The following is a 57,671-nucleotide window of genomic DNA, read 5'->3' as shown; positions in this document are numbered from 1 at the left end:
TTGACAACGACCTTGGCTGGTAAGGTAACTGCTCCCTTGAGCAATACTTCTGCCACACTGTCTTGATTGGTGTGTTCCTTCTGGAAATCATGGGAAATTTTCAAATCCAGGTAATACTCAAAAACTCGGTGACCGAAATTCTTGGCGGAAATTTCATAGAGCTTTTTCTCCAGCAAGTAGGCATTCATGCTTGGCGTCGCCAAAATCGCATCAATGACCACATCTGCTATGTCCTTTTCCCGCTTAAAGAGGGTTCCAAACATCTTGTCCGTCACCAAATTATCCAAATAAGGATTCGAATGGGCTAGGATTGGAGTGCCTGATGCCAGGCTTTCCAAGAAGGTCAGACCCTGGGTTTCACTGGTAGATGCCGAGATAAAGAAATCAGCCGCTTTATAGTATAGAGCAGTATCGCTCGGCGCAATCATGCCCGTCATCTGAATATGACTGGCCAGCTGCATGCGGTCAATCATCTCCTGCAACTCTCCCGCATAAGGTCCACCACCAACGATAACCAGCTTGACCTTGGGATTTTCAGCCAAAATAGCCGGCATGGCCTTGACAAGGGCCTGAATATTTTTTTCATTGGAGATACGAGACAGGCTGAGCAGCATAGTTTCATCCTTAGCAATCCCCAGTTGCTGCCTCAGTTCATCAATATCCTCTTGGCAAATCTCAGGTCGGTCAAACTTGGCCAAATCAATTCCTGTCGGTATGACCCTTTTGGAAATAGGAACCTGATACTTATTCAGCAAATCTTCTACAATCTCGCTGGGACAGATAATCCCATCAAGGTCACGGAAGAAGGGTTTGAGGATATACTTGACCATGCTAGGGCGAATAATTTTCCCCTTGGCAATATAGTGGACGTAGTCCTCATACTGGGTATGGTAGGTATGAATAACTGGAATCCCCAATTCCTTAGCAATCAATTTCCCCAAAATCCCCAGAGAAAACTCCGTATGGGTATGAATAATATCCAGCTTGTAACGGCTGGCAATTTTCAAGGCATCCACAAAGCCAGCATAGGCCACTCGACGGTCCTTAAAGGCAAAGAAGGGCACACTAGGAATGCGGATAATATCCCAATCCTCATAGCGGTTGACACCCTCATCAGTGGTCGTAAAAATAAATACTGCATGACCTAGTTTTTCCAGCTCCGTTTTCAGGGTCCGAATAGACGTCGCAACCCCCGAAACCTGCGGAAAATAGGTATCTGTAAACAATCCAATACGCATTTACAACTCCATGACTTGGCGATAGGCTTCTACTAGCTGGTGGGCTACATTGTCCATCGAGCGACTAACTGCCACCTGATAACCTGCCTCGCGCTTGTCTACTTTTTTATCTAAGATATTTTGAATGGATTGGACAAAATCATCGACAGTCTTGCCCAATTCAGCACTTGTTTCATCAATCCAGCCTTCATAAACTGGAATATCTCTCAGCACAACATGCTGGTGGCTGGCTAGAGCTTCCAAGACGACAATCCCTTCCGTCTCTTCATAGGATGGGAAGAAAAAGGCATCCGCTCCGCTCATTGCCCCCTGAAAAACAGCCCCCTTGAAGTAACCAGGAAACTCGACATTAGGCGGATGAGCTCCTTCTACAATTTTCCGGATATAGGATGGAATCATCCATTTATTGATAGAGCCTAGCCAAATGAAGCGCACATGGGGCAGCTTTTCAGCCACCTTGACAAAATCCTCTATGCCCTTGCGGCGGAAATAAAGCCCGGCACAGACCACGACTGGTTGTCCCTCTTTAATACCGAAATAATCCCGAAAAACAGCCTCTTTGCGAGCATCTTTCTTGTACTTGTCCAAATCAATCCCATTGGACACGGCAACGATTGGAGTTGTCACCCCATAGGATTGGATGAGCTGCTTAGAATACTCTGACGGGGTAATAATAAAATCTGCTTTTTGGTACATGCTGGCCAGATATTTTCCCACAAATGGCGCCAGGCGATTGGATCCGATAAAGGAATTTTGAAAATCTTCCTTGGTCGAATGCCCGTGCAAGATGACCTTCTTTCCATGGCGTTTGGCAGCGTGCAGAAGCAACCAGGAACGTGGCCCATAGGTATTGATATGAATGACATCATAATGCCCTAAAAGGTCCGTCGTATAGGGAATTCCAGCCATGTCCAGGGCTTCCATTTGATGGTGGAGGGCCCGACCAATCCCTGATTTTTCCAGAACTGTCTTGCCTTCCAAATAGAGTAAAACTTTCATGATTCTATTATAGTTGATTTAAAAGAAAAAATATAGCGGAAACATGAAAAATCCAAGAAGACAAGGCTTAGCTTTATTCAACCTTCTACACTGATAATAAATCGAGGAGCAGAAAACCAAAAAGAAGCTGACACAAGGTCAACTTCCCATCATAATAAATATATATTTTAGCCAAGTTCAGCTTTTTTTCTTTTCACTAAACCAAATCCAAGCATTCCCACTACAAGTCCAAGAGATGTCAAAGCATCTTCTTGTCCAGTAATCGGCAATGTTTTAGCAGTTTGTCCTGAGGATTGATTGCTAGCAGATTGTTCAGTGTTACCAGTTCCTTGTGATACGCCTCTGCTGAACCGCCAGCTGCAGCACCACCACCAACTAGATGCGAAATTGTTGGAGTAACTGTTGTTTCTTGCAAGATTTCAGTAGGTAAAATGTGACCCTGACTTAGAATGGCTGTAATGTCAAGCTCTGGTAATTCATGTGTAACGCTGTCGCCTTTTGCTGTGATAATTGAATCCACAACTGATGTTTCTACCTGAGGTTCCTCAACCGGAGCTACAACTATTAGCTCGTCAACCAAAATTGTACCCTGTGGCTCATCAATTGGCGCTACAACAACTGGCTCGTCGGCTGGTGTTATAACGGCTGGTTCGTCAACTGGCGTGTCTACCTGAGGTTCCTCAACCGGAGCTTCTACCTGTGGTTCGTCGACTGGGGTGACAACTGCTGGTTCATCAACTGGGGGCTCTTCGACTGGCACCGGTTGACTGCCGATAATGATAACTTTAGCAATTGGTTCGATAATTGTAGTTGTACTTGTCGCTGTTACTTCGCCAGTGACTGCGTCAATTTTATAAGTTGTGGTTGTCGTCTCACTGCCGTCAACACCACCAGTCTCACTATAGTAGCCCACAGGTTTAGTAGAATCTGACTCATAGCGAGTACCATACTCAATCATCACTGTCTCAACTACCGGCTGTGTACCTTTGGTAATGACTTTCTCTTCTGGTGCAACAATGACTGGAGTTCCATCGGTTGGAATGCTTGCTCACTTGAAAAATTATTGATCTGTACCGTCTCTTCCGAATAAGCATCTACAACGTGACCGAGCTCGTGAGCCATGACATAGGTTTCCCAGGTAAATTGACCTTTCTCCACATCGATAACACCACCTTTGAAACCGGCATTATTCATATTGTTAATGGCATCATATCCAAGGGTATTTCCACCAAAGCCATAGGGGTCTTCATAAATTTTGATAAGACCGTATTGTGATTTGGCGGCGTCTGGCATGGCCTGGTAGAAATTATAGAAATTGTCAAAAGTACTATTTTTAACTGTGAAGTTGCCATAAATCTTGATCAAATCTTCCTTAGTGACCAAATCGCTACGGTTCATGTAGACATTATAGCGGTTTGTCAAACTAGCAAAGAGGTCTTTGACGCGATTTAAAGTTGCATCAGAGGCAGTTGTACTACCGATTTTTGCGTAAATTGCCTCACTTCTGAGCATGATAGCCTTGGCTTCCGCATACATACAGGCCGGGATAACTGTGCCAAAAGTGTAGCGGTCACTCGGGCTAATCGCTCCCAAGACGGACGCTCGGTTAGACATGGTCACCAATTCCTGCATGGCCAGTTTTTGCTGGTCCAATCAACCTTGGTCGTTTCTATTGAATACAGCCATTTGTGGATTTTCCGCACGAGAATAGGTACTAGTACGAGCGTAACGCGTCGTACCAACCATCGGTGAACCACGGTCAGAAATGGTCAAATTTCTTACAGTCATATTTATCAGAATATCCCCGTAACCATTTGCCCATAACGTTGATTGATCGATAACAATCTAGTCACTTGGCTTTTCTTTTGTCAAGTCAACGCTGAACTGTGCTGTATAGTGACCTGTCGTCGCATCAAACATCTTTTGTTCAGGAGTATCATCTTGTAACTCTATAATATTGCTCCGTCGCCTGCAGTTACTGGCTCAACATAGGGAATATCCTCTTCAAACAGTTTTTCATTAGGATCTAATGGGAACTTAGCTGTTGCATACTCAGTACCTGGCAAGGTAGACATGGTATTATATTGATTGTGATAAAGAATTGGCTCAGGATCTGATTCTCCTGGCACTTCCTCAACCGCAAGTGGCTGTTCTATAGGAATTTCCGCTGGTGCTGGCACTTCAATTACCGGTTCTGTCTCAGTTTCAACAGAAACTTCTGCTGATATAGCCGGTTCTTGATTTTCTGTTACCGCAGGTGCTACCACCTCAGCCTGCACATCCTGGTTGCTCACCGCAACTGTTGCTGGATTTTCAGTTGGCAAACTATCGGCGTTAACAATCTGACCACCTAAAAATAGACCCACACAGACTGATGCGGCTCCTACTGAAAATTTACGAATACTAAATCGTTGCTTACGAAACAAATCTGTTTCCCCCTACATTCATCTTAAAAACTTACTGAAAGCAAGTCAGACTCTTATATCTGGAGAAGGCCAAAGCAAAGACTAATTTGAATCAAAAATCGAAAGAATTTTTCAGCATGAGCTTGTAGACACTACTTCCTGTAAAAATATAGAAAAAAGAGCATCTGATTGATACCCCTTGTTCTGATTTTCTATTACTTTTCTACTTATTCTTCAACTCGATGACCATGTCACGAATCTGGGCTGCCAGTTCAAAGTCAAGCACTTCTGCAGCTTCCTGCATCTGACCTTCCAGTTTCTTGATCATGGCCTTGCGTTCGTCTTTGTTGAGGGCGTTGAAGTCCACTGCTTCTTCCTTGTCCTGAGTGACAGCCTTAGTCACGCTTATCAGGTCACGGATTTCTTTCTTAATAGTTTGTGGAATGATACCATGTTCTTCATTATAAGCCATCTGGATTTGACGGCGGCGGGCTGTTTCTTCCATGGCCTTCCGCATAGACTCGGTGACCTTGTCCGCATACATGATCACATGACCTTCAGAGTTACGGGCCGCCCGACCGATTGTCTGGATGAGCCCTCGTTCATTACGGAGGAAACCTTCCTTATCAGCATCCAAGATTGCCACCAGACTAACCTCTGGCACGTCAATCCCTTCACGCAAGAGGTTAATCCCTATCAAGACATCAAAGACGCCCAAACGCAAATCACGGATAATCTCCGTACGCTCCAAGGTCTTGATGTCCGAGTGCATATACTTGACCTTGACACCCATTTCTTTAAGATAGTCGGTCAAGTCCTCTGCCATTTTCTTGGTCAGCGTAGTGATAAAAGTCCGCTCACCTTTCTCGACACGCGCATGGATTTCGCCCAAGAGGTCATCCATCTGCCCCATGGTTGGACGGACCTCAACTTCAGGGTCCAAGAGTCCGGTCGGCCGAATAATCTGTTCGACAACGGTCTCTGTCTGCTCCATCTCATAGTCACCCGGCGTCGCTGAGACATAGACAATCTGATGGACATGGCTCTCAAATTCTTCCCTGCGCAGCGGACGATTATCCAGCGCACTCGGGAGGCGGAAACCGTAGTTGACCAACATCTCCTTACGTGAGCGGTCACCATTGTACATCCCCTTAATCTGCCCCATGGTCATGTGGCTCTCGTCAATCATGATGAGATAATCTTCAGGGAAAAAGTCCAGCAGAGTGTAGGGAGGCTCGCCCTCGCTTCGCCCGTCCATGTGGCGAGAATAGTTCTCAACTCCGTTGGTATAGCCCATTTCCCGAAGCATCTCGATGTCGTAGTCGGTTCGTTGTTTCAATCGCTGAGCTTCTAAGAGTTTTCCTTCTGATTCAAAGACCTTGAGCTGCTCTTCCAGCTCCGCCTGAATCTTGGCAATAGCCGTTTCCATGTGATCATCGTTGGTCACGAAGTGGGTGGCAGGGAAAATGGCCAAGTGATCCACATCGCCCAAAACCTTACCTGTCAGGCTTTCAATCTCACGGATGCGGTCGATTTCATCGCCGAAAAATTCGACACGAAAAGCGTGTTCGTCACGAGAAGCTGGGAAAATCTCCACCACATCTCCACGTACACGGAAGCGTCCCCGTTGGAAGTCGATGTCGTTGCGCTCGAACTGAATATCGACCAGAGAATTAAGCAACTGATCACGGGAAATCTCCTGACCTGGTCGCAGACTGACCACGCTGTCAGAATATTCCTTGGGCGAACCCAAACCGTAAATACAGGAAACCGAAGCCACCACGATGACATCGTTTCGCTCCAGCAGGGCTGAGGTCGCTGAGTGGCGGAGCTTGTCAATCTCATCATTGACCGAACTATCCTTTTCAATATAGGTGTCGCTGGACGGAACATAGGCTTCTGGCTGGTAGTAATCGTAGTATGACACGAAGTATTCTACCGCATTTTCTGGGAAGAATTCCTTGAACTCACTATAAAGCTGACCAGCCAAGGTCTTATTGTGGGCGATGACCAAGGTCGGCTTATTGACACGGGCAATGACCTGACTCATAGTGTAGGTCTTACCAGTACCCGTCGCCCCCATGAGAATCTGGGCTTTTTCGCCCCCCTCGATGTTATCCACCAAGGTTTCAATGGCTTGGGGCTGGTCACCAGACGGTGAATATTTTGACACTAGTTTAAATTGGTTTTCAGTATTTCGATTAATCATGGTTCTATTTTATCACAAGTCCAACATTTCATTGAAAAAATAGTTTTTCGGGGGGTGAAAGATTAAATTTTCTCACAATTTAATAACTTACAATGTTATATTTTCTGACATATCCTTTTCATTGTTTTTGCATTAATTTTCATAATATGGTACAATGGGAAAGTTATTTTATAGATAGAAGGAGTATGGAAATGAAGAAAAAATTATTCATGCTATTGGCAAGCATTTTGCCGGTCTTCTTTATTTTTACAGGTGTTCAGGCAGATGATACGATCGATATCGTCTTTGACAATGCCTATGCACCATTTGAATTTAAAGATTCTGACCAAACTTATAAAGGATTAGATGTTGATATTATCAACGAAGTTGCAAAACGTTCAAATTGGAAAATGAATCAATCCTTCCCAGGATTTGATGCTGCTGTCAATGCGGTCCAGTCTGGTTCGGCCGATGCCCTCATGGCTGGTACGACCATTACCGAAGCCCGCAAAAAGGTCTTTACCTTCTCAGACCCCTACTTTGATACGAAGATTATCATTGCAACAACCAAGTCTAACAAGATTTCTTCCTATGAAGACCTCAAAGGCAAGACAGTTGGTGTTAAAAACGGTACTGCTTCTCAAACCTTCCTCGAAGAAAACAAGGACAAGTACGGTTTTACTATCAAAACCTTCGACACAGGGGACACAATGTACAACAGTCTTTCCACTGGCGCTATTGACGCTGCTATGGACGATGAGGCGGTTATCCAATACGCTATCCAACAAGGGCAAGACCTGAGCTTGGACATCCCTGGCGAACCAATTGGATCATTTGGTTTCTCTGTTAAAAAAGGAAGCCAATATGAGTACCTCGTTGATGATTTCAATAAGGCTCTTGCAGCTATGAAAGAAGACGGTACCTACGAAAAAATCATGAATAAATGGTTTGGTGCAGCTACCGCCTCTGCTGATACGCAGAACTACTCATCTCGCTTGAAATTATCTGGTGATGCTACTAAAAAAGCAAACCCTATCAAGTCAAGCTACACGATCGTTTCAGATTCATCATTTGCCCCATTTGAATACCAGGACGAGTCTGGTAAGTACGTCGGCATTGACATGGAATTGATCAAGGCCATTGCGGAGCAACAAGGAATCACCATCACTATCCAAAATCCTGGTTTCGATGCAGCCCTTAACGCTGTCCAAGCTGGTCAAGCAGATGCCGTTATCGCTGGTATGTCGATTACTGACGCTCGTAAGGAAATCTTTGATTTCTCAGATGCCTACTACTCGTCAAATATCCTGCTGGCTGTTAAAAACGGCAGTGACATTGCATCCTATGAAGACCTCAAAGGCAAGACAGCCGGTGCCAAAAACGGTACAGCGTCTTACACCTTCTTGGAAAGCAACAAAGACAAGTACGGCTATACTTTGAAGGCCTTCGACGAGGCTTCTGGCATGTACGACAGTCTCAACTCTGGCTCAATTGACGCCCTCATGGATGATGAAGCGGTCCTCCTCTACGCTATCCAACAAGGTCGTGACTTCGCTACTCCAATCCCAGGTGAAAAATCTGGTGAATACGGATTTGCTGTGAAAAAAGGTAGCAATCCTGAACTGATTGAAATGTTCAACAATGGCTTGGCTGCATTGGTAGAATCAGGCAAGTACGATGAGATTTTCAACAAATACTTCAATGCCAAAGAAGAGACAACACCAAGTACAGCCACTGAAACAGTTGATGAAACCACCATTTTCGGTCTCTTGAAAAACAACTACGGTCAGCTCCTGTCTGGTCTTGGTATTACAGTTGGTTTGGCTCTCTTGTCATTTGCCATTGCTATCGTCATCGGTATTATCTTTGGTATGTTTGCGGTGAGCCCAATCAAGGCCCTTCGTGTTATCTCATCCGTCTTCGTTGATGTGGTTCGTGGTATTCCGTTGATGATTGTTGCAGCCTTCATCTTCTGGGGTATTCCAAACTTGATTGAGTCTATCACTGGTCAACAATCACCAATCAACGACTTCGTAGCCGGTACCATTGCCCTATCCCTTAACTCCGGTGCCTATATCGCAGAAATTGTCCGCGGTGGTATTCAAGCCGTTCCTGCGGGACAAATGGAGGCATCACGCAGTTTGGGTATTTCCTACGGGACAACCATGCGCAAGATTATCCTGCCACAGGCTGGTAAAATCATGCTGCCAAACTTCATCAACCAATTTGTTATTACATTGAAAGATACGACCATCATCTCTGCGATTGGTCTTGTCGAACTCTTCCAAGCTGGTAAGATTATCATTGCCCGTAACTACCAATCCTTCCGTATGTATGCAATCCTTGCTATCATATACTTGGTGGTTATCACCCTCTTGACTCGCTTGGCACGTAAACTTGAAAAAGGAGGCAAATAATGGCTTTATTAAAAATCAATGTTGAAGACCTGCACAAGTCTTACGGGAAAAACGAGGTCTTGAAAGGCGTCTCTGCAAAATTCTACGAGGGGGACGTTGTCTGCATTATCGGTCCTTCTGGATCTGGTAAATCAACCTTCCTTCGTACACTCAACCTCCTGGAATCCATCACAAGTGGTCATGTTATGGTAGATGGTTACAATCTGACTGACCCTAAAACAGATGTTGATGCCTTCCGTGAAAATGTCGGAATGGTATTCCAGCACTTCAACCTCTTCCCACACATGTCCGTCTTAGAAAATATCACCTTTGCTCCTATCGAACATAAAAAATTGAATAAGGCTGAAGCTGAGAAAGTCGGCATGGAATTACTGGAAAAAGTCGGTCTAGCAGACAAGCGTGACGCTATGCCAGATAGCCTGTCCGGTGGTCAGAAACAGCGTGTAGCTATTGCCCGCGCGCTGGCTATGAACCCAGACATCATGCTCTTTGATGAACCAACGTCTGCCCTTGATCCAGAAATGGTCGGCGACGTACTCAACGTTATGAAAGACCTAGCTGAGCAAGGCATGACCATGTTGATTGTTACGCACGAGATGGGCTTTGCCCGCAAGGTTGCTAATCGCGTCATCTTTACAGACGGCGGTGAATTCCTTGAAGACGGCACACCCGAACAAATCTTCGACAACCCACAACACCCACGTCTCAAAGACTTCCTGGATAAGGTCCTGAACGTATAAAGATTAGAAAAAACCTTGCTTTGTCAAGGTTTTTTGAGTTTCTTCAAATTATTATTAGCGTCTTTTCTGAATGCAATATAAAGCCCATCTTGCCCTGATACACGGAAAGTAGAGTGAAAAGGTCGATTTCCCAGCACCGGGACTATTAATCATCATTATACTGTCACCTTGTAAGACCAGCCCTTCTCTGTTTTTTCGAGCCTGCTAAATCCCATCTTCTCAAACAGACGCTGGGAACCAATATTCCAATCATAAATTTCTCCTACTCGAATTTCTGTGAAGCCTAGCTCTTTCGCACGTTCTATCATCCGTTTTAAGACCTTGCCACCAATACCCCTTGCCCAGTAACGGCTATCGCCGATGGAAATCGCAAAGTCATCTGCCAGCAGGGTCACGTCTCCAATTGGTCTCCAACCACACTTTTCCCGAATTTCTATCCAGTAGCACTCGCCATTTTCCGATAAAAAACGGTACATCCTAGCTAATTTTTCCAAGCTATAAGCTTCTTTCACACCATCAACCAACCAGACTAGCTCCATATTTTGATGCCAGTCAAAAGCAAGCTCATATTGACCATCATAGGCACGAAGGCGTACGGTAGTATCAATTTCTAGTTGCTCTGATTGTCTTATATTCCTTATTGGCATTGCGATTTCTCCTTTTCCCTTTCATTATAGCATAAGGATGTTTTATATGTGACAAATGCTCAAAATAGGTATATAATTACTACATAGTGATATCCAAGGGAGGAATTCTTATGTCAAATGTACTTTTATTCGGAGCAAGTGGCTTTTTAGGTCAAGAAGTGATGGAAAAATTGATTGCGAGCGGTCATCAGCTAACTGCTATTACACGGTCATTTGATCCCGAAAATAGCAAAAAATTCCGTCCAGACATCGACTGGGTAGAGGCCAACCTCTATCAAGCAGATCAGTGGAAGGAATTGCTTAATGACCATACTGTTGTCATTAACTTGGTCGGTATGGTCAAAGAAGAGCCCGAAAAAGGCTTAACCTATGATAAGGTCATTCTCGGTGCTGCCAAGGTGATTGCGGATGTTATGGCTGATAAAAGTGACCACCACTACATTTACGTATCTACCCACCTCGAAGGGCTTGCGACGCCAGAAGGCTACCGCAAGGCTAAAAAAGAGGCGGAGGATTATCTCTTGGCGCAATCCTTCAAAACGAGCATCGTCCGTCCTAGCATGATGTACGGTCCAGGCAAGGCAGGGACAAATGAAAGAGCCCAGGCTATTCTGGAAAAAATGGACCCTGCAAGTCCAGCTTGGGCCGGTCGACCAATTGCCGTGGAAAAGGTTGCCCAGACCATTGCTAACATTGTCAACGGAAAAACTGACCAAACCATATTCGAAAATGATGATATGGCTTGACAAATTATTCCCAATCAGATATAGTAATACTATCAAAAGAATACGAGGTAAAGGACCATGGACACAGACAAGTAATCTCTATTAAGTTTATACTTAGAGGTAGCTTGCCTGTGTCTATTTTTCCTGTTCTCCTATTCCCAAAATAGGTCTTTTTTGAGCAGGCACGCTACTGAGTAAGTAGTGTGTTTTTTCTTATACAAGGAGGCCTTATGCTCATCACAACACAAAATCTATCAATCCATCACCAAAAAGACCTGCGTCCACTCGTAGCCGACCTCACCCTCACCATCAATAGTGGCGATAAGGTGGCTATCATTGGCGAAGAAGGCAATGGCAAGTCCAGCCTTCTCAAGACCTTGCTCAATCCAGACATGGTAGCAGACTATCTCCTGATAAGTGGCACGATTCAACGCCACTTCACCGCACCGATCTACATCCCACAGTCTCTTCCTTTGGAAATGGCAGAGCTGACACTCAATGACTACTTCTTTTCTCAAGTAGATCTGGATATTGATTTCGGACTGCTCTATCGCTACGCCGAACAACTGGCTTTTGACAGTGACCGATTGAGCAGTGACCAATTGATTTCTAGCCTGTCCGGTGGAGAAAAACTCAAAATCCAACTCATCAAATCGCTCGCTAAGCATTCTGATATTATTTTCCTAGACGAACCGTCAAACGACCTAGACCTAGATACGCTCTCATGGTTGGAAAACTATATTGCCACTAGCTCCAAAACGATTGTCTACGTCTCACACGATGAGGATTTTCTTGCCAAAACTGCCACAAAAATTATGCATTTACAATCTGTAAAGAAAAAAATGCTGGCCAAAACAAGCGTTCAGACCATAGATTATCAAGCCTACCGTGACCAGCGCGAGGCAGCCTACTATAAACAGGTCCAGCAAGCGCAAAACGACCGCAAGGAATTTGAAAAAACCATGGAAAAACACCGTCGTCAAAAATCTCAGGTCCGGAATACCTTACTTAATACCCATGATGCAACAGCTGGACGGCTAGTAGCCAAAAAGATGAAATCTGTTTTAGCTAGGGAAAGGCGCTATGAAAAACAGGCAGAAAGCATGACCAAAATGCCCTACCATGAAGATGCCATTCACCTGTTCTTCTCTGACATTCAGCCGGTACCAGCTCACAAACAGATTATCGACGTACAGGGTGAAGAACTGTGGTGCCATGAACGCCTGTTGGTCAAAAATCTCTTCATGAAGGTCAAGGCTGGTGAAAAAGTCGGCATTATCGGAGCCAATGGTGTCGGAAAATCCAGCCTCATCAAGTTCCTCTATCAGCATCTGCAAACCAGGTCTGACCTACAGCTGGGCTACATGCCTCAGCACTACGCAGATTTATTGCCATTAAGCAAAACTCCTCTCGCATTTTTAGCAGGAGAAAAGGATAAAGAGGAACAAGAGGCTGCTCTCACCTACCTGGCCAGTCTACAATTCACCCGCGAAGAGGTTCACCATGCTATTTCCGATTTATCAGGGGGGCAACAAGCAAAATTACTGCTCTTAAAAATGGTATTGGACAAGGCCAATGTTTTACTACTAGACGAGCCCAGTCGCAATTTTTCACCCATTTCACAGCCCTACATTCGTGAATTATTCTCGGATTATCAGGGGACACTTATCTGCGTCTCGCACGATCGACGATTTTTGAGGGAGGTTTGTCATCAGGTTTACAAACTAAGCAAGCAAGGACTATACAGGCTAGACAGCATCTAAATAAAAGTCTCACAGCGAGACTTTTTCATAATGCAGACAAACTAAATTCTGGATAAATAAACTAAGTAGCTCTACTAAGAAAAAACAAAAATTTAGTTTATTTTGCGAGCGGAGCGAGCCCTAAGCCAGGACTTTCCGCTGTGATGAAAATGCCTGAAACGTTGTCGTTTCAGGCATTCGGAGTATTTGAGACCTTAGGCTCAAATACTAGGTATAGAATTCCGTAGGTAGCTCAAACAGTCTGGGGGACTGTTTGAGGAGTAAACCTAGAAACAAGAAAGTTTACTACCGTCCGATATCACCTCAGGTAAGTCTGAAAAGAGATTTGTCTACAAACTCAAAAAGTCTCATAGCGAGACTTTTTTGTATTTTTATTCAATTAGGCTGGTTCTAATCATAAACTCATTTCTAAAACAAGCCCAAGGCTGAACCATCTGCTGCCACGTCCATGTTGAGAGCAGCAGGTGCTTTTGGCAAACCAGGCATGGTCATGACATCACCGGTCAAAGCCACGATAAAGCCAGCACCTAATTTTGGTACAAATTCACGGACAGTAATATCGAAATCAGTCGGTGCCCCCAGCGCAAATGGATCATCTGAAAAACTGTACTGGGTCTTGGCCATACAAACAGGCAATTTATCCCAGCCATTCTTGGCAAATTCGGCCAATTGATTGCGGGCTTTCTTTTCAAAAACGACACCCGTTCCACCGTAAATCTGCGTCACAATCTTGCTGACCTTGGTTGCCAAATCATCGTCAGACTGATAAATGGCTTGGTAGTTAGCCTGCTGTTTTTCAATGGTTGCGACTACCGTTTCAGCCAAAGCAACTCCACCGGCCGCACCGTCTGCCCAGACACTGGCAAGTTCGACAGGAACACCGATTTGACCACACAGTTCTTTGAGTGCAGCGATTTCGTCAGCTGTATCAGTTACAAATTCATTGATGGCAACGACAGCTGGAATACCGTATTTCTGGATATTTTCGACATGGCGCTTGAGATTGGCAAAGCCAGCTTTAACAGCCTCGACATTCTCAGTCGCAAGGTCTGATTTTGCGACACCACCGTGCATCTTCAGAGCTCTCAGCGTGGCAACAATCACCACGGCATCAGGCGATTTTGGCAAATTCGGTGTCTTAATATCCAAGAATTTCTCTGCACCCAAATCTGCTCCAAAACCAGCCTCTGTGACCGTATAATCTGCCAAACGTAGAGCCGTCGTAGTCGCAAGGACTGAGTTACAACCATGGGCAATATTGGCAAAGGGACCACCATGAACCAAAGCGGGCGTACCATAAATGGTTTGAACCAAATTTGGCTTAATCGCATCTTTGAGAATGAGAGTCAGCGCTCCTTCCACCTGCAAATCCCGAACAAAAACAGGTGTACGGTCATAACGATAACCAATGACAATGCTTGCCAAGCGTTCTTTGAGGTCGTCTAGGTCCGTCGCCAAGCAGAGAATGGCCATAATTTCAGAGGCAACCGTAATATCAAAGCCATCTTCACGCGGTACACCGTTCAGCGGTCCACCCAGACCAACTGTGACCTTACGAAGGGCGCGATCATTTAGGTCTACCACCCGTTTCCAAATAATCCGGCGCGGATCCAAGCCCAACTCGTTTCCTTGATGCAAATGATTATCAATCAGAGCAGACAGGGCATTGTTAGCTGTTGTAATGGCGTGCATATCCCCTGTGAAATGCAAATTGATATCTTCCATCGGTAGAACCTGCGCATAGCCACCACCAGCAGCTCCCCCCTTGACACCCATTACAGGTCCAAGCGATGGCTCCCGCAAGGCAATCATGGTTTTCTTGCCAATTTTTGCCAGAGCATCTGCCAATCCAATAGTCACAGTGGACTTGCCTTCTCCAGCTGGAGTTGGGTTGATGGCTGTTACCAAAATTAACTTGCCAAGCTCATTGTCCTTGACTGCATTGATTTTATCAAAAGACAATTTAGCCTTGTATTTTCCGTATAATTCGAGGTCATCAAATCCAATTCCGACCTGCTCAACAATCTCTGTAATCGGCTTGAGTGAAACACTCTGTGCAATTTCAATGTCTGTTTTCATGCTAGCTCCCCTTAGCGAAATCTTTTTTCCAGTATATCACATCCCCTTGGAAAATCGGAAACATTTTTATGAAAAATAGTAAGAGTATTCGGATTTTGTGGCGGACTATCATTCAATAACAGTTATAGTTTGATTCCATTTTAGTAATAGTCTATTGGTCGCGAAAACTTTACGAAAAATGGAAAATTTAGTACAATATGGACATGAAAATCATCATTACATCAGGTGGAACCAGTGAAGTTATTGACCAGGTCAGGGCTATCACCAACCACGCAACAGGTACCTTAGGAAAAATCATTGCCGAACAGGCTCTGGCAAGAGGGCACGAGGTAACTTTGGTGACAACCAAGCAAGCTGTCAAGCCAACATCTCATCCTCATCTGACAATTGTAGAAATCACCAATGTAGAGAGCCTGAAAGAAACTCTTGAACCTCTTGTCAAGACCCACCAAGTCCTCATCCACAGCATGGCCGTTTCCGACTACACACCGGTCTATATGACTGGCTTGGACGAGGTTAGGGAAACAGAGGACATCACCAGCCTGCTGGAGAAGAAAAATACGGAAACCAAGATTTCATCCAAGGCTGACTACCAGGTGCTCTTCTTGAAAAAAACACCCAAAGTTATCTCCCATGTCAAACAATGGAATCCAGGCATCCAGTTGATTGGCTTTAAGTTACTGGTCGACGTGCCCAAGGAAGAACTATTTGCCGTGGCACGAGATAGCATCCAGCGCAACAAAGCAGACTACATCCTGGCCAACGACCTAGCGGACATTACTGCCGACAAACATCTGGGCTACCTGGTGTCTCAGACCGAGGCTATTCCTGCGGAGACTAAGCAGGACATCGCCCAACTCATTTTAAATACCGTTGAAAAGGGGTAAGACTATGGCAAGAATTACGCTTGCGGTGACAGGATCTATTTCCGCCTACAAGGCTGCTGACATCACCAGCCAGCTGACAAAACTCGGTCACTTTGTGACAGTCCTCATGAGCCGCTCTGCTATGGACTTTATCACGCCCTTGACCCTTCAAGCCCTGTCCAAAAATCTGGTCCATACCGACCTCATGCTGGAGGAAAATCCTGCCTCTATCAAGCATATCGATATTGCCAAGGAAACGGACCTTTTCCTGGTGGCCCCTACCTCGGCCAATACTATCGCCAAGCTGGCAAACGGTATGGCAGACAATATGGTGACGGCGACGGCTCTGGCCATCCCTATCGGGGTGCCAAAATTGGTCGCTCCTGCCATGAATACTAATATGTACCTCCACCCAGCCACACAACACAATCTGAAGACCTTGACAAGCTATGGCTATGAAGAAATCAAGCCTCGGGAGGCCCTGCTTGCCTGCGGTGATTTTGGAACTGGGGCCCTGGCTGAGGTTGACATCATCATAGAGAAAGTGAGTAGAATTTTAAGTGAGAAATAAACAGTCCAATCAGGTGGCCATGACAGCCATTTTTATCGCCATTATGATCATTATCGAGGTCATCAGCCAGGCTATTTTTGCCAGTTTCGTACTTCCTGTCAAGCCAACCATTACCCACATCCCTGTCATCATTGCTAGCATCCTCTACGGACCAAAGCTGGGAGCCAAGCTAGGCGGCTTCATGGGCGTCATGTCCATTATCCGAAATTCCATTATCTTATCGCCTATGAGCTATGTCTTTAGCCCCTTGGTGGAAAACGGGAACTTCTACTCTATTCTGATTGCCCTTGTCCCACGAATTTTGATTGGGGTTACGCCTTATTATATCTACAAATGGCTGAGCAATAAGCCTGGACTGGCTATGGCGGGGCTGACTGGTACATTGACCAATACCATTTTTGTCCTGTCCGGTATTTTCATTTTCTTTGGCTCTGTCTACAAGGGCGACATTAAACTGGTCCTAGCAGGCATCGTTTCTATCAACTCCATCACGGAATTGATTGTCTCAGCCCTATTGACCGTAGCCATTGTTCCGATTTTGCAGAAAGTTGTAAAATAAATCTCAGAAAATCATGTGAAAGCATGATTTTTTTTTTTGAAAATGGTATAATGAAAGCGTTTAATAGAAAAAATTTTTTAAGGAGATATCCTATGTCTTATCAAGAAACCTATCAAACTTGGCTAGATGTTGCTGACCTGCCTGACTACCTTCGTCAGGATTTATTGGCCATGGATGAAAAAAGCAAGGAAGATGCCTTCTATACAAATCTTGAATTTGGTACAGCAGGTATGCGTGGCTATATCGGTGCTGGTACCAACCGCATCAATATCTACGTGGTGCGTCAAGCAACCGAAGGTTTGGCAAAATTGGTCGAGTCTAAAGGTGAAGAAGCTAAAAAACGTGGGGTAGCGATTGCTTACGACACTCGCCACTTCTCTCCAGAATTTGCCTTTGAATCCGCACAGGTCTTGGCAGCACATGGCATCAAGTCTTACGTCTTTGAAAGCCTACGCCCAACACCAGAATTGTCCTTTGCTGTCCGCCACTACAATGCCGTTGCAGGTATCATGGTGACTGCCAGCCACAACCCTAAAGAATTCAATGGTTACAAGGTTTACGGCGAAGATGGTGGACAAATGCCACCAGCAGATGCGTCTGCTTTGACGGACTACATCCGTGCTATTGACAATCCATTTGCAGTGGCATTGGCTGACTTGGAAGAAAGCAAGGCTAATGGTCTGATTACGGTTCTCGGTGAAGAGACAGACCGCCTCTACCTGGATGAGCTCAAGTCTATCAATATCAACAAAGACTTGATTGCTGAGCATGGTAAGGACATGAAAATTGTCTACACACCACTTCACGGTACGGGTGAAATGTTGGCTCGCCGTGCCTTGGCTGAAGCTGGCTTTGAGTCTGTGGCAGTTGTCGAAAGCCAAGCAACAGCTGACCCAGACTTCTCAACAGTTGCCTCTCCAAACCCTGAAAGTCAAGCTGCTTTTGCACTTGCCGAAGAACTTGGCCGCGAAGTTGGTGCAGATGTATTGCTAGCAACAGACCCAGATGCTGACCGTGTCGGTGTCGAAGTTCGTCAGGCAGACGGTTCATACTGGAACCTGTCTGGTAACCAAATCGGGGCTATCATTGCTAAGTATGTCCTTGAAGCGCATAAACAAGCAGGTACCCTCCCAGCAAATGCTGCCCTTGCTAAATCGATTGTGTCAACTGAACTGGTAACTAAGATAGCTGAAAGCTACGGCGCAACCATGTTCAACGTCTTGACAGGTTTCAAATTCATCGCTGAGAAAATCCAAGAATTTGAAGAAAAACACAACCATACTTACATGTTTGGTTTTGAAGAAAGCTTTGGTTACTTGATTAAGCCATTCGTGCGCGATAAGGATGCCATTCAAGCCGTTCTGATGGTCGCAGAGATTGCTGCCTACTACCGCTCTCGCGGCATGACCTTGGCAGATGGTATCGACGAAATCTTCAAGGAATACGGTTACTTCGCTGAGAAAACCATATCTGTTACTCTTTCTGGTAAAGACGGTGCCGAGCAAATCAAGGCTATCATGGCTAAGTTCCGTGAGCATGCTCCTGAGCAGTTCAACAAGACTGACATTGCTCTCTTCGAGGACTTCGCTCTGCAAAAGGCTGTCGCTCTTGACGGAACGACAACTGAACTGACAACACCTCCGTCAGATGTGCTCAAGTACACCTTGACAGACGATAGCTGGTTTGCCGTTCGCCCATCAGGTACCGAACCAAAAATCAAATTCTACATCGCAACAGTTGGCGCAACCTTAGGTGAAGCTGAAGAAAAAATCGCCAATATCGAAAAAGAAATTACAGAATTTGTAGGATAGAAATAAGGTCACAGCTGAGCTGTGGCTTTTTCTATGGTTATATTTTAGCAACTAATAAAATCAGTTACGCCACTTCATCCGCTCGATGATTGACCGGATCAATTACTTGTGGTTGGAAGCACCGAAAAACTCAAAAAACGGCTCTATAAGACTGTAGTGGGGAAATCCCCTATAGAGATTATGGAGCCTTTTTGAGTATCAAAAAGTCCCATACGACCTATAATGAAAAGCGACGAAACTCAGATTAGAAAGGGATCGTATGGAATAGATAAACAGTCAGGGAAATGACCGTTTATCCCCGAACCAAGAAATAATAAAGCGAGGATAGTATCACAAACTTACTTGGAACGAAAGACCCCAACATCACTATTTTGGATCATGTGGACTGCACTTCTCACAAAGAAATTCTTGCCAAACTGGATTATTCAGCTATTTTTACAATCATCAACGTTTTCAAGAGCGCAACAACGGCCTTGCCCCTCTTGAAATGAGGAACAAGGCCGTCGCCTAATCTTTTTTTATTTCATTATCCACTTGACGGGGAGCTGTTCAGTCTTAAACGGATTTACGCAGGAGTTAGTTAGCGCTAACTCCTTTTATATTTTTATTATAAACCATTGAACTTGATTTTTCAAGTAAAATACCTGGGACCTTATATGAATGCTAAGAATTGTTTCCTGGGATATGTAGAGGTTTCGTGACCTATATTATACAATCCTAGCTACTTATCACCCATTTTTTCCTGCTCATAAAACGCCTGCAAGGCCTCTTGCCAGCTTGGGATAACAAAGCCTGTTGCCTTGGCCTTGTCCAAATTCATAGTTGAGTTGAATGGACGTTTGGCTTTGGCTGGGAATTGGCTAGAATCTACTGGCAAGACTTTTGTATCAGTATCTTTGAGGATTTCCGTCGCAAAATCAAACCAAGTTGTATCCTCTGTCGCATCATTGGACAAATGGTAATAGCCAAATGCTTGCTTGGTATCCACCAAGTGTACCATAAATTCTGCCAAGGTCCGTGTCCAAGTTGGACGACCATGCTGGTCATTAACAACTGTCAAGGTATCGCGGGTCTGTGCAAGGTTTTTCATGGTAAAGATAAAGTTCTTACCGTAATTTCCAAATACCCAAGCCGTGCGAACAGTGTAGAACTTATCTGCGTATTTCTCAACGGCCTCTTCGCCCAAACGCTTGGTACGGCCGTATTCTGACTGAGGATCTGGCTGGTCATCCACCTGCCACTCCTGACCGATTGGTAAATCACCGTTAAAGACGTAGTCAGTTGAGATATAGACCAATGTTGCGCCATATTTAGCCGCAGCTTTGGCTACATTTTCAGAGCCTGTTACGTTAATCTTGTAGTTGAGTTCCTTGCCCTCATCTTCTGCCATATCAACAGCTGTGTAGGCTGCACAGTGGTAAACGACGGTCGGCTGGACTTTTTCAAAGAAAGCATCTACTTTCTCTGCTTCGGTAATGTCCATCTCTGCCACGTCAGCGGCAACATACTCGACACCACGCTCATCCAAGAGATAACGCAATTCTGTACCCAACTGACCATTTGCACCTGTAATTAAAATCATGTTCGCTCCTCATTTCAAGAAAGGCTAGAGCAGAGCTCAAGCCTAAGATTTTATTTAATAACTTCCTGCGTCTTAGCATATTTGGCTTCGACAGCCTCTTTCTCAGCCTTCCACCAATCTTGATGATTGGTGTACCAATCAATGGTATCCTGCAACCCTTGCTCAAAGTTAGTAAATTCTGGTTCCCAACCAAGCTCATCACGGAGTTTGCTTGCGTCAATGGCATAGCGTAAATCGTGTCCTGCACGGTCAGTCACGTGGTCGTAAGCATCTTTTGGTTGACCCATTTTTTCAAGAATCAATTCAAGCACTTCTTTGTTGTTCTTCTCACCGTCAGCACCGATCAGGTAGGTTTCTCCCATACGGCCTTTTGTCAAGATTGCCCAAACACCAGTCGAGTGGTCATTGGTATGAATCCAGTCACGGACATTTTTACCTTCACCGTAGAGTTTTGGCTTGATACCTGCCAAGATATTGGTGATTTGGCGTGGGATAAATTTCTCGATGTGTTGGTAAGGACCGTAGTTGTTTGAACAGTTTGAAATGGTTGCTTTGACGCCAAAAGAACGCACCCATGCTTTGACAATCAAGTCTGAAGCAGCCTTGGTTGATGAGTAAGGTGATGATGGGTTGTAGTTGGTTTCCGCAGTGAATTTCTCACCTGGACCTTCTCCATGACCTGGCAAGTCTTCACGCAAAGGAAGATCGCCGTAAACTTCATCTGTTGATACATGATGGAAACGGATGTCGTATTTACGAGCCGCTTCAAGCAATGTGTAAGTACCGATAAAGTTGGTATGGATAAATGGGCTCGGATCGTTGAGAGAGTTGTCGTTGTGGCTTTCTGCCGCATAGTGAACGATGGCATCTGCCTTAGCAGCCAATTTGTCAACCAATTCAGCATCTGCAATGTCGCCAACAACAAGCTCCACACGGTCACCAAGAATAGCTTCCAAGTTGGCCTTGTTTCCAGCATAAGTCAATTTATCCAAGACAGTCACATGGACGTCTGGATGGTTATTGTAAACGTAGTGCACAAAGTTTGAGCCAATGAAACCAGCTCCACCAGTTACGATAATATGTTTAAATTGAGACATTTTTTTCTCCGAAAAGTTTTTTTCTTTTTTTGATAGTTTCCTTAGGTAGTGGGGACGCCAGCAACCACCAAGATGTTTCATTACTACACCATGAGCCTAAGGTCTCATGGTTTCCCAGAGGCTGGGCAAAAAGCCCAGCACCGCTTCTCAAAGTTAGTGTCAACATCTCAGCGCAGTGGTTGATTGGCAGATTTGTTCGTGTTTTACACTCCAAATCTGACCTAATCAACTGTGCGGGGGTGGGAAGACGAACTCTTTTTTAACTAGTCGAGTTCTTTCCCACTCCCTTCTCACTACGGCGATGACACACAGAACTGCTCGCTTTTTTTACCTCAAGATTTCCTTCAAGTAAGCAATCTTGGCAAAGTCTTTTTGATTGTTATTTTCTGCTCGGTAGGAATCTTTTGAAGAGGCTTGGTAGATTTTCAGGTATTGTTCAAGTGTCGGTAGGTAATAGCGAGCACCTGCTGTTTCTAGTTCTTCCAAATCTTCTAGCTCTACACCAGCAAATTCAGGCAGTGAATGTAGGCCTCCGAATTCAACAGATAAGCCGTCTTTATGAAATTCATGTTCATGACGGTCAACAAGGACGTAACCTAGTTGGTTCATCATAGAAATCAAGGCGTCCGCCTGATAAATCCTTTCGTCGTCTGGGGCTTCCCAGCCACGCGGATCACTTGGAACATGAATATCTAAATCTCCTGCCTGCCAGTCCCTCCCTGTGCGCCTTTCCAAACCAACTGAGCCCATTAACAAGGGAGTGATTCCTAACTTGTTTAACTGCTCTGCTATTTCCAAAAAGGCTTGAAACATTAGAGGTCCTCTTTTCTCAAAGGCTTGACGTCCTTGAGGAGTGGGTGATTTTTATCTGCTTCTGAAACTTCTGCTTCTTCTAGGTTTTCCCACTGGATGTCAAGGCTCGGGTCAGCGTAGTTGACGAAGGCATACTTAGGCTTGAGCTCCAATGCCCAGTAGTCGTTAACCAAGTAGCTGTAAGCCACGAAATCTGACAAGACTTGGAAACCGTTGGCCACTCCGCGCGGAACGAAGATACCTTTTGAAGCATCGATAACGGTTTGGTAGGTGTTGCCGAAGGTTTCGCCTTCACGAAGATCGACCCAAGTTCCCAAAACCTTACCGCCGTCCGCTACGGAGATATATTTATCCCAAGGCTCTGCGTGAAGACCACGAAGAACGTTTTTGCGAGAGAAGGAAACATTATTTTGTAATTTCCCTTCTGCAAAGAAGCTTTCAGGGAAGCCGAGAGGCAACATTTTTTCCTTTTGGAAGTTCTCCTTAAACCAGCCACGGTTGTCACCATGAACAGGAATGTCGAATTCTAACATTCCAGGAATAGCTTCAACTGGGCGAGCTGCTAGTGTTTTACCGAAAAAGTTTTCTGTCATTAGGCTTCTCCAATCAAACGGAGCAAGTATTGTCCGTATTCATTTTTCTTAAGGGGTTGCGCCAATTCATGTACTTGTTCTTTTGTAATGTAGCCCATGCGGTAGGCAATTTCTTCCAAGTTCGCAACTTGAACATTTTGCAAGCGTTGAACCGTTTCGATGTACTGCGCAGCTTCCAAGAGGCTTTCATGCGTACCTGTATCCAACCAAGCAAATCCACGTCCCATGAGTTCCACAGACAAGTCGCCACGTTCAAGGTAGGCCTTGTTGACATCTGTAATTTCCAACTCGCCACGAGGTGATGGTTTAATATTTTTCGCGATTTCCACAACATCATTGTCATAGAAGTAGAGTCCAGTAACCGCAAAGTTTGATTTGGGAACCTCTGGTTTTTCTTCGATAGAAATGGCGTTCATGTCTGCGTCAAATTCTACCACTCCAAAGCGTTCTGGGTCCTTGACTTGATATCCAAAGACTGTCGCACCTTTTTCCTTGCTGGCTGCCCGTTGGAGCATCTTGGTCAGGCCATTTCCGTGATAAATGTTGTCACCGAGAATCAGGGCAACATTGTCATTGCCGATAAATTCTTCACCGATGATAAAGGCTTGCGCAAGTCCATCTGGACTTGGCTGCTCTGCATATTCCAAAGAAATACCCAGCTCAGAACCGTCACCCAACATATCCTTGAAGCGTGGAAGATCCTGCGGCGTGGAAATGACTAAAATCTCCTTAATCCCAGCCAACATCAAGGTTGACAACGGGTAGTAAATCATAGGTTTGTCGTAAATGGGCATGAGCTGTTTGGAAGCTGCACGCGTCAGCGGATAGAGGCGAGTGCCTGAACCACCGGCTAAAATAATACCTTTCATAGTCTTACCTTCCTGCGTATAATATCAGTCCATTATACCATATTTTCAGCGTTTTTGTCATAAGGAAAAAGCCTCCGAAGAGACTTTCAAGTTTATCCAAGAGCCACGTCCAGAATCATCATGATGATGAAACCAGCCATGAGGCCCAGCGTTGCAATATCCGTATTTCCATTAGTCTGGGACTCCGGAATGAGCTCCTCGACCACGACGAAAATCATAGCACCGGCCGCAAAAGATAGGGCATAGGGTAAAATCGGTGTCATGTAGGTCACCGCCACCGCTCCAATCACAGCAGCAATAGGCTCAACAATGGCCGACATAGACCCCCAGAAAAAGGCCTTACTTCGAGTCGCACCGTCTGTCCGAATAGGGATAGCCAGGGCTGCTCCCTCAGGAATATTTTGCAGACCGATACCGACTGCTAACCCAATAGCACCTGCAAGGGCAGCAGGACTAAAGTTCGACGCTAGAGCACCAAAGGTTACCCCGACCGCCAGCCCTTCAGGGATATTGTGGATGGTTATGGCCAAAAATAGCAGAGCTGTTTTAGACAGATTTTTCCTGTCCTCCTCACCCCCACCTTCGGCCTGAGATTTGTCGTGCCCCAGGTGCAAATGTGGCACCAGAGCATCGACCAAGCGTAAAAAGATGCCTCCAAAAGCAAAACCAAGAGCTGCAGGCACCCAAGCCCAGGCGCCATAGGTCTCCTCCGCATAGCTAATCGAAGGAGCTAAGAGAGACCAAAACGAGGCCGCAATCATCACTCCAGCTGCGAAGCCCAACATGGTATCCAAGAGCCTCCGACTAATCGTTTTAAAGAAAAAAACAACCGCTGACCCTAAAATAGTACAGGACCAGGTAAAGAGCCCTCCCAACAAGGCCTGTACAACAACTGATTGTTCCATAAACCAGGTCATAGAAGAACCAACTTTCTAAATCAATATCTTAAGTTCCTATAGCATACCCCAAATTCAGAAGAATTGCAAGCTCAGATAGTTTGGATAAGTTTTGGAACCGAAAATTGAGCAAAGGTTGTTGCCACTGCCTTCAACCTGGCCCTCGCTCACTAGTATCTTTCTATTTTGGTTAAAAAAAGCACCACTAGGGTGCCAAGCATAATTTTTACAAATGTCGAAAGGGATTGGTCGACACGGTTGAAGGCAAGATTTCCACATCCCAGCCGTTTTCAGCCTTCCAGTTCTCTAGCAAATTAGCGATTTTCTTAATAAAGAGCACCTCAATGTGATGACCTGGGTCAATGGCCAAGAGGCCCTGGGTCAGCATGTCCTGACCAGTGTGATAGTAAATATCACCAGTGATATAGACATCCGCATCCTTCGCAATCGCATCCTGATAGAAGGAACCGCCACTACCGCCACAAATAGCCACTCGACTAACATATTGCTGGACTTGATGACCATAGGTAACCAGGCGAACCGCATCCAGACCAAAGACGGACTTAACCTTCACTGCCAGCTCCTCCAAGGTCTGCTCTGCTATGGTACCCACACGACCAATACCTTGACCCTCAACAGTCTCATGAAGAACGGTCGTCTCCTCTATCCCCAAGAGTTCACAGAACCAGTCGTTCAGACCACCCTCGACCACATCAATGTCTGTGTGGCTGACATAGACCGCAATATCGTGCTTGATCAAATTCAGATAAATCTGATTTTCCAGCTTATCCGCCACCAAATCCTTAATCGGACGGAAAATAGGGGCATGCTTGACAATAATCAAATCCACCTGCTTGTCAATGGCCTCTGCCACTGTCGTTTCACGAATATCCAGGGCCACCATGACCCGCTTGATATCCTTTTTCAGCGTCCCGATTTGCAGACCGCTGACATCCCCTTCCATGGCTAGATGGGGCGGACAAAAGGCTTGATAACGTGCGATGAGTTGACTAGCTAACATGCAAAACCTCCTTGATGTGATTGATTTTTTGGGAAATGGCAGAGCGGTCATCCTGTCTTTCCAGGGGCACTTGTTCCAGGGCATAAGTGAGCTTATCCAGCTCCTTCAACCACTTATTAACAAAGACAGCTGACTGCTGCTCCAACAAATAAGGTCCAAATCGCTCTTCTGTTGCAGACAAGCTCATCTTTCCTGGCTCCGCTACTAGGATTTCATAGAGTTTGTCATTTTCTTCCAAGATTTCCTCCGCAACAAGCTGAAAATCATGGGCGACCAGCCAACGACGGACATCATCTTCACGGTTGTTGGGCTGCAAAACCAATCGCTCAACGCCTGCTAACTTATCCTGACCGGCCTCCAAGATGTCGGCGATGAGCCTACCGCCCATGCCTGCGATAGTCACAGCAGTAATCTGGTCAACAGCTTCTACGGCCGCCAGCCCATTGGCCAAACGAACCAAAATCCTGTCCGTCTGTCCCGCCTGCTCAACGTTTTGAAGGGCAGACTGATAGGGGCCCTGGACCACTTCTCCTGCCACGGCGAAGTCAATCCTGCCCTGCTCCACCAAAAAAAGAGGGAGATAAGCATGATCACTCCCTACATCGACTAAGCGTGCTCCGGTTGGCACGAAAGATGCGACTGTTTCCAGCCGTTTTGATAATTTTGTTTCCATTTTACTCTTTCCAGAGATCCATGGCCGCCAGAAAATCGCTGGATGCAGTGACATTCTTGGGCGATGGCAAATCTCTTTCTGCATTTTTTGCCTCTACTTGAGCGACGGTAGTAATGCCCTCCCGACGCCAGTTACGCAGAATAGCTTGAATATATTTCCAGTTGGTCTTATTGTTGAATACGGCCTCTTTGAGGGCTGCTCGAATGAGCTCAACGGAGGTCTTGTCCTCTTCAATCGTCTTCTGCAAATCCTCAATCTCAAAAGGCGATAGGAGACGGCCAAGTTCTCGCTCAAAATCTCCCACAATGGTCTTCAAATCATTAGCAGGAGCAAGAATCTCTACAGCAGATTCCTTAGGCGCAGCAAACAATCCATCCAGCTTTTCCAGGGCTGGGGCTGCATCAAAAATCATCTCAATCTCACCATCTAAGATAATGGTTTTCATCTCCAGCAAGCCTGAATCCTGCAGCTGTTCAATGGCCCGATTTACCTCGGCCACCGTAGCACCAATGGCCTGAGCGATGTCGCTTGGGGCAAGGGTTTCTAATTTACTGGTATTTTGAAAATAGAAAAACTGCCAAACCAAAAAAGTCTGTGATGAGGGAAATATATCCTTAAAATGAAATAGTAAGGCAGAAGGCAGGACCACGTGGCCCTGCTGAAATTGCTGTGAATAATTCATACTTCCTCTTTATAAACTCGCTGAAAGAGCTGATAATTCTGCGTGATTCCAGTCATAAGGTGTTTCTTGATAGACCGCATAGTTGACCCAGTTTGTAAAGAATTGTGCTGCTGGCAAATTCCAAGACAGAGCTGGTCTGCTGGTCGGATCATCGTTTTTGAAATAATTCTCTGGCACATGGGGATTTTTCCCAGCCAGGCAATCTCGCTCATATTCCTTAGCCAGGGTGTCACGGTCGTACTCCAAATGACCAAAACTATAGACTTCGCGCAAGTCCTTGCTGGCTAGAATAGACAGGCCGACATCTGCTCCTTGGGATAGAATTTCCAGCTGTCCCAAATGAGCAATATCTTCCGCCTTGACCTCAGTATAGCGGGAATGAGGTGAGCGAAACTCATCATCAAATCCACGCATGAGGGGATTGTTTGCCCCTACTACTTCTTGGCAATAGACGCCGGACAATTTGCGATCCATCTGGTATTTTTCGACACCGTAGCGGGCGTACAGTCCAGCCTGTGCCCCCCAACAAATATGCAAGGTTGAGTAGACATTAGTCCTGGACCAGTCGAAAACCTGGACCAGTTCCTGCCAATAGTCCACTTCCTCAAATGGTAAATTTTCTACTGGAGCACCAGTGACGATGAGCCCGTCAAAATAGCTATCCTTGACCTCTTCAAAGGTCTTGTAAAATTGGTCCAAGTGGTCAGCATGAGTATTCTTGGATTCATGACTGACCATGTGCAGAAATTCCACTTCAAGCTGCAGGGGCGTATTGGCCAAAAGACGGAGCAACTGGGTCTCCGTCACAATTTTTTGGGGCATAAGATTAAGAATTAAAATCTTTATCGGACGGATGTCCTGATGGCTAGCTCGGTCGCTATCCATGACAAAGATATTCTCTTGTCTCAAAATATCTACTGCTGGTAAGGATTTTTCAATCTTGATTGGCATGGGCAACCTCCTAATTATCTTATTATCTATTATAAAGCAGGTGTCCAGACAAATCAAATAGCTTAAAATTAGTATCAGTTATAGATTATAACTATACCCTTGATAGATAATCTTAATAATGCATCAAAACCTTATAGTCGTAGTCGCCGATAGCTTCTCGGCCTTTGAGGTCATCTAACTCAATCAAGAAGGCACATCCAGCAACAATTCCACCCAATTTTTCAATCATTTCGATTGTTGCTTTGACCGTACCACCAGTAGCCAACAGGTCGTCTACAATCAGGACACGTTGACCAGGTTTGATAGCATCTGCATGCATAGTCAAGGTATCCACACCGTATTCTTTTTCATAGTCAGCCGAAATCACTTCGCGTGGCAATTTCCCTGGCTTACGAACTGGTGCAAATCCGATACCCAATTCAAAAGCAACAGGACAACCTACGATAAATCCACGCGCCTCAGGACCAACAATCATATCAATATCCTTGCTAACAGCATACTGCACAATCTCACGAACAGCATAGCTGTAGGCATTTCCATCAGCCATCAAGGGGCTAATATCACGGAATTCGATACCCTCTTTTGGATAGTCAGGAATAGTTGCGATGTAATCTTTTAAGTTCATGTTTTTCTCACTTTTTAAAAATAATTTTACTCTTTATTATACCATGATTTTATCTTTTGGCATAATCTAAATCCTATGTCTCTGGAAAATTCCTTTCGCAGTTTAGCTACCCGGGCTGCTCTGCTATTTCCCCCAGAGGAAAATATTCCCTGCCGGTTGAAATAGGAATGGTCCCAGCCCACCTTGGACTTGCGCAGTTGGAACCAGTAAATTCGAACCGGAGACAGATAAGCCCCTGCCTTGGAACGGAGGATTTTCTTACGGTAGACAGGGTCGTGGGGACCAACCGGTTTCATGTCCAGCTGGTAGTGCCTACGATTATTGGCCCTGGCATAGTTAAAGGAGGCACCGTTGACCTGACCATTTAAGGTCGGAGTCTCATCCAAAATCAAGGCAAAGTTCCCCTTTTCATCCAAAATAAACTCGCTGTGAAAATGGATGAGGACCTTGATGTTGAGGGGCAGGCTCTGTGTTAATTTTTCTCTGCGAAAGAGTTGCTTGTTGTGGAGGCGGGCAGATTGCCGCAGCTGGTAACTCCGGCGTGGCAAAGTAGACAGATAGCTAGTCAAGGCCTGCCAGTCTGATTTCCCCTGCCCGTAGTGCCTGCGGACCCAATCCGCCTGCTGGTAGGAAATCAAGTAACGGAGCTGGTGAACCTGCTTAGGTAGGCTCTCATCAGGGTAAGCTAAGTCAACTAGCCGAGCAAACTCCCGCCAAAAGGCATGATGCGGAGGCAGATTTTGGTCCATCTGTCCCATTAACCAGGTCAGGTGCTTCTGCTCCAATTCCTCTGGAAATTCAAGACTGGCAATAATCTGGTCCACCAACTGAGCAGAGCTTGCCTGGTCCAAGTTTCTTCTCATTTCCTTCAAAGTCTCCGCACAGGCTTGGCTGGCAAAGGTCAACTGGTCTAGTCTCTTAGCTTGAAGAGGAATGCTACAGGTCCGACACTTACGCCAGGGTAAGAAGGGCAGACAGATAAGGACTGCCAATAATAAGACCTGCCAGATCATGATGAACTACACAGCCAATCATATATTTCTTGGACCGTTCCCAGGGCAAAAAGCTCCTGCTGGACGACCGTTTTCTTCAGGTCTTGGTAAATCTGACTGTCCGAAATCTCCCGCTTCTGGGCATCCTTATTAACCCTCATCACCCCATCTGAAATGGTGACAAACTCCAATTCCTGGAAAATCTGAATCATCTTGACCAGCAAGCTGTCCTTAATTTTCAGATAAGCAGCCAAATCCTTGAGTTTATAACGCACATCAAACTCATCAAACTGGTAAATGGTCTTATAGAGCTTGGCAAATTGCTCCCGACTCCCGTATCCATCCAAATAATAGGGCTTGGCTATCTCATTTTTGAAGTAGATAGCCTCGAATTGATGTTCTTGGAAATAGCTGCGCAGACTTTCTAAATCCTCTGGCAAACTAGCTAGAGCAATGACAGGCGAACTCGTCTGCTCTACCATGTCCACCAGAGGAATGCCAGCAGGAATCGGATGCTGTTTACTGCGAATGTTATAGAGCTGAACACCGTCCACACGCGCGTCCACCAGCATGAGCTGCAGGCTGGTATTGCCATTCCATTTGTTGACAGAAAGGGTCACAGCCAGCTCCAGATCCTTGGCCTGAGAAAATTCCAGAGCCAGATTGCCCTTGCCAAAGGCAACGACGTCAAATCCGGCTGCTCCCTTACTGATCCGGAGCTTGAGGTGGGCATTGTTTTGCCCCATAGTCCGGGCAGACTCAACCTGAAAATCCTTGACATAAAAGACCGGTTTTTTGTTGTCCATGCCGTAGGGAGCCAGCTTGTCAAAGGATTTTAAAGTATCCAGGGTCAATTCCTCTAGGTCAATCTCCTCATCAATAACCAGTGCAGATTTCTGAGACAAGTCCAGTTTATTCTCTTCGATAAAGGCCGCTAAAGTGTCCGCCAGCTGGTCTAATTTATCCACTTCCAGCGTCATGCCAGCAGCTCCAGCGTGACCGCCAAAGGCGATAAAGAGGTCCTGGTGGTCCTTGAGGGCTTGGAAAATATCAACAGCCTCCGGTGACCGGGCAGAGCCCTTGGCCCGCCCTTCCTCAATGGACAGGACAATGACCAGCTGGCCCAGCTCTTCCAAGAGACGGCCTGCAACGATCCCCAGCACACCAGGATTCCAGCCTTCCTTGGCTAGAACCTGTACAGGCCGACTGGTATCTAGCATGGTCTTGGCCTCATCATAAATAGCCTGGACAATATCCTTGCGTTCCACATTTTTAGCATCAATCATGAGGGCAATTTCATGGGCCTCTTCATCGTCAAAGCCAGTCAAGAGTTCAAGGGCTGGATTGGGGTCATCCAGGCGGCCCAGGGCATTGAGGCGGGGGGCAATTTGAAAACCGACCGTTTCTTCATCAAGGCCATCGAGCTCAATCCCAGCAATCTTCATCAATTCTTGTAGGCCAGCCCGCTCAGTTTGTTTGAGCAGAGAAAGGCCGTATTTGACCATAACCCTATTTTCATCGGTCAGGCTGACCATATCGGCTATGGTTCCAATTGCGACTAGGTCCAATAGGTCTGCATGAACCGTCTCCAAAAGAGCGCATGCCAATTTGAAGGCGACGCCACAGCCAGCTAGGTGCTTAAAGGGATAGTTGCCTTCGGGATGCTCTGGATGAACAATGGCATAAGCAGCCGGTAAAGTCGCCTGAAGGGAATGGTGGTCCGTCACAATCACATCAACACCCATCTCTTGGGCATAGGCAATAGCTTCATGACCCGCTACGCCATTGTCAACCGTAACAATGAGAGAAATCCCCTGCTGCTCAATGAAATACTTGTAGACAGACTGGTTGGGGCCGTAACCATCGGTAAAGCGGTTGGGCAGGTAGACCTGGACCTCCGCCCCTAGCTCCTCCAAGGTCTCCTTCAAAATCGAAGCCGATGTCATGCCGTCCGCATCGTAATCACCATAGATCAGAATCTGCTCGTAGTCCTCAATGGCCCGACGAATCCGCTCAACGGCCTTGTCCATGTCATGCAGTAGATAAGGATCATGCAGGTCTTCAAGGCTGGGCTGCAAAAATTTCTGCAAATCCTCCCTTGTCTGGATGCCCCGCTCGTAAAGGAGCTTGGCTGCGATAGGGTCCAACCCTTCTTTCTTTGCCAATTTGACAAATGTTTCATCAGAAAAACTGGGCATCAATTGCCAGTCATATTGTGGTTTAATCACACTTTTTTCTCCTTAGCATCTATCTTTCCATTATACCATGTTCAAAGGAAAAAACGACAGGGAAAATCTGTCGTTTTCTATAATAAGGGGGCAATAATGCGCATAATGGCTCCGGCCAGTCGTTTGTTCCACGAATAGGTTTTGATAAAGGGCAGGAGCTTGATTTGCTGGGATTTCTTGAAGGACTGGTCAAAGTCTTCCTTGATTGCTGCTAGAACACCTGAATGGTTGTAGATATAAAGACCACACTCGAAGTTTAGATAGAAAGAACGGAAATCCATGTTGACCGTCCCCACCGTTGCCTTTTTGTCATCCACAAGGACCACCTTGGAATGGACAAAACCTGGCTGGTATTCGTAAATTTCGATGCCTGATTCTAGGTAGGTCGGAAAATCTGTCCGAGCAGCCAACATGGCTGATTTTTTATCATAGATATGAGGCAGGAGTAACTTGACCTTGACGCCGCGTTTGGCCGCGTAGGTTAGATTGTCAATCATCTCGTCATCCAAGACCAGGTAGGGCGTCATGATGTAAATGTAATCTGTCGCAGACTGAATCATGTCCAGATAGACACGCTTGGCCACCTCATCTCCATCAAAGGGATTTTCTCCGTAGGGCAGGAAGAAACCTTCGCCATCAACGGTCTCTGTCTCCAAGTCCTTGTGGGATTTGAGGTACTTGAGGTCCTCAGTCTCCTCTTTTTCGTCATAGTTCCACATCTGCAGGAACATGAGGGTAAAGTTGGCAACCGCCTCCCCCCTAATCATGATAGCAGCATCCTTCCAGTAGCCAAACCGAACGATTTTATTGATATATTCGTCCGCAATATTGACCCCACCTGTAAAGGCGACTGCTCCGTCAATGATGGCAATTTTGCGGTGGTCGCGGTTGTTTTGAATAGTGGAAAGGGCCGGGATAATCTGTGAGAATACCTTGGCCTTGATTCCAAAGGTCCGCAGCTGCTTATAGTAGGAATAGGGCAGATTGGTCAGAGAATTGGTCCCGTCGTACATAAAGCGCACTTCCACTCCCTGCTCTGCTTTTTCCTTCAAAACAGCCAGAATAGAGTCCCACATATAGCCCTGGTCCACAATGAAGTATTCCATAAAAATGTAGTTTTCTGCCTTTTTCAATTCCTCCAAAAGAGCTTCAAACTTGGCCTCTCCACTGGAAAAATACACCGCATCCGTATTAGTATGCAGGGCATAACCGACATGGCCACTCATATAGTTGGCTAGCTTGAGCTGCTCCTTATCCTCCTTGGCCAGTGCCTTCATGACCTTGTCAGAAGTGCTGGAGAATTCGCGCAAGCGCTCAGCCTGTTTATAGAAATTCTTCCGATAACGCTTCGTTTCAATATTGGATTGGAGAATGAAATAAAAGAGGGCTCCAAAAATGGGAATGCCACTGACAAATATAATCCAGGTCAGCTTAAAACTAGTATTCATTGGACGATTGATAATGGAAATGGCCACCAGAACAGAAAAAATCTGCATAATGGACCAAAATGCCGGCATATAATTGGTCGCCTCAACCACAAACCAAAAAATCAGAAAGACCGTCAGAGCAAGCAGGCTAATGACAATAAAAGTCCTCGAATAAATAATCTTCCACAGTTTTTCCATAGTCGTCTCCTAAATCTTTATACCAGTATATCACAAATCCCCTAGATTGAAAATACGAAGGGAAAAGAAGGACTGACTGACTTACCCAGCCTGACCAGATGTTGGCCAAGTTAAAAGAAACTTTGACTACAAGCTACCGAAGTATTCTTGGACATACCATCGAAATTCCAGAAACCAACCAAGAATCCTTTAAAGCCGGATTCTATGCTGTCCTCAGGGGCATCAACCACATGGCCAGCAAGCCTGATAATTTGATAAACATGCGCCTCACCTTCTATTCACGCGGTGTGAATAAGGTAGAAGATCCAAAGGCTGTGGCAGAACTGGTCGGACCAGACGGAGAAGTCGTAGGTCGTATTAAGAATGATCAACCAAAATTCTTCCCTGACTATTATGACATCCCAATGTCTCTGGAATAGAATAATGACATGGAAGAAGCCTTTAAAATGATTGACTACTTCAAGCGCAACGGCGTCCTTGTCACCGAGCTGACAGAGAATGCCGGTCCATTTAACAAGGGCGACTTGGTGGTAGATATGGCACAAGCCAAGCGTGGATTTGCCAACCACGTCCTCTACACTGGTTAAGATGAGTCCAAATGGGGGGCTATGTATGCTGAATTGGTCGTGAATTTCCCTGATATGAGAGGCTTTAAGGCGATGGCTGTCTTTGAAGAAAATCTCTTTGACGGCAAACTTGGAAGCATTACCTGGACCAAGGCCGCACGGACAAGCGACATCGACTACAAGACACCGTACTACATTGTGGCCAATACTTCCGAGTCAGCAGTCAAGGCCATCAACCAGGCGATTAAGCAAGGTCAAAAAGTCTACTTGACAGAAGCCAGCTACATTATCAAAACCAATCAATTTGTTCAACTATTGGACCAATATGCCCTCTATGGTGAACACCTCTACAAGCAACCTGTAGGCACAGAATTGAAAGCTATTAAGGTCTACGCTCCTTCACACAGCTATAGATGGGCTGGAGATTTTGCCATCCGCGCCAACACCGCCTTGGTAGTGGAACGCAGGGGATTTGAAACCGTTGAAACTCCTGATGAAGCTGATGCAATCATCCTGGAATCCGAACAATTTGATGCCAGCATGTTTGGGCAGAAACCAGTCATTGTTGTCGGTGGTGCGGCTGTGCAGAAACTGGAAGAATTAGGTATTATAGAAGGCTTTAATGCAGAAATGTTTGATGGTGGTTATGACTTTGAAGGACTAATGAAGACAGTCGTTGACGATAGTGACCCTCTGACAAGCGGATATGCCATGAACGACCTCTTCTATTCCAATTCTGGTAACTGGATTGAGGGTATTCCAGAAGGCTTCCGAGCCCTGGTTAAAATTGCTGACCAAGATTATTATATCGCTGGCTGGTGGCCTGGTCATGAGGGACTGGCTAGCAAGACTGTCGCTATAGCTGGCATGTATCAAGACCAATCTATCTTTATCTATGCAGGAATCCAACCAACAAGGTTCACCCTGTTCATTTCTTCCGCTGGGTGTCAAATGGCCTCTTCGGTAGCCAATTGGCAACTCTTGAAGACCTACCTCCAGTAGAAATTCTAGTTCCTCAGCCAAAACCAACTAGTCCATACCAAGCCGATGATGCGCCCGCTCATCCTCTCTACCTATGCCTGTGACTATTCGTTTTGATAAAGCTGAAAGCAAGGAACCTTCTAGTCAACATGAAAACGAAGAAACTAGCTTGCCGAAAACAGGATCAGAGTTCAACTATTTCGCTACAGCACTGGGTAGCGTCTTATTAGTGGCTAGTTTCTATCGGAAAAAGCAACACTAAGTTGGTCACCGATTTTCACCTGGAGACAATAAAAAAATAGACCCCCAATTTTAGAAGCTGTGAATACAAGTTCTAAGATTGAAGTGCCTATATATGCAGTCTTGTCTACTGCTAAGGGACAAGGCTGCTTTTATTTACGTCAATTCATTAAAATCCCAGACATCATCAACCCAGCCTTCATAGAAATCAGGCTCGTGGCAGACCATGAGAATTGAGCCCTTGTAGGCTTGAAGGGCACGTTTGAGTTCGTCCTTGGCATCCACATCCAAGTGGTTGGTCGGCTCGTCAAGAACCAAGACATTATTTTCACGGTTCATAAGCAAACAGAAGCGAACTTTGGCCTGCTCACCACCTGAAAGAACTTGAATCTGGCTTTCGATATGCTTGGAAGTCAGACCACAGCGAGCCAAGGCTGCCCGTACTTCTGCCTGATTAAGGGCTGGAAAGGCATCCCAAACGGCTTCAAGCGGAGTCTGACGATTGCCACCAGCTACTTCTTGCTCGAAATAACCCACTTCCAGGTACTCGCCGCGATCGACTGAGCCGCCCAGAGGCTGGATAACACCCAACAAGCTCTTGAGCAGGGTCGATTTCCCGATACCATTGGCACCGACAATAGCAATTTTCTGATTGCGCTCGAAGGTCAGATTAAGCGGCTTGCGGGTCAAAACACGGTCATAGCCAATTTCCAAATCAGTCGTCTGGAAGATAAAACGACTTGGCGTCCGAGCCATTTTGAAATCAAAGCTCGGTTTTGGTTTTTCAGCTTGGAGCTCGATAATTTCCATCTTGTCCAATTTCTTCTGGCGGGACATGGCCATATTCCGTGTGGCCACACGGGCCTTATTGCGGTTTACAAAATCCTGCAAATCTGCAATTTCCTTCTGCTGGCGCTCGTAAGCTGCTTCTAATTGGGCCCGTTTCATAGCATGAACTTCCTGGAACTGGTAATAGTCACCTGAATAGCGGGTCAACTGCTGATTTTCCACATGGTAGACGATGTTAATCACGTCATTTAAAAATGGAATATCATGGGAAATGAGGACAAAGGCATTCTCATAATTTTGTAAGTAACGCTTGAGCCACTCGATATGCTCGGCATCCAGATAGTTGGTCGGCTCATCCAAAAGCAAGATGTCTGGCTTTTCCAAAAGCAATTTAGCCAAAAGAATCTTGGTCCGCTGGCCACCAGAAAGTTCAGTCACATCCTTGTCCATACCATAGTCCATGACACCAAGAGCACGCGCTACTTCGTCAATTTTTGCGTCCAGCGTATAGAAATCACGACTTTCCAGACGGTCTTGGAGCTCCCCGACTTCCTCCATGAGGGCATCCATATCGGCTCCCTCATCCGCCATGGACATGTAGATATCATTGATACGCGCCTCTGTCTTGAAGAGTTCATCAAAGGCTGTCCGCAAGACATCACGGACCGAACTACCTTTTTCTAGCTTGGCATGCTGATCCAAATAGCCTGCGGTCACATAACGAGACCATTCAACCTTACCTTCATCTGGCTGCAATTGACCTGTCACGATGGACATGAAGGTCGATTTCCCTTCACCATTGGCACCGACAAGACCGATATGTTCCCCTTTCAAGAGACGGAAGGAGACATTCTCAAAAATGGCGCGATCACCAAACCCATGACTTAAATTCTTTACTTCTAAAATACTCATAATTTCCTCACAAAAGAGGCTGGAAATCCTTCCAGTCTCTGTCTCATTTCTTAATCCAAACCGATCTCAGCACGGACCACATCAGCAATGGTGTCCACGTAGTAATCGACTTCAGCATCCGTTGGTGCTTCTGCCATGACACGCAAGAGGGGCTCGGTGCCACTTGGGCGAACCAAGATACGACCGTTGCCAGCCATTTCTGCTTCCATTTTTTCAATGATAGCTGCAATAGCAGGCACTTCCATTGCCTTGTCCTTCATGCTGTTTTCCACACGGATATTGACCAATTTTTGTGGGTAAATGGTCACTTCTGCTGCCAATTCTGACAACTTCTTACCAGTTTCTTTCATGATTTTGGTCAATTGCACAGCGGTCAACTGGCCGTCGCCTGTGGTGTTATAATCCATCAGAATCACATGTCCTGATTGCTCACCACCGACATTGTAGCCACCATTACGCATTTCTTCCACCACATAACGGTCACCAACTGCGGTCACAGCTTTTTCAATACCTTCACGATCCAAGGCCTTATGGAAACCGAGGTTGGACATGACAGTTGTGACAATGGTGTTTTTAGCAAGAAGTCCCTTGTCTGCTAGGTACTTGCCGACGATATACATGATTCGGTCGCCGTCAACCAAGTCACCATTTTCATCGACAGCAATCAAGCGGTCGCTGTCACCGTCAAAAGCAAGACCGATTTGGCTACCCGATTCCTTGACCAATTCCTGTAATTTTTCTGGATGTGTTGAGCCAACGCCCTCGTTGATATTCAATCCGTCTGGATGTTCTGCCATAACTGTCAATTCAGCACCCAGATCTGCAAAAACTTGGCGGGCACTGGTTGCAGCTGCACCATTGGCTGTATCCAAAGCAACTTTCATCCCTTCCAATTCCAAGCCTGTTGACACCAGGAATTGCTGGTATTTACGCAAGCCTTCTGGATAATCTACCACATCACCCAAACCTTGGGCAGACGGGCGCGGAAGTGTGTCCTCTTCAGCATCCAAGAGTGCTTCAATTTCTGCTTCCAAGGCATCGTCCAATTTGAAACCGTCACCCGCAAAGAACTTAATTCCGTTATCTTGAGCAGGGTTGTGGCTGGCAGAAATCATGACACCAGCGCTAGCTTTTTCCGTCCGAACCAAATAAGCCACACCTGGAGTTGCCAAAACGCCTAACTTGTATACATGAATACCGACTGAGAGAAGGCCGGCAACCAAAGCCGCCTCCAACATCTGTCCAGAAATACGCGTATCACGCGCCACAAAGACACGTGGCGTATCCGTTTCGTGTTGACTGAGAACATAGCCACCAAAACGACCCAACTTGAAAGCCAATTCTGGCGTCAATTCTACGTTTGCTTCACCACGGACACCGTCCGTACCAAAATATTTACCCATTTTTCAATTTCCTCAATATGTATTTGATTTATTTCATTTCTTTTACAGTTACTTGAATATTTGTAGTTCGTTCTGACAAAACAACCGGCAATACATTGCCGTCGGCGTCAACAGCCTGAATGGTTGCCTTACCACTGTAGTCCTTGTCAAGCTCTGCCAAGTCCATGACCACTGCTTCTATGTGGTCGATTTGTGCCAAGGTATCGGCATCAGACGTGACCTTAACCGAGTCTAGGGTCACAGACACCTTGTCTATAGCATAACCTGTTTTGAGCTGATTGCTATAAACCTTTCCTTCAACTGTATAACTCCGGCTAACCTTGTAGCCAATTTTCACCTTCATCTCAGCCGGAGAAAGAGTGGCATTCAAACCAGAAGGCAGGTTGGTCACCTGCAGCTCTACCGCCCGTTGACCAATCTCAAGATTATTTAAATCTGCTGTTACATGGAAGGTCCTGGTTAGTGGATCAGATTCCCGTTGCAAAATAACCCGGTCTGAGCCAGTCAACTCTACCGTCACACTGGGTGAAAAGCCTGAAATAAAATATTTATCACTGTCATAGCTAATATCAATCGGCACATTGGCTAGTGTATAAGTGTAGGTTTCTGACTCTTTCTGCGTTGTTGCACTAGTAGCAACTAAATTATTCTTATAATTGGTCGTGGTAGCATAGAAGAAGAGCAACAAAGACAGGAGAATAGACAGGACCAAATGTCCAATTTGCTTATATTTTTCGTGCATCATCGTCCACCTAACCTCCTCAACCAAGATTTTTTGGCCACAACCGTCGGCACAAATAGGTCACGCAATTCCTGCTCAAATTCTTCCAGGCTCAGATTATGCCTGAAAATACCATTATGGGCCGTCGAGATGCCACCTGTTTCCTCTGAAACCACGAAAACAAAGGCATCAGAAGCCTCTGAAAGACCGATAGCAGCCCTGTGTCGCGTACCAAATTCTTTTGAAATACCCGCACTTTCCGTCAATGGCAAGTAGGCACATGCCACAGCTACCTTTTCGTCTTTAATAATGACAGCACCGTCATGCAGAGGGGTATTGGGAATAAAGATATTGATGAGCAATTCCCGCGAAACATCCGCATCCAGAGGAATGCCTGTTGACTTGTACTCTTGCAAGGTCTGGACCCTCTCGACAGCTACCAGGGCTCCGATTTTTCGAGGAGACATGTAGGCAACTGCCTGGACATAGGCCTGAACCAGGCTTTCTTCTGTGCTAAGATTGGCAGAAGAAAACAGCTGGGTGGTTCGACCCAATTTTTCCAATACTGAACGCAATTCCGGAGCAAAAATGATAACCGCTGCGATTACCCCATAGGTGATAACCTGGTTCATGAGCCAAGAAATAGTCTGAAGCCCAAGCAAGCTTGCAACAAGCTGGGCGACAATGAACAGGAATACCCCTCGAATAAGGGTCATAATCTTGGTCCCTGCGATCGCCTTGCTAAAATTATAAATCAAATAGAGAACGATACTAATATCGATGAGATGCAAGGCTGCCGTCCAAGGACTGGCTATCAAACTTGACCAATACCCAACATCAAATAATTGGTTTAAGTTTAACATGGATTCCTCAATACTTTCTTTCTTATTTTCTTTTTCAAATGGAAACTAGTATTTCTATTGTACCATATTTTTCCGTCTCTTCCCATGATTAGCTACGCCCTATTTCTGACTATTCTCCATTCTAGAAAATCCCGACACTTTGTGTTACAATAAATCCATGAAAATAAGTACATTACTCGGCATTGCCGCAGGAAAATCCAGTCAGTTTGTCCTCAACAAACTGGGTCGAGGAACCACACTGCCAGGGAAAATTGCCCTCAAATTCGATAAACATATTTTAGATAGTTTGGCTAAGGATTATGAAGTTGTCGTCGTCACTGGAACCAACGGAAAAACCCTGACCACTGCTCTAACGGTCGGTATTTTGGAAGAAGCTTTTGGGGCGGTCACTACCAATACCAGCGGTGCCAATATGATTACAGGGATTACGGCAACATTTTTATCTGCCAAGAAAAACAAAAACGGCAAGAAGATTGCCGTCTTGGAAATCGACGAAGCCAGCCTGGCCCGTGTAACTGACTTTATCAAGCCTAGCTTAATTGTCTTCACTAATATTTTCCGAGATCAAATGGATCGCTATGGTGAGATTTACACCACCTACCAGATGATTTTGGACGGTGCTGCCAAGGCTCCACAGGCGACCATCTTAGCCAACGGTGACAGCCCTCTTTTCAACTCGACTACCGTCGTCAATCCAGTAAAATACTATGGTTTTGCGACAGAGGAGCATGAGCCTCGTCTAGCTCATTACAATACCGAGGGTGTTCTCTGCCCGCATTGCCACCAGATTATCCAGTACAAGCTCAATACCTACGCCAACTTGGGTAGCTATATCTGTAGCAACTGTGGCTTTAGCCGACCTGAGCTGGACTACAAGTTGACCGAACTAAAAGAAATCACCAATACCTCTTCTACTTTTGCTATTGACGGACAGGACTACAAAATTAACATCGGAGGCCTCTACAACATCTACAATGCCCTAGCAGCTGTCAGCGTAGCAGAATTTTTCGGTGTATCTCCTGAGAAAATCAAGGCAGGATTTGACAAATCCAAGGCAGTCTTCGGTCGCCAAGAAACCTTTAAAATCGGGGACAAAGATTGTACGCTAGTCCTGATTAAAAACCCAGTTGGTGCTACTCAGGCCATTGAAATGATGAAATTGGCTCCTTACGATTTTAGCCTATCAGTACTTCTCAATGCCAACTACGCTGACGGGATTGACACCAGCTGGATTTGGGACGCTGACTTTGAGCAGATTACCCAAATGGACATTCCGCAAGTCTTTGCAGGTGGTGTTCGTTCATCTGAAATCGCTCGTCGCCTTCGTGTGACTGGCTATCCTGAAGACCAAATCACTGAAACACCTAAACTAGAAGATATCATGACCCTGATTGAGCAGTCCAGCAGTCAACAGGCCTATATTCTAGCAACCTATACGGCTATGCTGGAATTCCGAGATTTACTAGCTCAACGTCAAGCAGTTGGAAAGGAGATGAAATAATGGTCTATACTTCATTAAAAAGTCCTGAAAAAGACTATACCTACGATCTCCACATTGCCCACCTCTATGGTGACTTGATGAATACCTACGGTGACAACGGCAATATCCTCATGCTCAAGTATGTGGCGGAAAAATTGGGTGCCCGTGTTCAAGTTGATATTGTTTCTTTGACAGATGATTTTGACAAGGATTTCTACGACATCACCTTTTTCGGTGGTGGACAGGACTATGAACAATCTATTCTTGCAAAAGATTTACCAACTAAAAAAGACAGCCTAGCAGACTTCATCGAAAACGACGGTGTCATGCTGGCTATCTGCGGTGGCTTCCAGTTGCTCGGTCAATACTACATCGAAGCTGGCGGTCGCAAGATTGACGGTCTAGGTATCATGGGTCACTACACCCTCAACCAAACCAACAACCGTTACATCGGTGACATCAAAATTCACAATGATGAGTTCAACGAAACCTACTACGGTTTTGAAAACCACCAAGGCCGTACCTTCCTATCTGACAACCAAAAACCGCTGGGCAAGGTTGTCTATGGTAATGGCAACAATAAGGAAGACGGTGGCGAAGGTCTGCACTACAAAAACACCTTCGGCAGCTACTTCCACGGACCAATCCTGTCCCGCAATGCCAACCTAGCCTACCGCTTGGTCACAACTGCCCTCCGTAAAAAATATGGACAAGACATCCAACTTGCCAGCTACGCTGACATCCTCAGCAAAGAAGTCGCTGAAGAATACGGCGATGTGAAGAGCAAGGCAGAATTTGAGAAATAAAGGCTCTATAATTTCTGTAGTGGGTAAACCCACCGTGGAGATTATGGAGCCTTTTTGAGTGTAGAAAAAAAGTCCCATATGACCTATAATGAAAAGCGTTCAAACAACTCATTAGAAAGGGTTCATATGGAACAGCTTTATCATACCACAGAACTAATCGGAATCAAAGATAAAAACATTAAAATTTTCTTCGTTTTGAAACATCAAACCCATCTAGAAATCAGGGCAAAGCTAGATTACGACAGTCCTAGCTGTCCTCATTGCCAAGAAAAATGTATCAAGTACGATTTTCAAATGCCGTCAAAAATTCCAATTTTGGATTGTCAGGGTTTTCCAACCCTCCTACTGCTTAAGAAACGTCGGTTTCAGTGTAAATCGTGTCAAAAAGTAACTGTTTCTGAGACACCTCTGGTCAAGAAAAACTGTCAGATTTCTCAACCAATCTGGGAGAAAGTCACTCAACTACACACAGAAAACATGACCAACTCTGCTATCGCTAGGAGACTACACATTTCCGTTTCCGTCGTACAGAGAAAATTGACTCAGTTTCAATTTCCTCAAGATTTTACGAAATTACCAAAAGTCTTAAGCTGGGATGAATTTAGTCGAAACAAAGGAAAACTTGCCTTTATTGCCCAGGATTTTGAGACGAGACGCATTGTGACCATTCTCGAGAATAACCGCCAAGCAACCATAAAGAACTATTTCTACAAGTATCCTAGGGCAGTTAGAGAGACTGTCAAGGTCGTGACGGTGGACATGTCGGGTAGCTATATTCCCATCATCAAACAGCTATTTCCAAGAGCGAAAATTGTTCTTGATAGATTTCACATTATCCAGCACCTGAGCCGGGCTATGATGTCGACTAGAATTGATATTATGAAAACCTTTGATACACCTTCCCTACCTTATCGAGCCATGAAAAATCACTGGCGGATTCTTCAAAAAGATAGCCGTAAACTGTCTCAGAACCTCTTTTATTCTCGTACCTTTGGGCAAACCTTGACACCGAAAGAGGTTGTTCAGAAAACACTCGAGTTCTCAGACCAACTAAGATTCTATTATGACCTCTACCAGATTCTCCTCTTCCATTTCCAAGAGAAGAACTCGAACTATTTCTTCGAGCTTCTAGAAGACAACCTTAACCTTGTCAATCCTGCCTTCAAGACTGTTTTTAAGACATTTCTAAAGTATAAAACTTATATCACGAACGCCATTGAGCTACCCTATTCCAATGCTAAACTGGAAGCTACCAATAAACTCATCAAGGACATCAAGAGACAGGCTTTCGGCTTTAGGAACTTTAAGAACTTTAAAACTAAGATTTACATCGCTTTGAATATTGAAAAAGAGAGAACGAAGTTCGTCCTCTCTAGATGTTAGCTTTTCGCCTACCCACTACAGTTGACAAAGAGCCGAAATAAAGCAAAACCGCTTCTGTTATCCAGAGGCGGTTTCATTTTTTATAAAGTTCCAATCAAGAGCAATCCCTCAATCGTAATCTCGGTCAACTGGCTCAAGTCCAGTTTGGACTGGTCCACTTGGAATAGGAGGGGCGTCATGTCTGCTAAGACTTGAGCATGGGCGGCTGTAATCGGCAAGGTCCGGCTGACCAGCACTTGCTCCACCTGCCCCATGTAAGACTGGAAATGGTCCACGATATCTTGGTTGTCATAGGACTCCTTGCGGAGTTGGTCTTTAGCTAAATGGCGGAGCTCCTTGAGATGATTTGGACCTGGGACTAATTTTAGAATTACCCCACCAGCTTTCAGCACTCTGGCAAACTCCTGATAATTGGCTGGGGAAAAGATGTCCAAGATGCCATCAATGGTCTTATCTTGAATGGGCAACTTGGTCAAATCACCGACAAACCATTTGACCGACTTAGTAGTGTCAGATCTAGCTGCCAAGAGAATGGAATCCTTAGAAATATCAAAAGCAAGAATGTCCAAGTCCATTTTCTCGGCTAATTTACGGGAATAAAAGCCCTCTCCACAGCCGATGTCCAAGACAGACCGCAAGCCCAGCTCTGCTATTTTTCCCTCCAAAGCCGCATAGATATTATCGTAATAACCCGCCTCTAAAAAGGCCTGGCGGTTTTCAAAGCTAGACTTGTGGTAGTTGGCGGACTGCTTGACCTGGGGTGCCAGGTTGACATAGCCTTGCTTGGCGATATCAAAAGTGTGGCGGTTGGGGCAGCGAAGACTACTCTGGTCAAGACCAAGAGCCAGCCCACAAACTGGACAGGCGAAAAATTGGTCGCTATTAAGGAAACGTGAGTGTTTGGTCATCTTACTTATTTTCTTTTCTAAAGCGGTGCAGGGCTAGTCCTGATAGGAGCGTGGCAATGGCTCCTGTAAAGACCAGCAAGTAGCCGACTGGAATGAGATAAAAATTTTCATGTAGAATGCCCTTGGCATCGACATATTCGACTGAGTTTGCCTTGATGATAAAGCAGACGAAGCCGAGAAGTATGAGAAAGCTCCCGATAATAGTAATAGTCAGGTGCATCTGGGTACGGCGGCCTTCGCGACCGTCTTTTACAAGTTTTTCTGTCATGTTGTTCATGTCAGTTCCTCCTAAGATAAGGTGATCTAAGGAGAACGAAAAGATAGAGGACATGAGAATCAAGAGCTCCAAATCAGGTAGATTCTTGTCATTTTCCCAGTTGGAAACGGCCTGCCTGGTCACATTGAGTTTGAGGGCAAACTGCTCCTGGGTCAAGCCTTCCTTCTTACGTAAGTCTTTGATTTGCTGTCCAAAGTTCATTTCTTCTCCTTTCGGGGAGCGGGACAGAACTCGAAAAATGAAAAAGAGTTCGTCAACAAGTCTTTATTTCTAGTTGTTGAGCTAAAACGGTCGATTCCCAGACCGTTTTACTCCCGCCCCGCACAGCTTAAACTGTCTGGGGGACAGTTTTAGGTTGGGAATATAGCGAACAAAGTTCGCAACATTCGTAAGGTCAGATTTGAAGTGTGCAGCACGAACTGCTGAGATTTGCTTCGCAAATCTTATCTCCAACCTTTAACAGTCAACTGGACTGTTAAACCCAATCAACCACTGCGCTGAGATGGTGACACCACCTTCGAGAAGTGATGCTAATCTCTAACTTATCTTAGCTTATCGGTCGATGTTTTTCAAGAAAGGCTAGCTTGCTCTGGACTTTTTTAGCGAAAGGTGGTCTTGCTAACTCCGCAAGACTGGCTTGCAATCCTGTTCTCTCAAGGGTTTGAACATCTTGTCAACTTGCTGTCAACCTAGCCCATCTGCTCAGATAATTCTTCCCATTCTTCCATGAGGTTTTCTTGTTGGGCAGTCAATTGATCGATTTCTTTCTGATAATCGGTCAGCTGTCCGATATCATTAGTTTCTAACATGGCTTGGTTGAGTTCGCTCAGGCGGTTTTCGATGGTCTCGATTTCTGCCTCGATTTGCTCGATGCGGCGAGCTAGTTTGCGTTGCTCTTTTTGGTTTTCCTTTTGGGCTTGGTAGTCCATGGCTCCGGCTGATTGGCTGGTACTTTCTAGCTGGTCAGGCTGGGTTTCTGCTTCCAGCTCTGCTTTTTTCTCCAAATAATAATCATAGTCGCCCAAATAGAGCGTGGAGCCAGTTTCCGAGATTTCCAGCACCTTGGTGGCGACGCGGTTGATGAAATAGCGGTCGTGGCTGACAAAAAGCAGGGTGCCGTCAAAGTCGATCAGGGCATTTTCCAGAACCTCCTTGCTGTCGATGTCCAAGTGGTTGGTCGGCTCATCGAGGATAAGGAAGTTGTTGTTTTCCATGGACAGCTTGGCGAGGAGCAGGCGGGCTTTTTCCCCACCAGACAGCATGGACACGGACTTTTTGACGTCGTCTCCTGAGAAGAGGAAGGCTCCAAGGCGGTTGCGGATCTCCACTTCAGGTGTGGTCGGAAAGGCTGACCAGAGCTCCTCCAAGACGGTATTGGAAGGCGTCAGGGCCGACTGGGTTTGGTCATAGTAGCCCACTTCCACATTGGCACCTAGCTTGGCTTCCCCTTTGATAAATGGCAGAGCTCCGATGATAGACTTGAGCAGGGTTGTTTTTCCGATTCCGTTCGGACCGACAATAGCAATGGCATCCAGCTTTCGTTGGTCAATGGAAATAGGCTGAGAAAGTATTTCTCCATCGTAACCCACCGCAGCATTTTCCACTGTCAAGACGATATTTCCTGAAGTCTTGTCCGACTGGAAGGTCATGTTGGCAGACTTCTGACCAGTTGTTGGCTTGTCCAGTCGCTCCATCTTTTCCAACTGCTTGCGTCTTGCCTGGGCACGCTTAGTCGTTGAAGCACGGACGATATTTTTTTGAACAAAATCTTCTAGTTTAGCAATTTCTTTCTGCTGCTTCTCATAGTTTTGCAGTTCCGTCTGCAACTTCTGCTCTTTCAGCTCGACAAACTGAGAATAATTTCCTACATAACGGTCTAAAGAATGCTTGGTCAAATCAAGCGTAATCGTTGCCACCTTATCCAAGAAATAGCGGTCATGGCTGACAATAATCAAGGCTCCCTTGTAATGCACGAGGTAGTTTTCCAGCCAGGCAATCGTGTCAATGTCCAGGTGGTTGGTCGGCTCGTCCAGCACCAATAACTCTGGACTTTCTAGCAACATTTTTGCCAAGGCCAAACGGGTATTCTGACCGCCTGAGAGTTCGGAGATTTTCATGTCCCACATGGTCTGGTCAAACTTAAAACCATTCAAAATAGCACGAATATCTGCTTCATAGTTAAAACCACCTGCCAGACGAAATTCTTCCGACAGACTATCGTAGGTCTTCATGAGCTGGTCGAGTTCATTACCAGACAAACTGCCCATTTGCTCTTCCATAGACCGCAGGCGTTTCTCCGTCATCCGCAGGTCGTCAAAGACATGGAGCATTTCATCATAAATGGTATTTTCTGACTCAAAACGGCTGTCCTGTGCCAGGTAAGAAAGGGACAAATCACGCTTGGTTGAAATCTCGCCGCTAGTCGCTGCTTCTTCTCCGACAAGGATTTTGAGCAGAGTAGACTTGCCTGCTCCATTTTTTCCGACAAGGGCAATCCGGTCCCGTTCATCGACTTGAATATTGATATTATTAAATAAAACTTCGCCCGCAAAGGAGCGCTCAATCTTGTTTCCGTTCAATATAATCATACTCAATATTTTACCATAAAACACTCAAAAACTCCCCCACAGAAAAAGTAGAGGAGTTCCAATAAAAGGGAAGTTCACCATACTTCTATGAACTAATGTCTAGAAATAAGTCTTAAGAAACATTATTCTAGCGACAGTGAATCTTCACCAGTAATAGAACGGACTAACCGTAGTAAATAACTCCAATCAACCTTAAACTGATTAAATCGACTCCTCTGACTATAAACTTGTTTCAACTGATTTTGTATAGAAGATAAAAAACTTAGCGGAACTGTTTCATATACACTTAAATATAGACAAGCTCCAAACAACTTCTGAACAGGAAAATTTAGGCTTGATGAATGTCATCAAGGAACTTCATAGCCAGCATAATGGTATTCTTTGTTATCGTCGTATGACTCGATTTGTCAATCGCAAGCTTGGAACAAGCTACAACAAGAAACGGATTCGACACTTGATGCACATTCTAGGTCTACGTTCCATTATCAGAAGAGCCAAGGGGTATTGTACCAAGACTAGCTTTGTCAATGTAGAGGACAACATTCTCAATCGTAATTTTACAGCTACTGCTCCAAATCAGAAATGGTCTACAGATGTGACTTTCTTGAAGTACGGTCTCGATTGTAAGGCCTACTTGAGTGCTATTAAGGATCTATACGACGGCTCAATTGTCGCCTATGTGGTTGGTCAGTTTAATGATAACGAACTGGTGTTAGAAACACTTCGTAAAGCCCGAAAAGCTAATCCTGATGCGACACCATTGATTCACAGCGATCGAGGTTCGCAGTATACTTCGAAAGATTATTACCGCCTAACGACCCAGTATCAGATGACCCGCTATATGTCTCGTGTTGGTAAGGTGTATTGACAATGCACCAATTGAGAGTTTCTTTGGGCACTTTAAGACGGAGTGCTATGATTTGAAGAAATATAAGACTTTTGAGGAGCTAGTTTTAGATATTGATGCCAACATCTATTTTACAATCATCAACGTTTTCAAGAGCGCAACAACGGCCTTGCCCCTCTTGAAATGAGGAACAAGGCCGTCGCCTAATCTTTTATTATTTCATTGTCCACTTGACAGGGAGCTATTCATACAATCCCTGTGTTTTCCAAATAATCAATCTGAATTGCAAAACAATCTGGGTGAGCGATATTATCCGAATCCATACGGGCAATAAATTCAGTTTTAATCTCACTCAAAGCTAGATTTATACTAGTAGAAATACCTAGATTTTTATCAAATATATCCTAGGCCCCGATAAGACTTTATGATGTCTGCAGTCTTATCCTCACTGCCATCATCAACAATAAGGAACTTAAAATCTTGGTAGCTTTGACAGAGGATACTATCTATTGCTTCCTTAACAATAGTCTCCCTATTATAGACTGGCATAATTACAGTTAGCTTTGCCATTATTTCTCCAAAATATTTCCCAACTTAATTAATAGTAACATTACTTTTACAATTATAGTAGCAAAAAATCCAGCTCTGGACTGGATTTCATCAATTCACAAAGCCTTGCAAGAGTTCCCAATGTTGCCAGACAAGGTATAGCCCGCCTCCGATAATGATAAGCAAAATCAGGAATTTTATCAAGCCTTTGACAAAGCGGACGATAAGCATCAAAATCATGGACACAATCAACCAGCCCCAGGCCGATGAATTGAGTAGATTATCCATACCAGTCAGGCTTGAGCCTGCCATTGCTCGCAAGGGAGCTGGAATTTTCTCTAGCCAGTCGGTGGTCAGACCAAGCTGGCGGACAATGGCTGAGCTGGTTGACTGCAGCCAGACAAAGATACCAGCATTGTAAAGCAAGAGAAAAGCTTGTTCGGGATAACGCTTAATGAACTTAATCAAAATAAATCCTTTCTAGTTGTTTGCATAAAGCTGAATGACCGCATCCACATCTTCCTGCTGAATGCCTGTATAGGACCCTGCAGACTCCATGACAGAAGCTCTGCCATCTTCATGGCCTAAGCCAAGGGCATGCCCCAGCTCATGCTCAGCTGTGTGCAGGATTCGGTCAAATTCATAACCATATTGGGGATTTAAAAGATAGTAACGATTGAGTCTCACCGTCACACTGGTATAAAAATTGGTCAGAAGATTGGTCGTCGAATTGGCCTCCCCAGCAGCCTGGGTAGTACTATCATTGACATCTGTCGCAATAATATCTGCTGCCTCCGGGCTATCGACCAACTCAAACGTAAAGGCACCTGTCTGGTTCCAATTGGCAATGGCCTGCACGTAGGCCTGGCGTAAAATTGGCTCCTGGCTCTCAATATATACCGTAGCACGATTGCTTTCCCACCGTCCATGGTCGCCTGTGTTGACAGTATCCGTAGCCAGATGCTTGATAGTATCGACACCCTCTTGTAGCTTGACTGGAGACTGTCCTTTGACAATCAGCTCCGCCTCCTGCAGAACCCTATCCAAGGTTTGGTAGGCATTTTCCCTCTGAAAAACAAAGAGCAAAGCCAGGGCCAGAGCTGTGATTAAAACAGTCGACCAGATAAAATTCCAAATCAAACTGACCAACCAAGTAAGAATTCTTAGGAAAAATCCAAGGACACTTTTTATTAATTTCATAGACTATACCTCTTTCTGGAGATGGTCAACAGTATAGCAAATAAAGCTAAAATTTACCTTAAAGCAGCTTAGGATAGTCTTTCCTCCAACTCAAAGTCAATCGGCAGCCATTGGAGGACGTACTCGATTTGCTGGTTCCAATAGTGCCACTCGTGCTTACCAGGTCCCTTACTAGCCTCGATGTCCAAGCCCATCTTTTTCAAATCAGCAATAGCCTTCTCATGACCTGCAAAAAGAAAATCTTCCTCTCCACACCAAGCGTAAAACTTGGTTTTCTTATCTGACTGCTTGGCAATCTCTGTCAAATTATTTGGATTCTTAGCATTATGAATGTCTCCGAACACACCCGTCCAGTAGGCTAGATTTCCCAAATCAGCCGTCCCTTCATTGTCAAAATCAAAGGCCAGGGCACCAGAAAGCGAGGCCGCGTATGAAAAACGGTTGGTAGACAGGGCAATCTTGAAGGAACCATATCCGCCCATGGACAGACCAGCAATGAAGTTTTTCTCCCGCTTGTCGGACATATTTGGAAAGAACCGCTTGAGAACCTGCGGCAGTTCAATGGCAATGGCATCGTAATAATTCATGCCGTAGGTCGTATTAGTGTACCAGCCCTTGTCCGTATTAACCATGACAACGATGAGATTGGTATAGCGTACCAATCGTTCTATGGTCGAGCGATTGAGCCAGGAATCCTGATTGCCACCCATCCCATGCAAGAGGTAGAGGACTGGGATGTCCTTATCATCAGGGTTAGGAATACGATTGCGGTCTGGATAAATGACATTAACCTGCCGTGACATATCCAAGGCCTCCGAATGATATTCAATTTTCATAATAGCCATCTGCTTTCTCCTATTCTAAAGAGCCAGTTTGGGCTGGCTCTCATCACTTATTTTCTCTTATTTTACTTCCATAATCACCGGCAAAATAGCTGGGCGACGTTTGGTTTGGTCAAAGAGGAATTTTGCCAGGTCATCGCGGACAGTTGCCTTCAGTTCTGACCAGTCAAAGCTATCCTTGGTGAAGTAGTTTTCCACGCTGGCATTGACCAAATCAGATGCCTCACGCAGGATGTCCTTGCTCTTCTTGACATAGACAAAGCCACGGGTATTGACCCTCGCCTTAGAAATAATGCGTTTCTCACGGCGATTGACCGTCAGAGCCACGATGAAAATACCGTCCTCTGATAGGATTTTACGGTCACGGAGGACCACATTTCCCACATCTCCCATGGCATTACCATCAATCATGATATCCCCTGCTGGAACGGCCCCACTGTGGACAAAATCACCATCCTCATAGGCCATAACATCACCACGTTTGACGATGATAATATTTTCTGGATACATGCCAATTTCCAGCGCAGCCTTGGCGTGGGCGTTGAGCTGGCGATACTCACCTTGAATCGGGAAGAGATACTTGGGTTTCATGATATTGAGCATGAGCTGCAAATCACGCGCATTGCCGTGACCAGACACATGCAGGTTCTTGGCCACAGACTTGACGGTGCCCCCCGCCTTATAAATCATGTTTTCCACACGGGCAACAACCGCTTCCTTAGAAATACTTGGTGTCGTTACAATGTAGACCAAATCTCCATCCTTGATTTCCACATAGCGGTGGCGACCGATTGACATCTTACGCAGACCATTGAGGGGCTCACCCATACGACCAGTTTCAAGAATAATCAGCTCATGGTCCTCATACTTGTTCATTTCCTTAGGTTTGACCAAAAGACGCTCGCTGACCAACTTCAATTTTTTCAGGGAAATAGCTGTGCGGACAATATTTTCCACGTCATGACCAGTCAGAACGACACGACGACCCGTCTTGTCAGCTGCATCGAAAATTTGCTGGATACGGGTAATATTGCTGGCCACTGCTGCTACAATGATACGACCTTCCCAGTCGGAAATGGTATTGTAAATTTCATTGGCCACCTCTTTCATGCTGGCCACCTGAACCTTACTATCCGCATTGGCAGAGTCAGAAAGTAGGGCCAAGACACCCTCGTTACCAATCTCAGCCAAGCGACCAAAATCCGTCTGGTAGAGCTTATCAGCTGCCTGGTCAAACTTGAAATCACCAGTATAGACGATATTGCCCTGGTCAGTCTTGATGACCACACCCAAACTCTCAGGAATGGAGTGGGTTGTCTGGAAGAAGGATACAACCGCATCACCAAAATCAATCTCCGTATCTGCATCGATGACATGGAAATCATTGAATTTTTTGGTAGAATTATTGTTTTTAACAATCAATTTTGCCAATTCCACCGTCAAGTGTGAACCGAAAACCGGTACCTTCACTTTTTCCAGCAGGTAAGGCAGGGCACCAATGGCATCCGCATGCCCGTGGGACAAGAAAACGCCAGCCACACGCTGTTTGTTTTCTTCCAAATAATCAAAGTTTGGCACGACCACGTCCACACCCAGCTGTTCATTTTCAGGATATTTGGCTCCGGCGTCCAATACAAAAATATGCTCATTGACTTCAGCGATGTAGAGATTTTTTCCGTTCTCACGTACACCACCGAGCGCCATGATTTTTATGCTACTCATCTTTTCTCCTTTGGGGCAATCATACCTGCCCAGTTTATTTTTTCATACCAACGGTCCTTGCCTCCTCACAGTTCAGACGCAAGTCGAATTACAGTCTGCTACACATGTAGCTGTCATTTCTATTATACAATTTTTCAGGAAAATTTACAAAAAACTCTGCCGATTGTTGACAGTGCTTTATTATCCTATGGCAGGTCGACGATATGGATATCAAAACCCAAACTTTCTACAAAAGCAAGAACATCCTGGGTTGCCACAAAAATTGTCTTGGTATTTATATTTGGATGAAATGTCAGAATCTTTTCCGTCAAGATTTCCCTATCAAAATAGACTTCAATATCTTTCTGGGGATTATTGAGCAAACCAAATATGGAACTTCCCCGCAGGCAATCGCATCTTTTCCCAGAGACTGTCGCTTAAAGCCATGCGAATGCGGTTGGCACCAACCATTTCCTTAAAGACTCCATGTCCAGCTGTTTCTGGTCGTCCATAATCAAGAGATAAAAGGCCGTCTTTTTCTTATTGGTCAAAAACATGGACTTGGTCCGCACACCTTCCATTCCCTCAATATAATAATCAGCCTCCTGGGTTGTCAGGGCAGTAGGATGCTCAACCATATCATAAGAAATTTCCAACTGCTTTAATTTTTAAACCAGTTCTTCATACATAAGGACACCTCTTTTTCTCTATGTTGATATTTTATTAGAGAGTATATGTTAATTCAGTAATAAGAAAAAGAGAATCAAATTGATTCCCTTAATCATGAATATTAGATTTCATCGCGTTTCTTTTTTGCGAGTCCAAAAGTAAGTCCCATTGACATCATACCAACAACTGCCATGATATCTGAATTTACTGATGATGTTTTTGGCAATGTTTTTTCAGATTCTGACTTAGCAGAATTTGATTGGCTTGTGCCTTGAGCAGGAGCAACACCCGCACTCAAAGAAGTAAGGTTAACAGTTCCAGCTGAACCATTTGTACCCGCAGCACCGGCACCACCAGCAGCTGCAACTCCTGAACCTTGAGGAATATTTGAGCCTTCCGTTGGTGTATTTCCTAGATTTGTAGGAGATACTAGAGTAGTGAGAATAGGAAGTTCACCTTCTGGCAATGCATCAGCTGTGGGAGCTACCGCTGGTACAGCAACAATTGTTCCATCAGGAAGCTGGAAGACATTGTTCCCAGTTGCCAAGCGGTACAAGTTGAGCAGACGAAGATACTCTTCTTTTGCTTCAACAGTCAGAGCAGTTTTATCCTTAAGAATATCATATTGTTCAACCAAGTCTGCTTTTTGCTTCAACAAGAGACCAGCCAAAATAGATTTCTGTGTCTCTAGTCGCTCTTTATCTGCAATCAAAGTTGTTGCATTTGCAACCAATTTCTCTGTCTCAGCAATTTTCTCTTTCAAGCCAGCAATTCTACCATGAATTTCAACTAATTTGTCTTTGGCAGCCGTTTCAGCTTCTACTGCCTTTTTATAGTCTTCTTTAGCTTGAGCAACTTTTGCCACCTCTGCTTTTTGAGCCACAAGCGCTTTAGCAAGTGCTGTTTGAGCTTGTCCTTGTTTCGTTAGGAGTTGTTGGTTCTGTGCAGTAAGCGAAGCTAAATTCTTCTGAGCAACTGTCAACTGATACTGAGTCTGTTCAAGTGTAGCCTTCGCTGTTGCCAAGTTATCCTTAGTTGTTTGCAAACGATTTTTAGCCGTACGAAGTGTTTGATTCGCTGCAACAACAATAGGTGCAGATGCCAAGTTAGTACTTTTCAAGTTAGACAATTTTGTCTCGAGAGTTTTAATTTCTTCCTTGAGCTTGTTAATCGCATTTGTGTTGTCAACTGTTGTGCTAGTAGTACCTGTAATTGGCGTCTGACTAAAGTTTGAACTTACAATATTCGACGAAGGAATCATGTAAATTTGAGTCTGCGTAGCCTTGGTACTGCGGAATTGACTTGAGGCAACTCGTGATGTGGCACCAAGATAATAAGTATCATTGCCTGAATTTTGCAGGAGCGAAATCGTATGACCGAAGCTAGAACCTTCATCGTTAAAGAGCATATAAACCAATGAGTTGTAGAAGAGCCCTTTTAACTGATCGACTGTTGTAGCATGTCCAAAGTCCCCCAAGGACTCGTAGCCACGATTATCGGAAGATTTAAGACCACTTGCTGTTGCTGCGGAACCAATAGCTATGAAATCATGGTTAAGTGTACTTAAACCTTTGCTATTGTAAGCACTTGCAACACGCTTAGCAAAATCTTGGGCTGAACTTGTCACAGCAACTGATGCTAAACCCAGTTGTGTACGAACCCCATTCAATATCTCTGCTGTAAACTGTGCAATCTCATTTTGAACTTCCTTGGTAAGGTTAGCAGGGTCAATTGTACGAGTTTTATCTGCTGCAATTGATTGGTAGGTGTTCACACCGCTTCCGCCCCATTGAATACCATAAGTTCCTTGTTGACTGGCAACTACAATTTTTGATTTATTTTGATTTGCAAGACTAGTGAAAGCTGTAGAGCCTGTATGACCAGCATTCTCAATTTGTTTAAGAGCAGGGTAGGCTGTGTTGATGTAAGAGCTTGGCAAGGTAATCTTATTGCTACCAACTACAGATTTAACCGTATTTGTTGTCTTCGTAGTTGTTGCTGGTGTATTTGCCAACTCCGTCTTCTTAGCTGACAATTCTGCATTGACTTGACTAATTTCTTTATCTAAGTCTTGCTTAGCAGTTGTTTGTGCTGAAGTCAGCGCCTTTTCAGCATTTGTAAGAGCAGTTTCATTTACTTTAACAGCGTTATCAAGGCTTGAAACTTGCTGAATCTGCTTTGCTTCAGTTGTTTTGAGATTGTCTACTGCTGTTTGAGCACTTTCAAGACCAACTTCCGCTAAGTCTGCTTTAACGTCAGCAAGAGCTTTTTCAGCATCTGCCACTACTTGATTAGCTGCTACTTCGCCAGCTTTAGCTGTTGCCAAATCAGTTGCCTCAGTCGCCACAAGTGATTCTGCGGTTGCAATAGCTGTTTCAGCAGGAGCAATCGTTGCTTCCTCGCTAGCAATTTTTGATTCAGTTTGCTCGATAATCTGAGGAGCATTCTCAATAATCGTTTGAGCACTGTCAATTGCAGCAATCTCACTATCAATCTGGTCCAATTGTGCCTGAGTGCTGTCCATTTCCGCAGTTGCAGTTGCCACAACTTCTTCTTGGGCTACTTGCTCAGCTTCAGCTGCCTTATAAACGTCTTCAGCAGCGATAACCTCTTCCTCTGTTACTGGTGAAGCTGTTTCACTACTTGTAGAATCGGTAGTGGTTGTTGCATCTGTTGCTTCTGTAGTTAATACCTGATCAGCTACTGGCTCTGCCGGCACGACTACTTCACTAGCTTCTACTGCTTGTTGTCCTAGGACAGCCAATGTTGTTGCAGCAGCAAAACCTGCTGTTTTTGCAATCTTCTTCGTCATTCGTTTCTCCTACATTCTTAGCATGAGTTTAATATAAAAACATATTACAGTTGAGTCATTATTATACTCGCTTCTTTATTCTAACCTTATTTGATAGCATTTGCAAGCTCCGACAGGTATGTTTCCCCTTATTTTTATTTACTTTTTTAAGCTAACTTCATCAAGTCCTTTACCCGCTTGGATTTCTTCAAAACATTAAGTTTTTGTTACAGATTTGTCAAAAATATTTCTAGCAAAAATAGAGAAATTTTCCTGATTATTTTTTGGATTCTTCCACTATTGATTCCGACTTTTTTCAATTTATGCTATACTAATATCAGAACTATACGGAGGTGCCTATGATTAAACTAATCGCCCTTGATATGGACGGAACCCTGCTTAATGAGAAGAAGGAATTGACCCAGCCACAGATTGATACCATCCACCAGGCTGTTGCTGCTGGTGTGACCGTCGTACTCTGCACAGGTCGTCCCCTGGTAGGTGTCAAGCCTTTTGTGGAACAGCTGGGCTTTGACCAAGAAGACGAGTACATCATCGTCAACAACGGTTGCTCGACCCATTTGACTAAGGATTGGAGTCTGATCGACTGGGAGGAGCTGACTCAGACAGACTTGGACTACCTTGACACATTTACAAATACTGATGAGGTTCAACTCACACTCTTCGACGAAGACCATTTCTTTGTCGTTGCACAAAAAGCAAATGAAACCGTTATTCATGATGCCAGTCTGGTTGGGATGACACCTATTTCCATCGACCTAGAAGAAGCAAAATCTGGCAAACACCGCTTCTTTGAAGCCATGTTTGTCGGTGAAAAAGAGGCCATTGATGCTTTTGAAAATACCCACAATCCTGTCCTCAGCCAGAAATATTCGACCGTTCGCAGTCAAGAATACCTGCTGGAAATCCTGCCAAACGGTGCTAGCAAGGCCTCTGGACTGAAAAAATTGGCTGACCGTCTAGGAATATTGCCTGAGGAAATCATGGCTGTTGGCGATGCCAATAATGACTTGGAAATGATTGCCTTTGCAGGACTGGGCATCGCCATGGGAAATGCGAATGAGCGAGTCAAGACCATTGCCCAAGATATCACCGACAGCAATGAAAACAACGGTGTGGCCAAGGCTATTGAAAAACACATTTTGAACAAGTAAGGAGACCACATGAAATACCCAACACTACTCGAACGATTTTTAGTCTACGTCAAAGAAAATACCCGCTCTGACGAGAACTCAACCACCACTCCATCTACTCAAAACCAGGTTGAGTTCGCACAGAATATCCTTCTGCCTGAAATGGAACGGATTGGCTTACAGAATGTCCACTACCTGCCAAATGGCTTTGCTGTGGGAACACTCCCTGCCAACGACCCAAGTTTGACACGTAAGATTGGTTTCATTGCCCACATGGATACGGCTGACTTCAACGCAGATGGTGTCAACCCACAAATCATCGAAAACTACGACGGTAACCCAATCG

The 57,671-nt window shown here is 45.1% G+C and carries 51 protein-coding genes and 3 pseudogenes (2 of these 54 cut by a window edge); 16 read left to right on the top strand and 38 right to left on the bottom strand.

The features are described from left to right. The 7 genes from ACHBID_RS00565 to uvrB form a co-directional block, all read right to left on the bottom strand. Positions 1-1,238, bottom strand: partial view of a glycosyltransferase family 4 protein gene (locus ACHBID_RS00565; protein ID WP_105160159.1) — the 5' portion only. It extends 76 nt beyond the left edge of the window; the window shows 1,238 of its 1,314 coding nt (coding positions 1-1,238); the start codon lies at positions 1,236-1,238; its stop codon lies off the left edge, out of view. Beyond that, positions 1,239-2,237 carry a glycosyltransferase family 4 protein gene (locus ACHBID_RS00560; protein WP_105110781.1) on the bottom strand — a complete coding sequence of 333 codons (999 nt, stop codon included), beginning with the start codon at positions 2,235-2,237 and terminating at the stop codon, positions 1,239-1,241. A 238-nt stretch (positions 2,238-2,475) separates the two neighbouring features. After that, on the bottom strand, positions 2,476-3,195 hold the full coding sequence (locus ACHBID_RS00555; RefSeq protein WP_105160158.1) for a G5 domain-containing protein: 720 nt from the start codon (positions 3,193-3,195) through the stop codon (positions 2,476-2,478). 11 nt (positions 3,196-3,206) lie between these two features. Further along, a complete protein-coding gene (locus ACHBID_RS00550) occupies positions 3,207-3,890 on the bottom strand; it encodes a hypothetical protein (RefSeq protein ID WP_105160157.1) in 684 nt (227 codons plus the stop codon). Continuing rightward, entirely contained in the window at positions 3,891-4,025 is a 135-nt protein-coding gene (locus ACHBID_RS00545; RefSeq protein WP_269089460.1) for a hypothetical protein, read from the bottom strand. A gap of 161 nt (positions 4,026-4,186) precedes the next feature. Beyond that, positions 4,187-4,663 (bottom strand): YSIRK-type signal peptide-containing protein, encoded by a 477-nt coding sequence (locus tag ACHBID_RS00540; RefSeq protein WP_105160156.1) that lies wholly within the window; start codon positions 4,661-4,663, stop codon positions 4,187-4,189. A gap of 202 nt (positions 4,664-4,865) precedes the next feature. Beyond that, positions 4,866-6,851, bottom strand: a complete 1,986-nt coding sequence (gene uvrB, locus ACHBID_RS00535) for an excinuclease ABC subunit UvrB (RefSeq protein ID WP_105160155.1) — start codon at positions 6,849-6,851, stop codon at positions 4,866-4,868. Positions 6,852-7,042: 191 nt separating this feature from the next. Between uvrB and ACHBID_RS00530 the strand changes: the two genes are divergently transcribed. Together ACHBID_RS00530 and ACHBID_RS00525 are read left to right on the top strand one after the other, a co-directional pair. Beyond that, on the top strand, positions 7,043-9,247 hold the full coding sequence (locus ACHBID_RS00530) for an ABC transporter substrate-binding protein/permease (protein ID WP_394731336.1): 2,205 nt from the start codon (positions 7,043-7,045) through the stop codon (positions 9,245-9,247). After that, on the top strand, positions 9,247-9,987 hold the full coding sequence (locus tag ACHBID_RS00525) for an amino acid ABC transporter ATP-binding protein (protein WP_105110775.1): 741 nt from the start codon (positions 9,247-9,249) through the stop codon (positions 9,985-9,987). The genes ACHBID_RS00530 and ACHBID_RS00525 overlap by 1 nt, the downstream gene beginning before the upstream one ends. A gap of 155 nt (positions 9,988-10,142) precedes the next feature. Here ACHBID_RS00525 and ACHBID_RS00520 read toward each other — a convergent pair whose 3' ends face one another. After that, a complete protein-coding gene (locus tag ACHBID_RS00520; RefSeq protein WP_105110774.1) occupies positions 10,143-10,634 on the bottom strand; it encodes a GNAT family N-acetyltransferase in 492 nt (163 codons plus the stop codon). Between the two features lie 110 nt (positions 10,635-10,744). On the opposite strand from ACHBID_RS00520, the gene ACHBID_RS00515 reads away from it, so the two are divergent. After that, positions 10,745-11,380 carry an NAD(P)H-binding protein gene (locus ACHBID_RS00515; RefSeq protein ID WP_394731337.1) on the top strand — a complete coding sequence of 212 codons (636 nt, stop codon included), beginning with the start codon at positions 10,745-10,747 and terminating at the stop codon, positions 11,378-11,380. Positions 11,381-11,589: 209 nt separating this feature from the next. Further along, a complete protein-coding gene (locus ACHBID_RS00510; RefSeq protein ID WP_394731338.1) occupies positions 11,590-13,122 on the top strand; it encodes an ATP-binding cassette domain-containing protein in 1,533 nt (510 codons plus the stop codon). Between the two features lie 408 nt (positions 13,123-13,530). Here the strand turns inward: ACHBID_RS00510 and ACHBID_RS00505 are convergent, their stop codons facing one another. Next, entirely contained in the window at positions 13,531-15,201 is a 1,671-nt protein-coding gene (locus ACHBID_RS00505) for a formate--tetrahydrofolate ligase (protein WP_125266239.1), read from the bottom strand. A 203-nt stretch (positions 15,202-15,404) separates the two neighbouring features. On the opposite strand from ACHBID_RS00505, the gene ACHBID_RS00500 reads away from it, so the two are divergent. The 4 genes from ACHBID_RS00500 (at position 15,405) to ACHBID_RS00485 (ending at position 19,008) form a co-directional block, all read left to right on the top strand. Further along, on the top strand, positions 15,405-16,088 hold the full coding sequence (locus ACHBID_RS00500; protein WP_172063548.1) for a phosphopantothenate--cysteine ligase: 684 nt from the start codon (positions 15,405-15,407) through the stop codon (positions 16,086-16,088). Between the two features lie 4 nt (positions 16,089-16,092). Beyond that, positions 16,093-16,638, top strand: coding sequence for a phosphopantothenoylcysteine decarboxylase (gene coaC, locus ACHBID_RS00495; protein ID WP_125266237.1), 546 nt, complete (start codon positions 16,093-16,095; stop codon positions 16,636-16,638). Positions 16,639-16,657: 19 nt separating this feature from the next. Then, positions 16,658-17,197: an ECF transporter S component gene (locus ACHBID_RS00490; RefSeq protein WP_257118027.1), complete on the top strand. Its 540-nt coding sequence runs from the start codon at positions 16,658-16,660 to the stop codon at positions 17,195-17,197. Positions 17,198-17,289: 92 nt separating this feature from the next. After that, entirely contained in the window at positions 17,290-19,008 is a 1,719-nt protein-coding gene (locus ACHBID_RS00485; RefSeq protein ID WP_394731339.1) for a phospho-sugar mutase, read from the top strand. Between the two features lie 721 nt (positions 19,009-19,729). On the opposite strand, the gene rfbD is transcribed toward ACHBID_RS00485, so the two are convergent. The 14 genes from rfbD to cls form a co-directional block, all read right to left on the bottom strand. Next, positions 19,730-20,590: a dTDP-4-dehydrorhamnose reductase gene (rfbD, locus tag ACHBID_RS00480; protein WP_394731340.1), complete on the bottom strand. Its 861-nt coding sequence runs from the start codon at positions 20,588-20,590 to the stop codon at positions 19,730-19,732. Positions 20,591-20,640: 50 nt separating this feature from the next. Continuing rightward, a complete protein-coding gene (gene rfbB, locus ACHBID_RS00475) occupies positions 20,641-21,687 on the bottom strand; it encodes a dTDP-glucose 4,6-dehydratase (RefSeq protein ID WP_394731341.1) in 1,047 nt (348 codons plus the stop codon). Positions 21,688-22,014: 327 nt separating this feature from the next. Next, on the bottom strand, positions 22,015-22,500 hold the full coding sequence (locus tag ACHBID_RS00470) for a phosphoribosylanthranilate isomerase (RefSeq protein ID WP_394731343.1): 486 nt from the start codon (positions 22,498-22,500) through the stop codon (positions 22,015-22,017). Further along, positions 22,500-23,093 (bottom strand): dTDP-4-dehydrorhamnose 3,5-epimerase family protein, encoded by a 594-nt coding sequence (locus ACHBID_RS00465; RefSeq protein WP_002937119.1) that lies wholly within the window; start codon positions 23,091-23,093, stop codon positions 22,500-22,502. The genes ACHBID_RS00470 and ACHBID_RS00465 overlap by 1 nt, the downstream gene beginning before the upstream one ends. Beyond that, positions 23,093-23,962: a glucose-1-phosphate thymidylyltransferase RfbA gene (rfbA, locus tag ACHBID_RS00460; protein ID WP_125266232.1), complete on the bottom strand. Its 870-nt coding sequence runs from the start codon at positions 23,960-23,962 to the stop codon at positions 23,093-23,095. The genes ACHBID_RS00465 and rfbA overlap by 1 nt, the downstream gene beginning before the upstream one ends. 92 nt (positions 23,963-24,054) lie before the next feature. Then, entirely contained in the window at positions 24,055-24,879 is an 825-nt protein-coding gene (locus tag ACHBID_RS00455; protein WP_105122675.1) for a ZIP family metal transporter, read from the bottom strand. Between the two features lie 205 nt (positions 24,880-25,084). Further along, a complete protein-coding gene (locus ACHBID_RS00450; RefSeq protein ID WP_394731344.1) occupies positions 25,085-25,879 on the bottom strand; it encodes a Nif3-like dinuclear metal center hexameric protein in 795 nt (264 codons plus the stop codon). Further along, a complete protein-coding gene (locus tag ACHBID_RS00445) occupies positions 25,869-26,552 on the bottom strand; it encodes a tRNA (adenine(22)-N(1))-methyltransferase TrmK (RefSeq protein WP_105160144.1) in 684 nt (227 codons plus the stop codon). Before ACHBID_RS00445 ends, ACHBID_RS00450 begins: the two co-directional genes overlap by 11 nt. A 1-nt stretch (position 26,553) precedes the next feature. Next, positions 26,554-27,234: a DnaD domain-containing protein gene (locus ACHBID_RS00440; protein ID WP_105160143.1), complete on the bottom strand. Its 681-nt coding sequence runs from the start codon at positions 27,232-27,234 to the stop codon at positions 26,554-26,556. Between the two features lie 9 nt (positions 27,235-27,243). Beyond that, positions 27,244-28,185: a homoserine O-succinyltransferase gene (gene metA, locus ACHBID_RS00435; RefSeq protein ID WP_105138676.1), complete on the bottom strand. Its 942-nt coding sequence runs from the start codon at positions 28,183-28,185 to the stop codon at positions 27,244-27,246. Positions 28,186-28,297: 112 nt separating this feature from the next. Then, positions 28,298-28,810: an adenine phosphoribosyltransferase gene (locus ACHBID_RS00430; protein WP_105110758.1), complete on the bottom strand. Its 513-nt coding sequence runs from the start codon at positions 28,808-28,810 to the stop codon at positions 28,298-28,300. Positions 28,811-28,836: 26 nt separating this feature from the next. Continuing rightward, complete coding sequence (locus tag ACHBID_RS00425) at positions 28,837-29,823, bottom strand: DUF3114 domain-containing protein (RefSeq protein ID WP_394731345.1); 987 nt, start codon at positions 29,821-29,823, stop codon at positions 28,837-28,839. Then, the gene (gene recJ / locus ACHBID_RS00420; RefSeq protein ID WP_394731346.1) at positions 29,820-32,030 is read right to left on the bottom strand and encodes a single-stranded-DNA-specific exonuclease RecJ; all 2,211 of its coding nucleotides are present in this window, start codon (positions 32,028-32,030) and stop codon (positions 29,820-29,822) included. Before recJ ends, ACHBID_RS00425 begins: the two co-directional genes overlap by 4 nt. Before the next feature lie 77 nt (positions 32,031-32,107). Next, a complete protein-coding gene (cls, locus tag ACHBID_RS00415) occupies positions 32,108-33,655 on the bottom strand; it encodes a cardiolipin synthase (RefSeq protein ID WP_172023282.1) in 1,548 nt (515 codons plus the stop codon). 134 nt (positions 33,656-33,789) lie between these two features. Here cls and ACHBID_RS00410 point away from each other — a divergent pair. Continuing rightward, positions 33,790-35,264: pseudogene (locus tag ACHBID_RS00410) on the top strand (zinc carboxypeptidase); the annotation flags it as partial. A 32-nt stretch (positions 35,265-35,296) separates the two neighbouring features. Beyond that, on the top strand, positions 35,297-35,464 hold the full coding sequence (locus ACHBID_RS00405) for an LPXTG cell wall anchor domain-containing protein (protein WP_238143407.1): 168 nt from the start codon (positions 35,297-35,299) through the stop codon (positions 35,462-35,464). A gap of 134 nt (positions 35,465-35,598) precedes the next feature. Here the strand turns inward: ACHBID_RS00405 and ACHBID_RS00400 are convergent, their stop codons facing one another. The 4 genes from ACHBID_RS00400 to cdaA are packed head-to-tail and all read right to left on the bottom strand — an operon-like array spanning position 35,599 to position 40,130. Next, a complete protein-coding gene (locus tag ACHBID_RS00400) occupies positions 35,599-37,143 on the bottom strand; it encodes an ABC-F family ATP-binding cassette domain-containing protein (RefSeq protein WP_394731348.1) in 1,545 nt (514 codons plus the stop codon). A 50-nt stretch (positions 37,144-37,193) separates the two neighbouring features. Then, positions 37,194-38,546, bottom strand: coding sequence for a phosphoglucosamine mutase (gene glmM / locus ACHBID_RS00395; RefSeq protein WP_394731349.1), 1,353 nt, complete (start codon positions 38,544-38,546; stop codon positions 37,194-37,196). A 28-nt stretch (positions 38,547-38,574) separates the two neighbouring features. Continuing rightward, entirely contained in the window at positions 38,575-39,288 is a 714-nt protein-coding gene (locus tag ACHBID_RS00390) for a YbbR-like domain-containing protein (protein WP_105122729.1), read from the bottom strand. Next, positions 39,288-40,130 (bottom strand): diadenylate cyclase CdaA, encoded by an 843-nt coding sequence (gene cdaA, locus ACHBID_RS00385; RefSeq protein ID WP_394731350.1) that lies wholly within the window; start codon positions 40,128-40,130, stop codon positions 39,288-39,290. The genes ACHBID_RS00390 and cdaA overlap by 1 nt, the downstream gene beginning before the upstream one ends. A gap of 157 nt (positions 40,131-40,287) precedes the next feature. Here cdaA and murT point away from each other — a divergent pair, with 157 nt between their 5' ends. From murT to ACHBID_RS00370, 3 genes are all read left to right on the top strand, one after another. Then, complete coding sequence (murT, locus tag ACHBID_RS00380) at positions 40,288-41,631, top strand: lipid II isoglutaminyl synthase subunit MurT (protein ID WP_394731351.1); 1,344 nt, start codon at positions 40,288-40,290, stop codon at positions 41,629-41,631. Continuing rightward, the gene (gatD, locus tag ACHBID_RS00375) at positions 41,631-42,416 is read left to right on the top strand and encodes a lipid II isoglutaminyl synthase subunit GatD (RefSeq protein WP_394731352.1); all 786 of its coding nucleotides are present in this window, start codon (positions 41,631-41,633) and stop codon (positions 42,414-42,416) included. The genes murT and gatD overlap by 1 nt, the downstream gene beginning before the upstream one ends. Before the next feature lie 126 nt (positions 42,417-42,542). Further along, a complete protein-coding gene (locus ACHBID_RS00370) occupies positions 42,543-43,799 on the top strand; it encodes an ISL3 family transposase (protein ID WP_394731388.1) in 1,257 nt (418 codons plus the stop codon). A gap of 80 nt (positions 43,800-43,879) precedes the next feature. Here the strand turns inward: ACHBID_RS00370 and ACHBID_RS00365 are convergent, their stop codons facing one another. The 3 genes from ACHBID_RS00365 to ACHBID_RS00355 all read right to left on the bottom strand — a co-directional run bounded on the left by ACHBID_RS00365 (position 43,880) and on the right by ACHBID_RS00355 (position 47,572). Beyond that, complete coding sequence (locus ACHBID_RS00365) at positions 43,880-44,707, bottom strand: putative RNA methyltransferase (protein WP_394731353.1); 828 nt, start codon at positions 44,705-44,707, stop codon at positions 43,880-43,882. A gap of 1 nt (position 44,708) precedes the next feature. Continuing rightward, complete coding sequence (locus ACHBID_RS00360) at positions 44,709-45,185, bottom strand: DUF3955 domain-containing protein (protein WP_394731354.1); 477 nt, start codon at positions 45,183-45,185, stop codon at positions 44,709-44,711. A gap of 488 nt (positions 45,186-45,673) precedes the next feature. Beyond that, complete coding sequence (locus tag ACHBID_RS00355; RefSeq protein WP_394731355.1) at positions 45,674-47,572, bottom strand: ABC-F family ATP-binding cassette domain-containing protein; 1,899 nt, start codon at positions 47,570-47,572, stop codon at positions 45,674-45,676. Positions 47,573-47,876: 304 nt separating this feature from the next. On the opposite strand from ACHBID_RS00355, the pseudogene ACHBID_RS00350 reads away from it, so the two are divergent. Next, positions 47,877-48,626: pseudogene (locus ACHBID_RS00350) on the top strand (IS3 family transposase); the annotation flags it as partial. 38 nt (positions 48,627-48,664) lie between these two features. Here the strand turns inward: ACHBID_RS00350 and ACHBID_RS00345 are convergent. From ACHBID_RS00345 to ACHBID_RS00310, 8 genes and pseudogenes are all read right to left on the bottom strand, one after another. Beyond that, a complete protein-coding gene (locus ACHBID_RS00345) occupies positions 48,665-48,820 on the bottom strand; it encodes a glycosyltransferase (protein WP_394731389.1) in 156 nt (51 codons plus the stop codon). Then, on the bottom strand, positions 48,813-48,968 hold the full coding sequence (locus tag ACHBID_RS00340; protein ID WP_394734384.1) for a glycosyltransferase family 2 protein: 156 nt from the start codon (positions 48,966-48,968) through the stop codon (positions 48,813-48,815). The genes ACHBID_RS00345 and ACHBID_RS00340 overlap by 8 nt, the downstream gene beginning before the upstream one ends. A 111-nt stretch (positions 48,969-49,079) precedes the next feature. Further along, the gene (locus tag ACHBID_RS00335; protein ID WP_238143406.1) at positions 49,080-49,436 is read right to left on the bottom strand and encodes a hypothetical protein; all 357 of its coding nucleotides are present in this window, start codon (positions 49,434-49,436) and stop codon (positions 49,080-49,082) included. 12 nt (positions 49,437-49,448) lie between these two features. Beyond that, a complete protein-coding gene (locus ACHBID_RS00330; protein ID WP_105110742.1) occupies positions 49,449-50,168 on the bottom strand; it encodes a M57 family metalloprotease in 720 nt (239 codons plus the stop codon). 68 nt (positions 50,169-50,236) lie between these two features. Beyond that, entirely contained in the window at positions 50,237-51,013 is a 777-nt protein-coding gene (locus ACHBID_RS00325; RefSeq protein WP_105122655.1) for an alpha/beta hydrolase family protein, read from the bottom strand. A gap of 57 nt (positions 51,014-51,070) precedes the next feature. Then, the gene (locus ACHBID_RS00320) at positions 51,071-52,732 is read right to left on the bottom strand and encodes a ribonuclease J (RefSeq protein WP_394731357.1); all 1,662 of its coding nucleotides are present in this window, start codon (positions 52,730-52,732) and stop codon (positions 51,071-51,073) included. A 185-nt stretch (positions 52,733-52,917) separates the two neighbouring features. After that, positions 52,918-53,349, bottom strand: a pseudogene (locus tag ACHBID_RS00315) (YbaK/EbsC family protein). A 152-nt stretch (positions 53,350-53,501) separates the two neighbouring features. Further along, on the bottom strand, positions 53,502-56,192 hold the full coding sequence (locus ACHBID_RS00310) for an SEC10/PgrA surface exclusion domain-containing protein (protein ID WP_105111837.1): 2,691 nt from the start codon (positions 56,190-56,192) through the stop codon (positions 53,502-53,504). Between the two features lie 338 nt (positions 56,193-56,530). Here ACHBID_RS00310 and ACHBID_RS00305 point away from each other — a divergent pair, with 338 nt between their 5' ends. Both ACHBID_RS00305 and pepT read left to right on the top strand, forming a co-directional pair. Further along, positions 56,531-57,346, top strand: coding sequence for a Cof-type HAD-IIB family hydrolase (locus ACHBID_RS00305; protein WP_105111838.1), 816 nt, complete (start codon positions 56,531-56,533; stop codon positions 57,344-57,346). A gap of 9 nt (positions 57,347-57,355) precedes the next feature. Then, positions 57,356-57,671, top strand: partial view of a peptidase T gene (gene pepT, locus ACHBID_RS00300; RefSeq protein WP_105111839.1) — the 5' end (the start) only. The gene runs 905 nt beyond the window's last position; only the first 316 of its 1,221 coding nucleotides appear in the window; it begins with the start codon at positions 57,356-57,358; its stop codon lies beyond the right edge, outside the window.

Source organism: Streptococcus sp. A25 (assembly GCF_043674095.1).
GTDB classification, from domain to species: domain Bacteria; phylum Bacillota; class Bacilli; order Lactobacillales; family Streptococcaceae; genus Streptococcus; species Streptococcus suis_V.
The sequence above is the reverse complement of the archived record's forward strand: the minus strand, read 5'-3'. Positions and strand labels throughout refer to the sequence as shown.

Coding starts and splice junctions, on each gene's coding strand:
- ACHBID_RS00560 (WP_105110781.1), bottom strand. CDS start 2,237: ATGAAAGTTTTACTCTATTTGGAAGGCAAGACAGTTCTGGAAAAATCA.
- rfbD (WP_394731340.1), bottom strand. CDS start 20,590: ATGATTTTAATTACAGGTGCAAATGGTCAGTTGGGTACAGAATTGCGT.
- ACHBID_RS00365 (WP_394731353.1), bottom strand. CDS start 44,707: ATGACCAAACACTCACGTTTCCTTAATAGCGACCAATTTTTCGCCTGT.
- ACHBID_RS00515 (WP_394731337.1), top strand. CDS start 10,745: ATGTCAAATGTACTTTTATTCGGAGCAAGTGGCTTTTTAGGTCAAGAA.
- metA (WP_105138676.1), bottom strand. CDS start 28,185: ATGCCAATCAAGATTGAAAAATCCTTACCAGCAGTAGATATTTTGAGA.
- ACHBID_RS00370 (WP_394731388.1), top strand. CDS start 42,543: ATGGAACAGCTTTATCATACCACAGAACTAATCGGAATCAAAGATAAA.
- ACHBID_RS00530 (WP_394731336.1), top strand. CDS start 7,043: ATGAAGAAAAAATTATTCATGCTATTGGCAAGCATTTTGCCGGTCTTC.
- ACHBID_RS00310 (WP_105111837.1), bottom strand. CDS start 56,192: ATGACGAAGAAGATTGCAAAAACAGCAGGTTTTGCTGCTGCAACAACA.
- ACHBID_RS00470 (WP_394731343.1), bottom strand. CDS start 22,500: ATGTTTCAAGCCTTTTTGGAAATAGCAGAGCAGTTAAACAAGTTAGGA.
- ACHBID_RS00455 (WP_105122675.1), bottom strand. CDS start 24,879: ATGACCTGGTTTATGGAACAATCAGTTGTTGTACAGGCCTTGTTGGGA.
- ACHBID_RS00405 (WP_238143407.1), top strand. CDS start 35,297: ATGCCTGTGACTATTCGTTTTGATAAAGCTGAAAGCAAGGAACCTTCT.
- ACHBID_RS00330 (WP_105110742.1), bottom strand. CDS start 50,168: ATGAAATTAATAAAAAGTGTCCTTGGATTTTTCCTAAGAATTCTTACT.
- ACHBID_RS00400 (WP_394731348.1), bottom strand. CDS start 37,143: ATGAGTATTTTAGAAGTAAAGAATTTAAGTCATGGGTTTGGTGATCGC.
- ACHBID_RS00490 (WP_257118027.1), top strand. CDS start 16,658: ATGACAGCCATTTTTATCGCCATTATGATCATTATCGAGGTCATCAGC.
- ACHBID_RS00390 (WP_105122729.1), bottom strand. CDS start 39,288: ATGCACGAAAAATATAAGCAAATTGGACATTTGGTCCTGTCTATTCTC.
- ACHBID_RS00355 (WP_394731355.1), bottom strand. CDS start 47,572: ATGATTATATTGAACGGAAACAAGATTGAGCGCTCCTTTGCGGGCGAA.
- ACHBID_RS00425 (WP_394731345.1), bottom strand. CDS start 29,823: ATGATCTGGCAGGTCTTATTATTGGCAGTCCTTATCTGTCTGCCCTTC.
- coaC (WP_125266237.1), top strand. CDS start 16,093: ATGGCAAGAATTACGCTTGCGGTGACAGGATCTATTTCCGCCTACAAG.
- cls (WP_172023282.1), bottom strand. CDS start 33,655: ATGGAAAAACTGTGGAAGATTATTTATTCGAGGACTTTTATTGTCATT.
- ACHBID_RS00545 (WP_269089460.1), bottom strand. CDS start 4,025: ATGACTGTAAGAAATTTGACCATTTCTGACCGTGGTTCACCGATGGTT.
- ACHBID_RS00305 (WP_105111838.1), top strand. CDS start 56,531: ATGATTAAACTAATCGCCCTTGATATGGACGGAACCCTGCTTAATGAG.
- ACHBID_RS00485 (WP_394731339.1), top strand. CDS start 17,290: ATGTCTTATCAAGAAACCTATCAAACTTGGCTAGATGTTGCTGACCTG.
- uvrB (WP_105160155.1), bottom strand. CDS start 6,851: ATGATTAATCGAAATACTGAAAACCAATTTAAACTAGTGTCAAAATAT.
- ACHBID_RS00555 (WP_105160158.1), bottom strand. CDS start 3,195: ATGATTGAGTATGGTACTCGCTATGAGTCAGATTCTACTAAACCTGTG.
- ACHBID_RS00500 (WP_172063548.1), top strand. CDS start 15,405: ATGAAAATCATCATTACATCAGGTGGAACCAGTGAAGTTATTGACCAG.
- ACHBID_RS00360 (WP_394731354.1), bottom strand. CDS start 45,185: ATGAACTTTGGACAGCAAATCAAAGACTTACGTAAGAAGGAAGGCTTG.
- gatD (WP_394731352.1), top strand. CDS start 41,631: ATGGTCTATACTTCATTAAAAAGTCCTGAAAAAGACTATACCTACGAT.
- cdaA (WP_394731350.1), bottom strand. CDS start 40,130: ATGTTAAACTTAAACCAATTATTTGATGTTGGGTATTGGTCAAGTTTG.
- ACHBID_RS00445 (WP_105160144.1), bottom strand. CDS start 26,552: ATGGAAACAAAATTATCAAAACGGCTGGAAACAGTCGCATCTTTCGTG.
- rfbB (WP_394731341.1), bottom strand. CDS start 21,687: ATGTCTCAATTTAAACATATTATCGTAACTGGTGGAGCTGGTTTCATT.
- glmM (WP_394731349.1), bottom strand. CDS start 38,546: ATGGGTAAATATTTTGGTACGGACGGTGTCCGTGGTGAAGCAAACGTA.
- ACHBID_RS00325 (WP_105122655.1), bottom strand. CDS start 51,013: ATGGCTATTATGAAAATTGAATATCATTCGGAGGCCTTGGATATGTCA.
- ACHBID_RS00465 (WP_002937119.1), bottom strand. CDS start 23,093: ATGACAGAAAACTTTTTCGGTAAAACACTAGCAGCTCGCCCAGTTGAA.
- rfbA (WP_125266232.1), bottom strand. CDS start 23,962: ATGAAAGGTATTATTTTAGCCGGTGGTTCAGGCACTCGCCTCTATCCG.
- ACHBID_RS00430 (WP_105110758.1), bottom strand. CDS start 28,810: ATGAACTTAAAAGATTACATCGCAACTATTCCTGACTATCCAAAAGAG.
- ACHBID_RS00450 (WP_394731344.1), bottom strand. CDS start 25,879: ATGTTAGCTAGTCAACTCATCGCACGTTATCAAGCCTTTTGTCCGCCC.
- ACHBID_RS00510 (WP_394731338.1), top strand. CDS start 11,590: ATGCTCATCACAACACAAAATCTATCAATCCATCACCAAAAAGACCTG.
- ACHBID_RS00525 (WP_105110775.1), top strand. CDS start 9,247: ATGGCTTTATTAAAAATCAATGTTGAAGACCTGCACAAGTCTTACGGG.
- murT (WP_394731351.1), top strand. CDS start 40,288: ATGAAAATAAGTACATTACTCGGCATTGCCGCAGGAAAATCCAGTCAG.
- ACHBID_RS00340 (WP_394734384.1), bottom strand. CDS start 48,968: ATGCCAGTCTATAATAGGGAGACTATTGTTAAGGAAGCAATAGATAGT.
- ACHBID_RS00520 (WP_105110774.1), bottom strand. CDS start 10,634: ATGCCAATAAGGAATATAAGACAATCAGAGCAACTAGAAATTGATACT.
- ACHBID_RS00320 (WP_394731357.1), bottom strand. CDS start 52,732: ATGAGTAGCATAAAAATCATGGCGCTCGGTGGTGTACGTGAGAACGGA.
- ACHBID_RS00440 (WP_105160143.1), bottom strand. CDS start 27,234: ATGAATTATTCACAGCAATTTCAGCAGGGCCACGTGGTCCTGCCTTCT.
- ACHBID_RS00505 (WP_125266239.1), bottom strand. CDS start 15,201: ATGAAAACAGACATTGAAATTGCACAGAGTGTTTCACTCAAGCCGATT.